This window comes from Microbacterium sp. MPKO10, from assembly GCF_026107415.2.
Lineage (GTDB): Bacteria > Actinomycetota > Actinomycetes > Actinomycetales > Microbacteriaceae > Paramicrobacterium.
This window is the reverse complement of sequence record NZ_JAPCHX010000010.1, coordinates 1-52,874: the sequence shown is the minus strand read 5'-3', so window position 1 is coordinate 52,874 and position 52,874 is coordinate 1. Positions and strand designations below refer to the sequence as shown.

Genomic DNA, 52,874 nt, shown 5'->3' with positions numbered 1-52,874 from the left:
GGCACACCCGGAGCCGCCCACCGGGCATGGTTCTCCGGCTCCTCCGAAGACCCAAACCCGGGTGCCGCACCTGCGTTAACCATGGACACATTGTGACAGCAGCCACCGACATTCCCACCAACACAAACCCCCGATCAAACAACCAATGTGGATAACTCCAAAAGTCGCATGCCTGTGGACGGAGAAGCACAATCCAGAGCAGGTGAAAGACCGTCCTACGCAGAACGATGAAGCTGACTTACGAGCACGCGTTATGGCACACGAGCGATAGCAAGGAGGTGAATACTGAGGTCGCGAAGCCCTGGCATCACGCTGCCCGCACGAGCGAGCATGTGCGCAGCATCCACCGTCTCATCGTCATCAACCGATAGCTGCTCTGCCAGCAATCCAGCCGGACCCTCGACTCCGTGAATGTCGACGAGCTCAAGGCCTGCCTCGGTGATTTCACTCGCAAGTTCTTCGGCGGTGTGAAAGTGTCCAGCGGGGAATCTCCCACCGGGCAAAGGCCGACCTTTTTCAAAGAGGTTCGCTAGGTCGTCAGTCATGCGCGTATCTCGCGTGAGCGTCGCCGCCTGGAACGCAACGGCGCGGGAAAGCGCAGCCGCAAAGAGGTACCCTCCCGAGCGCGTGACGCGCATCGCCTGCCGCAGCGCCGTCTGACGATCATTGCCGTCGGCGAGGTGGTACAGCGGTCCCAGCATCAGCGCCGCGTCGAATTCGTCATCGGCAAACGGCAAGTCACGAGCATCCCCCACACGCGCTGAGATACCCGCCGCGCGAGCCATCTCGACCTGTTCAGGCACCGGTTCGATGAGCTCGACCTCAAGCCCGCGCTTCTGCAGCGGCAACGCGTGGACGCCTGTGGCCCCGCCGATATCAAGAACACGCCCCGAAACGACGTACTCAGCGATCAGCTCCTGCGTTCGACGATGCTCAATCCTGCCCTGCGCCGAGCGAGTGGTGAGCCGGGCATCCTCATCGAACTGATCCCGATAGTACGTGCGGATGCGGTCGTCAATGTTGCGCTGGTCGGTCATACGGACTCCCGAATCGTTGTGACGGAACACTATCGAATCGTGGTCCGACAAAGAGGGATTATTCACGAACATCACGCTGCGCATTGGCAGCATCCGAAACTAGAATTGGGCTATGGCCGTCGTCAAGATCAATGCAGTGAAGGTGCCCGATGAGGCGCACGCCGAGTTCGAGCGCCGCTTCATCAATCGCGCGGGGACCATCGACGACGCTCCCGGCTTTCTGGGATTCGAGATGCTCCGGCCCGTTGCTGGTGATGACCGTTACTTCATCGTGACCCGGTGGGAAGATGACGAGTCGTACGAGGCATGGCGTGACGGAGACGCTCGAGCGGCGCACAAGGGTGAGCACGGCAAGCGCGTCTTCACCGAAGCCAGCGTCCTTGAATTCCAGGTGGTCCTGGACGTCACGCCCAAGCGCTGACATCGCCACCGGCACGAGCACTGTGAGATAATCGCTGCCGTCCGCCGTGCGGACGGAAGGAGCGACATGTGGGCTGAATACGGCCTCGATTGGTTCGACACGATTCGAGTCGTCGTCTCATGCATCGTCTTCTACGGCGGCGTGCTGCTCCTGGTGCGCGTACTGGGACAGCGCACACTCGCGACACTCTCGAGTTTCGATCTCGCAGCCATCATTGCCCTCGGTGCCGTCATCGGCCGCGCAATCCTCGGCGACACCCCGACCCTTTTCGCCGGTCTACTCGGCCTGGCGACGTTGCTCGTCCTGCAGGCTGTCACGGGTCAGATCAGACGAGTTCGAGGAGCCTCGCGGGTCGTGAACAGCCCAGCCGTCGTTCTCATGGCAGGTAGCGAGATCTTGCACGACAATCTTGTCCGCACCCACGTCATCGTCGATGAGGTGCACTCGCGACTCCGACAATCCGGAGTGCGCAACGCCTCAGAGATCGCCTGCGTCATTCTCGAGCCGACCGGTGCGATCAGCGTGCTCAAGCGTGGTGAGCTGATCGATACGGCAATGCTCCGCGGGGTGCAGGGAGCCGATCGGATACCCGCCGAGTTCATCGCGCCCGAGTGACAAGGGTCACTCCTTCGGTGCCCGTTCGTGACCCCAAAGAATTACACACAGGTTATTCACAGATTCTGCTAGCCTCAGAGAAGAGCGGTGGCATCGGGGCCACTGCCCCGTTGCATTGGCGCACGCTGCGAAAGGGGAGAACTCCATGGGTTCCCTTATCCTCATGATCATCGGATTGGCGATGTTCGCCGCCGGTTACATCTTCTACTCAAAGTACCTCACGAAACGGGTCTACAAACTCAACGAGAGCTTTAAGACGCCCGCCCATGAGATGAACGACGGCGTCGACTACGTCCCGACGAATAAGTACATTCTCTGGGGTCACCACTTCACCTCGGTGGCAGGAGCCGCGCCCATTGTTGGTCCGGCCATCGCTGTCATCTGGGGCTGGCTGCCCGCCTTCCTGTGGGTCACGATTGGCACCGTGTTCTTCGCCGGAATGCACGACTTCGGCACACTGTGGGCATCGCTGCGCAACAAGGGACGCTCGATCGGAGCCCTCTCTGGTCGCTACATCGGCAAGCGCGGCGCCAACCTGTTCCTCATCGTGATCTTTCTGCTGCTGCTCATGGTGATCGCGGCGTTCGCCGTGGTCATCAAGAACCTGCTGATCAGCACGCCGACGGCGGTCATCCCCACATGGGGCGCGATCGTTGTGGCGCTGCTCGTCGGCGTTGCCGTCTACCGCCTGCGCTGGCCGCTCATTCCCGTCACGATCGTCGGCGTCGTCGTCCTCTACGCGCTGATCGCCCTCGGCAACAGCGTCCCGGTCGTCCTTCCTGAATCGTTCCTCGGCATGAGCCCTGCAACGTTCTGGATCGTCGCCCTCTTCGTCTACGGCGCAATCGCTTCACTGTTGCCTGTGTGGGTGCTACTGCAGCCGCGTGACTACATCAACGGAGTTCAGCTGTTCGTCGGGCTGATCCTGCTGTTCGGCTCGGTCCTGACGGCAACCCTGTTCTCGGCGGTGAAGCCAGACATCGTCGCACCGATGTTCAACACGAACCTGCCCGAGGGCACACCGAGCATGATCCCGCTGCTGTTCGTCACGATCGCGTGTGGCGCCATCTCCGGATTCCACGGCATGGTGTCCTCCGGCACCAGCTCGAAGCAGATCGACAAAGAGACGGATGCTCGTTTCGTCGGGTACTTCGGCGCCGTCGGCGAGGGGCTGCTCTCGCTCGGCACGATCCTCGCCGTCATCGGCGGCATCAAGTCCGTGGCCGCGTGGGAAGAGATCTACAGCTCGTTCGGTGCCGGCGGAGTCGACGCGTTCGTCAAGGGCGGCGGTGCCCTCATGGAGAACGGGATCGGCCTGCCAGCATCCCTCAGCGCCACCGTCCTCGCGACGATGGCCGTGCTGTTCGCCGCGACGACCATGGACACCGGCATGAGACTGCTGCGCTTCGTGGTGCAAGAGATCGGCGAGACCGTCAAGCTCAAGATCTCCAAGGTTCCGGCAACGCTCATCGTCGTCGTCGTGGGCCTGGGCCTGACGTTCTCGCAAGGTCTCGGCGGCGAAGGCGGCCTGCGCATCTGGCCGTTGTTCGGCACGACGAACCAGATCATGGCCTCGCTCTCGTTGTCGATCATCGCGGTGATGCTGATCCGCAAGCGGCGCAATCCGTGGCCGGCGGTCATTCCACTGGTGCTCGTGTTCGTGCTGTCGTTTTGGGCTGCCATCGATCAGCTCATCAGCTTCACCGAACCGGGCAACGCGGACTGGCTGCTGTTCGCTCTCGATGTGATCATCATCATCGCGAGTGTCTGGGTCGGCATCGAGGCTGTGCTCGCGATGCGGCGCGCGGCGAAAGAGCCGCCAGAACCCGAGCACGAAGACGCCGAACTCTCGGCCGTGAGAGAGGACGTCTAAGCCCGTGTCGGCACCGGATGGCGCACCCCAGCGCCGGGAGACACTCTCCCGGCGCTGGGCCGCCTTCCGTGACGGGCTCCACGAGTTCTATGTGGGCCCCTACCGTCAGACCTTTTTGCGCGAGAAACGCGACGAAGATGACCTGTTCATGATCGTCGTTCTCGGCGAAGCACTCGGTGTCCCCGACCCGGCCGCCTACTATTCGGCAGAGCTCATGCCCGCCGTCTGGGAAGACTTCCACGCCTGGCATAAGCGCATCGGCATTCCCGACTCTCCGCTGGATCACATCGCATGCTGTTAGAGCTGGCGCGTTCCCGCAGCATCCTCTTCGCGGGTGGTAAAGGCGGCGTCGGCAAGACATCCCTCTCGTCAGCGCTGGCCCTGGCACGCGCTCGCGACGGCGGCCGTGTTCTGCTCGTCTCCACCGACCCCGCGCACAACCTCGGCCAGGCGTGGGATACGACGCTCTCTGACGAGCCGACACGAGTGTACGACCACGATGACGGGTTCGTGGATGCTGTCGAGATCGACCCGCAACTCACGATCGAGCGGCATTTCACCACCGTCCAGGCGACGATGATGCGTCTCCTGCCCGACCGCCTTCACGCCTCGGCCCGACAGCATCTCGACCAGGCCAAATCGGCACCGGGAAGCCACGAGTCAGCTGTCCTCGAGCGCATCGCCGAGCTCATCGAGATCAGCCGAGACGCCTACGACCTCGTCATCTTCGACACAGCGCCGTCCGGGCACACGCTGCGGCTGCTGTCGTTGCCCGAGAAGCTCACGAACTGGACGGAGACGCTGCTGGCGAGCCGCGATCGCTCTGAGCGGTTCGCTGCGGCGGCGCGCAGCGTCGTCGGGACCAAGGACGACGTTCCGTCGGCCGACGCCGAACTGCGCCGCACGCTCGTTGCCCGCCGCGACCGGTTCGCCCTGATGCGTGAGCTGGTCACGGATGCTGACACCACGTCGTTCATCGTCGTCAGCATCGCCGAGCGACTTCCCGTCGCCGAATCGATCGACGTGGTGAGGCAGCTCACCGACCTGGGAATCGATCCCGCGGCGATCGTCGTCAACCGCCGCTCCCCCGCCGCTCGAGGAGAGCTGCTCGAGGCGCGGCGAGATCAGGAGGAGAGGCACATCGAGACGCTGCGGGCTGCTGTCGGCAGCATCCCGATCTCTCAGATCCCGCTGCTCGCCGGTGACCTCGCGGGAGCCGATGCTCTGGCTGAGCTCGCGGGCCATCTGGACGAATAGCCGCGCACGTCGGCGTCGGCATCCTGCACGTGTGGCTGCAGGGAGTGGTCCGTCTGCTTACGGCCACGGCGCCCCGAAAGCAGCGGGCGAGGAATAGTCTCAAAGTACGCGGAACAGCAGATACACAGGAGGAGCGATGGCAGAGAGGACCTTGGCCGCGGCGCTTGAGAAGGAGCACCGCGACATCGACGGCGGCATCGAGGAGTACACCGAGGCAGCCGACGCCGGGCACGGCGATCCGGCTCCTCTGCGCCGGTCGATGACGGGGCTGCGGCGGCACATCTATCTCGAAGAGACGTTCCTCTTTCCTCCGATGCGCGCGAGCCTGATGATGCCCATCATGGTGATGCTGCGCGAGCACGGTGAGTTGTGGAATGCCATGGACGACATTGAGACGATGCTCGACGAGAATGCTGGCGATGAGGCCACCCGGAATGCCTGCCGCGAGTTGCTGAGCCTGCTCGATAAGCACAATTCAAAAGAAGAGCCGATCATCTACACGCAGGCAGACGAGCTGCTGTCGGCCGAGGCGAGCGGCGAGCTTGCCGACTTTCTCGACGAGGGAACGATGCCCGACGGCTGGGTGTGCGAGCAAGCTGGTGAGACTAGTCAGTCCGCTCGTGGCGGGAATGCTCCGGCGGAGCGTCGACCTCCCTGGGAACGCTGACGCCCCACGGCGCTCACTCCATGCGCCTCACGCTGAGCGCCTCACTCCGGGCACCGAGCATCGAGCATCGAGCATCGGGCATCGGGCATCGGGCATCGGGCATCGGGCATCGGGCATCGGGCATCGATCCCACGAATACACCTGGCCCGCATCTGTCGGCCCGTGCACGTAATTGTGCGCCGGTCGAGGATTCTCCCCGACCGGTGCATCTCTTCGGGATCCGTCAGCCGGTCGTGGCTGTCTTGCGTAGGCGGCGGCGACTCTGCCGCCAGTGGCGGTGAACTTCAGTTGCCCATCGAGGCACCTTCAGCCGCTCGCGCTCAACAACAAGCTGGACCTCTGGCGACAGTGCCATCGGCGCGGGATACATGGTGAACTCCGATCTCTGACTTCCAGTGTGCTCCCGTCATGAGCGCTCCGCAATACCCCCGTTTGGCGGACTGACCCGCACGGTATCCCTTCAGCCGCGGGCGATCACGACCTGCGCGAACAATCAGTGATCCGCCGCGAACGGACTACCCTGACAGCGTCAGCGCCCGGGCCATTCCAGTGTGGGAATCAGAGGTGGGTTCTCAGAATCAGCGCCAGCGTTCGTGCCAGTGCCAGTGCCAGTGCCAGTGCCAGTGCCAGTGCCAGTGCCAGTGACCGAGTCGGTACCAGAGACGACGTCAGCGCCAGGGTGCTGTCAGGCCGACCGCGCGCAGCGGAACCCGAGATGCGTCGTCGCCGAGTCTTCCGTCTGCGGCGAACGCGCCGCCGGGCGGTACCGCTGGCAGTATTCGGGGGCGCACAGGTGCGAGCCGCCCTTTGTCACGTGGCTGACGCTGGAGTCCGGCAGCGCCGAAGTCGGGCTCGGCACGCCAGGCCTCGTCGATTCCGGACCACATCCGCACCCGCATCCAGTGCCGTCAGCGGGTTCGCTGACCGACGCCGTCATCAGCTTGCGCCCGACGGGAGCCGCGAGGCTTGCCTCGAGAGCCGCCTCGCGATGGCTCGCGGTGAACGGACTCGACGTCCACTCCCACACGTTGCCGATCATGTCGACGAGCCCGAAACCGTTGGGCTCGAAGGTTCCGACGGGCGATGTGCCCTTCCATCCCGCGGCACCGGTGTTGTTGTACGGGAAGTTGCCCTGCCAGGTGTTCGCACGCAAGACGCCGTCCGGCACGAGGTCGTCGCCCCACGCGAAGTCAGCACCATCGAGGTGACCACGCGCCGCGCGCTCCCATTCCGCTTCTGTGGGAAGCCGCTTGCCTGCCCACTCGGCGTAGGCGGCAGCATCCGTGTAACAGATCTGCACCACCGGGTGGTCATCTTTGCCCTCGATGGTTGAGTCGGGGCCGAACGGATGCTGCCAGTCAGCACCGGGCACCCAGGACCACCAGGCCCGCCAGTTGCGCAGGTCGACGGGTCCGTCGGTCTCATGGAAGACGAGGCTGCCCGGAGCGCGGTCGTCTTCACTCAGCTGCGGAAACTCGGCGGCATCGAGGCCCATCTCGGCGACGGTGATGAAGCCGGTTGCATCGACGAACTCGCGAAACTCTCCGTTGGTCACGGGATGCTGGTCGATGAAGAACTCGTCGACGCGAGCCATGAAGACCGGGGTTTCCTCGGGGTAATATCCTTCGGATCCCATGCGGAATTCACCCGCGGGAATGCGCACCATATCGTCGTGCATCGAAACCTCCGCTCGCGGTGCGGGCATCAGCGCCGTCACCGCCTCTACTCTATCCGCCGGAGCACATCAGACGCCCAGAGCGCGGACAGCAAAACTTGACATCTGCGTATGTTCCGCCGCTCGCTGATGTTCGCTTACGACTCCTCTGTCGGCTCTCAGAGGCGACGGCGGTCCAACCCGCTGGTCTGCACACGGGCTGGACGCCGACAGGTCTCGTGATCTATAGTCAGTGGAATCGATTCCGGAATCGATTCCACTCTAAATTTGCTGCTTCACTTTCGATGAGGAGAATCATGAACAGCACCGCAAACACGGCGACGAGCAATCAGGCAGCGCGCACCGCTCGCACGGCCGTTGCCGCGAGCACCATCGGCTCAATTCTCGAGTATTACGACTTCTTCGTATACGGGTCGCTCTCCGCTCTTGTTCTCGGTCAGCTCTTCTTTCCCGCTCACGACGCGGGGGTCTCCGCGCTGCTCTCGCTCGCGAGTTTCGCCGTCGGGTTTGTCGCGCGCCCGGTTGGAGGCATCCTCCTCGGGCACTTCGGCGACCGAATCGGACGCAAGCCGCTCCTTCTCTTCACGTTCCTCCTCACAGGCACGGTCACCGTCATCATCGGACTGCTGCCCACCTATGCTCAGATCGGTATCGCCGCACCTCTATTGCTCGTTGCGCTGCGAATCCTGCAGGGCATCGGCATCGGCGGCGAATGGGGTGGCGCAGCACTCCTCGCTGTCGAGCACGCACCAGCCCACAAGAAAGGGCTCTACGGCAGTCTTGTACAGGCGGGTGCCCCGATCGGCGTCATCCTTTCGTCCGGGAGCGTGGCAGTTCTCACCGCCACGCTGAGCGATGAAGAACTGCTGGCCTGGGGATGGCGAGTCCCATTCCTTGCGAGCGCACTCCTACTGCTTGTCGGACTCTTCTTGCGATTCAAGGTGGCGGAATCCCCCGAATTCGATCAGGTTAAGCAGGAACGCACAGAGTCGAAGCTCCCCGTCTGGCAGGCGATCCGCCTGTACCCCAAGCAGATCCTCACGGCGATTCTCATTCACACGAGCGACACCACGCTAGGTCTCATTCAGGGCGTCTTCATTCTCGGGTACGCCTCTGGCGCCCTGGGCATGGACCCGACAATCGTGCTCGTCGCAAACATCTTCTCGTCAATCACCAACCTCATCACGACACCCCTCGCCGGGGCCCTCGGGGACAGGATCGGCCAGAAGCGCGTGGTCTCGATGGGGCTCATCGGTCTCGCCCTCTGGGCCTTTCCGATGTTCCTCCTGATCGGGACGGAATCGGTTCTCGGTCTGTTCATCGCGATGGGCATCGGCGGGATGCTGGTGGGCTGGCTCTTTGCCGGGCAGGCCACGCTGTTCGCCGCGTTCTTCCCCGCCGAGGTCCGATACTCCGGGATGTCACTCGGCTTCCAGATCGGCACCGTTGTCGGTGGTGGCTTCGGCCCCGTCATCGCACAGGCGCTCACCGGCGCTGCAGGCGGCGACACCTGGTTGGTCTCGCTGTACGTTCTGGTCGTGGCAAGTGCCGCACTCATTGCGACGCAGACGGTGAAGACACGCCACGAGCCCACGAGCCGAACCACCTCGCAACGCAAGGAGCACGCATGAGTACTCAGTCCGCTGATTTCGAAGGTTCAGTGCGCACGACCGTTGCAGAATCGACGCCATGGTGGCCCGCACAAAACGGCACGCGGACGATGCGACCGAATGTGGTCATGGTGATACTCGACGACACCGGTTGGAGCGATCTCGGATGCTTCGGCTCAGAGATTTCTACACCCGCCTTCGATTCCCTCGCGTCAGCCGGGGTTCGGTACAACAGCTTCCACGTGACCCCCTTGTGCTCTCCGACGCGCGCGGCACTGCTGACTGGCCGCAACCACCACTCGATCGGCATGCGGTTCCTTGCCGACACAGACACGGGCTTCCCCAACTCCCGCGGCAGCATCCGCCCTGATGTCCGGCTCTTGCCGCAGATACTGCGAGAGAACGGATACGCGTCGTATCTAGTCGGAAAATGGCATCTGGCTCCTCTCCACGAAATCACGCCCGCTGGGCCCTACGAGAACTGGCCCCTCGCACGAGGATTCGACAGGTATTACGGGTTCCTCGACGGCTGCACCGATCAGTACGAACCCGAACTCTACGCGGACAACCATCCCGTACCCGTACCGAATCGCGAGGGCTACCACCTCAGTGAGGATCTCGCCGACCACGCGATCTCCTTCATTGAGGACCACACGACGTTCCGCCCGACCAGCCCGTTCTTCATGCAGTTTGCTCTGGGCGCGACGCACGCCCCGTTCCAGGCACCACGCGAGTACATCGAGCGATACGTCGACGTCTTCACCAAGGGGTGGGACCAGACACGCATCGACCGACTCAACCGACAGATTGACATGGGTCTCGTACCCAACAACACGGAACTGGCCGAACGGAATGACGGAGTGCCGCCGTGGGATGATCTCGACGCCGAGCAGAAAGAGGTGTACGTGCACCTCCAGGCGGCGTTCGCCGGGTTCCTTGAGCACGCGGATGCTCAGGTCGGCCGTATCCTCTCGACGCTCGATGAGCTGGGCATCGCCGACGACACGATCGTTCTCGTGCTTTCCGACAACGGGGCGAGTCGCGAAGGGGGCCCCTCAGGAGACGTCGACACGAATGCGCCGTACAGCGGGGTGCGCCGAAGTGCAGCAGAGCAGAAGCCTCTCCTTGACAGTCTCGGCTCGCTCACGGGTGGGGCGCACTACCCCGAAGGCTGGGCGATGGCGGGGAACACCCCGTTTCGTCAGTACAAGCAGTTCGTCGACCTTGGCGGCGTCCGGTCCCCTCTAATCGTGTCCTGGCCCGGGGCACCTCAGAAGGCACACGGGATCCGGGATCAGTTCGTGCACGCCATCGACATCACCCCGACCCTCCTCGAGCTTCTCGACATCGATGCTGAGACGGGCGTCCACGGCGAGAGCCTAGCCTCAAGCTTCACGCGTCCTGATGTCACGGTTGGACGTCAGACTCAGTATTGGGAGACCCTCGGTCATCGCGCCGTGTGGCATGACGGGTGGAAGGCCGTCACCGCTCACACGCCCGGCACACCATACGACGAAGACGCCTGGCGCCTGTATGACTCGCGCACGGATTTCTCTGAAGCGCATGATCTTGCACGGGTCTTCCCCGAAAAGCTTGATCAACTGCAGCAGCTTTGGTGGCAGGAAGCCGAGCGAAATGATGTATTTCCGCTGGATGACAGGCCGCTGCGGGAGCTCATTGAAGCGCGCGGCCCGATCGGTCTCTTCGCCGAGACGAACATCACGCTTTGCCCGCGACAATCGCACATCCCCTACCCGAGCGCGGTGACCGGATCCAATCGAGATATCGACGTGACCGCACACGTCTCGCCGCTTGGTGTGTCCGTCGATGGCACACTGCTTTCCAGCGGCAATGCTCAGGGCGGTTATCTGCTCTACCTGCTGGGTGGCCAACTCGTCTTCGAACACAGTCATCTGGGCGAGAACGTGGTGGTGTCAGCGGGCGTGCCCGCATACACGTCGACCGTCGGGTTCCAGCTGCGCACACGCGACGACGGATCAGCAGCCGTCGTCCTCGTGGTCGGAGGAGAGAACGTTGGTTCAGGCATCATTCCGCGATTCTCGAGTCACCTATCCTTCTGGGGCCTCGACGTGGCACACATCGCGAACTCGACGTTCAGTGACCGTGTGGTTCCCCCGTTTGCACTTCCGAAGAACGTGCTCGATCACATCGATCTCACTGTCTACCACGCGGCGGACGACGCGGCAGAATACGCCGAGACCGTGCTGTCACGTGAGTAACACACGGGAGGGTCCACCGACCGCTCTCACCATCGCCAGTACTTCCGTCGCCAGGCGGCTTGTCAGGCAGTTGCCTGAACAGGGGCAGGGGTGCGACATTCCACGCATTTCCGGCGTGCTACCCCGGCCTGCGCCCAGGATATCCGGGCCGGCGTTCAGTATGATCGCAGCGTGAGCAAGCCAGTGGAGTCGAACGCGACGATCCTCGACGTCGCGCGGCGCGCCGGTGTCTCGCGCACAACAGTGTCACGGGTTCTCAATGAGCCAGATCGCGTGTCGAAAGACACCCTCCAGCGTGTTCAAGAAGCTGCAACAGCGCTGAACTACTCACCGAACAGCTTCGCGCGCGGACTTCGCAGCGGACGCACGGATGTCATTGCCCTGCTCGTCGGAGACATCTCTCAGCCCTTCCACGGCAGCCTCGCGCAAGCCGTCGTCGAGGCTGCCGAGGAGCGCGGATTCGGTGTCATGCTCTACGATCTTGGCCACAGCACCGCACGCCTGGAAGACGTTCTGCGTAAGCTGCCGCGACAGGGCGTAGACGGCATGATCATCGCCACGGCCGACGACATCTCGACGTCGTCGATCTCGGATGCCGTCAATGAATGTCTCGATCAAGGACTCGCGATCGTCACGGGTGTCGAACAATTCGAGGTCGACGGCATCACTTCGGTACTCACCGACTATCGGGAAGGTACGCAGCTCGCCATGGAGGCGCTGGCGACCGAGGGTCTGCAGCGCCCCGCACTCCTTCTCGGAGACCGCAACGGTCCGATCGGAAAGCGACTTGTCGCCGGTGCTCCACACGCGACGGTGTATGACGTCGGATACACATTCGACGACGTCGAGTCGGTGGTACAAGCTCTTACGCACGACCACGATGCACTCATCGTTGCGACACTGCCGATGGCGCTGGGCGCGATGTCCGCGCTGACGCGGGCCGGGCGATCACTTCCCATCATCGTCTGCGAAGAGGTCCCCTTCGCCGCGCAGGTCACCCCAGCATTCTCAACGTCGGCAGTGCCTCCGCAGGAAACGGGACGTGAGATGGTCAGGCTCGTGGATGCCATTATCGGCAGCATCCCGATCGAACCACGTGCACTACATGCGACGCTCACTCGTCGCGAATCGTTCTGACTCGGGCGGCAGAGGAAGAGACGCGCTCGGGTTGGCGTGACAGGAACAGGACGCAGCCACGCTCAGGCTGCCAAAAGTCGGATGCGGGATGATGGGCGCATGCGCGCCATCATCCACCACACATTCGGCGAACCCGAGGCCGTTCTGAGCGTCGACGATCGACCCATGCCCGAGCCGGGTGCCGGAGAGGTCCGCATCAAGACCGTCCTCTCGCCCATCCACAATCACGACCTCGTGACGGTACGCGGAGAGTACGGTTTCGTGCCCGAACTCCCGGCGCGCGCCGGGACAGAGGCCGTCGGCATTATCGACGCTCTCGGCGAGGGCGTGAGCGGAGTGAGCGTCGGCCAGCGCGTCGCCACCGGCGGCACGTTCGGCGCCTGGGCTGAGTATTTCACGGCGAAGGCCGCCGGTCTCATTCCCGTTCCCGATGCGCTTCCCGACGAATCTGCTGCCCAGCTGGTGGCGATGCCGTTCAGCGCGCTCAGCCTTCTGCACGCGCTCTCGCTCGAGCGCGGCCAGTGGATGGTTCAGAATGCGGCGAACGGTGCGGTGGGCAGGCTGATCGCTCAGCTCGCCGCCGCGCGCGGCATCCACGTTCTCGGTCTGGTGCGCAGACAGGATGCTGTCGAGCAGCTGCGCGAGCAGGGGATCACGAATGTGCTTTCGACGGATGACGACGCATGGCGAAATCGGGTCGACGAGGTCACGGGCGGCGCCCCGATCGTCGCGGGCGTTGACTCCGTCGGTGGAGCATCGGCAAGCGACGTGCTCTCGCTTCTTGCCGAGAAGGGCGCCCTTGTGGTGTTCGGCGCCATGGGCTCGTCCGCACTGGAGATTTCGTCTGGCGACCTCATCTTCAGACAGATCACGGTCACCGGGTTCTGGGGCAGCGCTGTGAATCGCACGATGGATGCTGCCACGAAGGCAGAACTCTTCCGCGAACTGCTCACACGCGTCACGAACGGCGACGTCTCTCTCCCCGTGTCTGGAATCTACGATTTCGATGATGTGCGAGCCGCCGTCGACGCAAGCTTGACGCCCGGTCGCGTCGGTAAGGTGCTCTTGGCGCCCTGACCGACCCTCACGCTCCATTGCGAAGCAACGCCGGAATGGGCTGCGACGGGTGCGGCTCGTCACGCAGCTCGGCCTGCAGCATCCAGAGTCTGACCGTGAGTTCTTCGCGCACATCCGCGTACGAAGCGTCACCATACACATTGCGGAGTTCTTCCGGATCGTCCTGCACATCGTAAAGCTCCCACTCGGGCGGATACGAACGCCCCGATGAACCAGGCAGACCGAGCCCATCGTTGTAGAAATAGATGAGCTTGTACCGTTCCGTGCGGATGCCGTAGTGGGCGAAGGCGTGGTGGTTCACGTCGTCGTTCTCGAAGTAACGGTAATACATGGCATCGCGCGTCGGGCGTTCGGGATCGACCGTCAGCTGCGGCCAGATGCTCATGCCCTGCATGCGCTCCACCGCGTCGACTCCAGCAGCCTCAAGGATGGTCTGCGCGAAGTCCACGTTTGTCACGATCTGCTCGAGCGGCTCGTCTCGATGAGGAATGTGGGACGGGCAGCTGATCAGCATCGGCATCCGCAGAGACTCGTCATACATGAAGCGCTTGTCGAACCAGCCATGGTCGCCGAGGAAGAAGCCCTGGTCTGAGCTGTACATCACGAGGGTGTCGTCGAACGCGTTGCGCGCCCGGAGCCAGTCGGTCACCCGACCGACGTTGTCGTCGACGGACGCGACGCATGCGAGATAGTCCTCCATGTACCGCTGGTACTTCCACAGCGCGGCCTCCTCGTACGTGAGGTCGGCGGGCGGTGCCTCTTTGAGGTCCTCCAGCGTGAGGTGGTCGGCAATCCGCATGGCCGCGCGATGCGCTGCCGACGTGCGGCTCGCGTAGTCGTCATTGAAGGTGTCGGGCACTGGAATCGGGTTCGCGTACATTCCGGCGTGCTTCTCATCGGGCTGCCATGGCCGATGCGGTGCCTTGTGGTGGATGAGTACGCACCACGGTTCGTCGCCCTCGAGGGATTCCAGCCAGTCGAGCGCCAGGTCAGTGATGACATCAGTCGCGTATCCGTCGACGATCTCGACGCCGTTGGTCGTGAGAATCTGCGGGTCGACGTACTCGCCCTGATCGCGGAGTACCGCCCAGTAGTCGAAGTTCTCGGGATCGTGCCCCTCGCCTTCGCCCATGTGCCATTTGCCCACCACGGCCGTGCGGTAGCCGGCACCCCGCAGCTGCGAGATGAACGTCGGCTGGCTCGCATCGATCGGCGTCTCCAAGGTCGTCACGCCGTTGATATGGCTGTACGTCCCGGTGAGGATCGACGCCCTGCTCGGCGTGCATAGCGAGTTCGTGCAGAAACAGTTATCGAGGCGCACCCCGGCATTGGCGATCTCGTCAATGCGAGGAGTACGATTCACAACCGAGCCGTAGGCACTGATCGCGTGCGCCGCATGGTCGTCGGTGAGGATGAAGACGATGTTCGGCCGGTTCACGGTCTCACTCATGCTGTGATGTCCCCTTTCCGCTCAGGATGCTGTCGCCGAGCGAGCTGTCCGGACGCCTATTGGTAGGCCTCGTCATCGAACCCGCTCAGCGACGGATCGTACGCAACGCCACCGACCGGGTACATCGACGTCATCCAGTGATAGAACTTGTCGCCCCGCGCAACGAGCAGCGTATAGAGCCGTTGCATCATCCGGTCTCGGATCTCGGTCATATCCGGCAGGTCGTAGACGTTGAGAAGCTCGTCCGGATCGCGTTCGAGGTCATAAAGCTCGTTGACCGAGTCGGGGTTGACGATGAGCTTATGACGGTCTGTCCGCAGCATCCGCTGGGGGTACGGGAAGTGGTGCCCGTGGAACTCACAGACGATGTCTTCTTGCCAGTCCGGTGTCTCGCCTTCGACGAGCGGAACGAGGCTGCGCGAATCGACGGCAGGTGACGGGTCGAGCCCCGCCAGCTCGAGGAACGTCGCCGTGCAGTCGAGCAGGCTGACGAACTCGGTGCGCACCTGACCTTCGGGTGCTCCGGGAATGCGCACAATTCCCGGAGTGCGGTAGATGTCTTCGTACATCGCCGGCCCTTTGTCGTGCAGCCGGTGCGACCCCGTGAACTCGCCGTGGTCGCAGCTGAAGAACACGGCGGTGTCGTCGACAAGACCGAGGCGGCTCAGAGCATCCATCACTCGGCCGATCTGGCTGTCGATGAGCGCAACATAACCCCAGTAGATTGCGATGAGCTTGCGGCTTGTCTCCAGCGGCATTGTGTCGAATGCCCAATGATCGCTGTAGTTCTGCTGCACCTGCGGCTTGCCCGAGAACGTCTCGGCGACCGAGGTGGGCATTTCAATGTCGCGGGGGTCGAACATGTCGAAGTACTCGTTCGGCACCACGTAGGGAAGATGAGGACCGAAGAAATTGAGTGCCAGATAGAACGGCTTCTTCCCGCTCCGGTAGTCGTCTGCGTATCGCTCGAGCATCTCGATTGTGCGCGTCGCCAGGTAGTGCTCAAAGGTGGCTTCGACGGGCTGGTGCAGCCGAGCGGCGAGCAGGTTGCCCGGCCCGCCGTTCGGCAGCGTCCCGCGGATCTGATCGCTGATCTCGTACGCGGGCAGATTGTTGTCACGCAGGTACGCCAGGTAGTCCTCATGCTCGACCGGGTTGTGCCATCCGGCCAGATCGGGGCCGTCAAACCCAAAGTCGGCGGCCGTCCGCTCCGTTCCCGCATGCCACTTGCCGATCAGACCGCAGTTGTATCCGGCGTCTCGGAGGTCCTGCGAGAACGCGTACTGGTCCTCGGGCAGATCTTCGATATAACCGACGTTGCGTTCGTGGTTGGCGAGCAGTTTGTGGCGGAACGGTGCCTGACCGGTGAGCAGACTCGCCCGCGCGGGTGTGCAGATCGCCGTCGGTGTGTACCACCGGTCGAACCGCGTTCCCGTTCGTGCGAGCTCATCGAGAACCGGAGTCTCGGCGAGCTGATTCCCGTACGCCCCGAGCGTGTCCGCCCGGTGCTGATCGGTCATCAGAAAGAGGATGTTCCTGGCGTCCTGCACTTAGTTTCCTGCTTCCATGAAGAGATCTCCGGTGTAGTACTCGGTCGGGTCGACCGGTTCGGGCAGCTTGCCCGCTTCGACGAAGTAGTCGTTCATCCCCTCGAGCCAGCTGTTCACTGTTCCGTCCTCTGTGAGCTTGTCGATCTCATCGAGACTCAGGATCTGAACGTTGCCGGCATCTGCTTTGACCTGCTCGACGTCGAGAGCCGAGAAGTCGGCGGTGAGCTGAATCGTCTCGTCGACATTGTTGGCGCGGTATTCGATCGCTTCGCGAAGCACCTTGAGAACTCGGGTGACTTTCTCCTTCTCGTTGTCGACCACGTCGTTCCCCGCGACGAATGCTGTGGGGAAGGCAATGGTGTCTTCGAAGTCCTTGTTCTCGGCGAGCTCGACGAGCCCGGGCACCTGCTCCTTGACGGTTGCCAGCGCGGGGTACCAGAATCCGGCGCCGTCCACCTTCTTCGATGCGAGTGCCGAGACGATTGCCGAGGGCTCCATGTTCACGACGTTGATGTCGTCTTTGGTCATGCCCGCTTCTTCCAGCGCGAGCGTGAGGATCATGTCGCCCGAGGTTCCTTCGGGAACCGCGACAGTCTTGCCTCGCAGGTCCTCCATCGACTCGATGCCCTCCTGTGCGACGACGCGGTCGGCCTGCCCGAGTGTGTTCATCGAGACGAGCTTGGCCTGGCCGGATGCTGGCAGCCAGAACGCTCCCGGTCCGATGTACCCGAAGTCGAGGTCGCCTGTTCCGAGCGCCTGGATCTGCAGCGGGCCGTTGGTGAACGACGTCGTGGTGATGTTCACCCCGTGCTTCTCCCAGAGGCCCTGGTCTTCGGCGACCGCCAGAAGGCTCGTTCCGTTGAAGTCGGCGATGTAGCCGAAGTTGACGTCGATGGCTTCGACCTCGTCGCCGCCTGATGCTCCGCCGGAGCATCCGGTCAGAGCAAGTGCCACCGTGACGCCGGCGGCAACGGTGCCGAGCAGCTTTGTGGTGAATGACATGATGCAGTCCCTTTCGTGGGGTTTGGCGCCGCCCGGAGTCAGGCGACGGTGCCGGTGCTGTTACCGGCTCATTGGTGGTACACCGCGTGCCACACGCGATTGCGCAGCTCGCCGAACTCCGGGCTCAGCCGGACTTCTTCGGTGCGGGGGTACGGCAGATCCACATCGATGACCTCGTGGATGCGGCCGGGTCGTGCTGCCATCACGACGACGCGGTTGGCGAGGAATACGGCCTCGTCGACGTCGTGGGTGATGAACATGACTGTGCGCTTCTCTCGGTTCCAGGTCTCGAGAAGCTGTTCCTGAAGCTTCACGCGGGTGAGGGCGTCGAGAGCGCCGAACGGCTCGTCCATCAGCAGGATCGAGGGGTTCACGGCGTATGCTCTGGCGATCGCGCAGCGCTGCTTCATGCCGCCGGAGAGCATCTTCGGCAGCGCATCCGCGAATTGTTCGAGGCCGACCATCTCGATGAAGTACTCGGCGCGCTTCGCCCGCTCTGCCTTGGGAACTCCCGCGACCTTGAGCCCGAACTCGACGTTCTTGCGCACGGTGAGCCAGGGGAAGAGCGCGTACTGCTGAAAGATCACGCCGCGGTCAGGGCCCGGCCCCGACACCTCTTTCCCATCGACCATGGCCCGGCCCGCCGACACGGTCTCCAGGCCGCCCAGAATATTCATGAGCGTCGACTTACCGCATCCGGACGGCCCGACGACCGTCACGAACTCGTTGTCGGCGATGTCGAGGCTGACGCCGTCGAGAGCGACGAATTCTTTGTTCTTCAGCTGGAACGTCTTTCGGACGTCCTGAACCGAGATCTTGGTTGTTGTCGTTGCGTGTGTCATCGTCAGATCCGTTCCTGCCATCCGGTGAGTTTGCTCTCGGCGAGAAGCAGAAGGCGGTCCATCACGAGGCCGAGGATGCCGATGCAGACGATCCCGACGAAGATGGTCGCGAGGTCGTAGTAGAGCTGCGCCTGTTGCATCCGGTACCCGAGCCCGGCCTGCGCCGCGAGCAGTTCGGCGGCGACCAGTGTCGCCCACGAGGAGCCGAGCCCGGTGCGCATTCCCACGAGAATGAACGGCGTGGATGCCGGCACGACGACGCGCACGAAGATGGTGCCGTCTTTCGCGCCGAGCACGCGTGCCGCGTTGATGAGCGTGCGGTCAACGCTCACGACGCCCTGATATGTCGAGATCACGCACACGAGGAAGGCGGCGAGGAAGATCACGAAGACCTTCGGAACCTCGCCGATGCCGAGCAGCACGAGCACGAGGGGAAGCAGGGCGAGAGGTGGGATCGTGCGGAAGAACTGGATCCACGGTTCGAAGAGCCCTCGGGCCACCGTGTACCAGCCCATGACGAAGCCGACGGGGATCGCGAGTGCCGATCCGGCAAGGAAGCCGATGAGCACGCGTGTGAGGCTGGCTGCCAGGTCCTCCTGCAGAAGCCCGGACTTCCACAGTTTCACTCCGGTCTCGATGACCTCGGGTGGTGTCGGAAACTGGAATCCGGTGAGGGCAAGTGTCCACCAGATGCCGATGCCGCCGACGACGGAGATCGCGTTGAGGATGAGGAGCTTGGTGCGCTTCGTCATCTTCGCGCGTGCGGGCTTCTCCGGTTCGCCGCCGGGCACGGCCATCGTCATCGTCGCCAATTGCGCTTCGGGCTGCCGGCGGACATCGTCTCCTTCTGCGGGTCCGGTCATCTGCGCTACTCGTTCCATGGCAATGCTCGATCTGTTCGGGTGTGTGCAAGCGTCATGATTGCGCGCTCCTTTGCGACTGGTGCTGCGAGGCGGGCGCTGCCGGCTCGGGGTATCCGGCGAGCAGCGGAGATTGATGAAAGATCGCGGCGATCGCGCCGAGCGCTCCGTCGTTGTCGTAGAGCTGTGCCGGGCGCACGACGAGCGGCTGTTCCGCGGGAATGGGGTAGAGCTCGTAGCGAATCGTCGCGGCGGCCTGCTCGACGATGACGGGGGCGATCCGGATGATCTCGCCGCCGATGACGACTTCGCGCGGGTTCAGAGTCATCGCCGCGGCGCCGAGGACGCGTCCGATGGCCGACCCCACGTCGCGCAGGACTCCATCGACGTCGGGGTCTCCCTTCGCGACGGCCGCGCCGAGCTCGTCGAGTGTGTCAATGGCGACGCCTCTGTCGCGGCATGCGGCGAGGATCGCAGGAACCGAGGCGACCGTCTCGAGGCAGCCACGTTTGCCGCAGCGGCAGGCAACACCGGATGCTGTCGCGGTGACGTGCCCGAGCTCGCCGGCGAATCCTCGGGAGCCCGAGACCAGCCGCCCGTTGACGACGAGTCCCCCACCGACGCCGTCAGACAGCCGCAGGTAGACGAGATTGTCGACGATGTCGGAGCGATTGCTGGCTTCCGCGAGCGCCGCGAGGCGTGTGTTGTTGTCGACGAAGACGGGAGTCTCGAAGCGCTCCTCGAAGGCATCGTGCACGCCATCAGGTGCCAGCTCGGTCTTCCATCCCACGGAGCTGCTCTCACCGGTCTTCCCGGTATACGGTCCGGGAACTCCGATGCCGATGGCCTGCAACGCGCCGTAGTGCACGCCGGTCTCACGGCTCAGCCTGTCGATCAGGTCGAACGCCGTCGACACGCGAGCGCTCCAGGGCGCCCCGTTCGCGTATTCTTCGCGTCCGGATGCGATGACGTCGTGAGAGGCGTCAGCGACAGCGATGTGCACACGACGGTGCCCGAAGTCGACGCCGATCACCTGACCGGCGCCCGGGTCGAGGGCGAGGCGCTCGGCCGGCCGTCCACTCCCGGCACGCACGTCGGCATCGGTATCCGCGACGACGATCGCACCGCGCGACAGAAGATGAGCGGTGATCTCAGACAGGGTCGTCCGCGAGAGCCCGACGAGTCGCGCGAGTTCGCTGCGACTGAGCGCACCATGCGCACGAAGTGCACTGAGAACACGCTCTTCGTGCGTTCTGCGGACCAGGGCTCGCACACCATTCGCCGTTGACATACGAGCAAGGCTCTCAGTGCCGAATTTTTCCGTCAACCATCCGGCAAAAAACTTTCCCGATTAATTCTGACGCCGTCAGAACGAATGCGGCGCATGGCACGGCGAAGGGGCGCCCGCACGAAACAGACGCCCCTTCCTCGGCCCCCACTCAGCTCTGTGGGCGCTCCACGTACAACAGATCGCCGAACGGACCAGCGTGCTCCAGCCGCACAACACCAGCCACGGCGGAGTCATCGACCCGGTCGGGATCAGCCCAATAGCCGTGTGCCGGGTTGCGGAAGAACGTCATCCACGCCGTCCCATCCTCGTCGACGAACATGTTGTTGTGTCCGGCTCCAACCCCGGCCGTATAGCGTTTCGAGTACGGTCCTTCGAACGAGTCAGACACGGCGACGATCGCGTCGTACTGCCATTTCTTCCCCGAATCCGGGATGTACGAGCAGACAGCATCCTCACCGTCGCCTGTCTTATTCGCCCAGGCCGCATGCATCAAGTAGTACTTGTCGCCCACCTTCGTCACCGTCGCGCCCTCCAGATACGGTTCGGGCGAGAACGGCTGCTGATCGAACTTCGGCAGATTGGTCGGATGCTCCAGGTTCTCCATGTCTGGTGTCATCTTCGAGTACAGGTCGTTGTGCAGCACGAGATAGGTATCGTCGCCCTCGTGGAACAGCCCGCCGTCGATGTGGTAATACTGCGGGTTCGATGCTCTGACCGGATCGCCCAGAGGATGCTCGATGCTCCCCTCGATGTTGCGGTATGGCCCCTCGATGCCGCCCTCACTTGCCAGCATGAAGGTGCCGGTCAGCTTGGACGGGTCACCCATGGTGGCCATGATGTACCACGTGCCGTCGATGAACTGCACCTCGGGCGCCCAGACGTTGCCCGCACGTTTTGCGGGGTCATCGGGATGCTTGTAGGTCTGCCAGTCCGCGACGACCACACGCTCATCGGTGTTCTCGTCGACGAACTCGGGCGACCACACCTTGCCCTTCGTCTGGTCGGGTCGCAGCGACGTCGTGTCGACGAGCGTCCACGGTCCGTCCATCGCGGGAGCCGTCCACATGTAGATCCCGTCGTTCCACGGCCCGGCCTTGTCGAGCGATGCCACCTTCGTCGTTCCTGTCGCAACGTACAGCGTCTCGCCGTCGACCTCGAAGTGATTCACATACGTGTCGCGCATCCACACACGACCCTGCTCGGCATCCTGCGGCCGTGTCTCGAGGTCAAGAACCATCGAGTTGTCCGGTCCGGGCGTGATCTCCGCCCGGTCATCGGCCGTGCCGTACGGCATTGGCAGCGGCCAGCTCGCCGGATGCTGTGACGCTTCACCCTTCATGTCATAAGTATGCAGATAGTCAAATGTCGCGTCGGCTCCCTGTGCGTTCATCGCAAGCAGCCCGATCCGCAGGTCGCCGAGCGTCGACAGAGACCAGACCCCTCCCCACTGCCAGTTTTCGCCATCGGTGCTCGAAGCCATGCGCACGTCATACTCTTCTCCTTCGTCATCTCGCTGCACATAGAGTCGCAGCCACGTCGTCTCGGCTGGTGCCGCACCAAACATCGGTGCGTTCGCCACGGCAGTTGGAGGTGTCGTCGTCGGGCGTGATCCCTCCTTGCCAAACTCAGTCACGTGCTCGACGTACCCCATACGGTTGACGGGAAGAGCCGTATGCGTCAGCTTGAGATAGCTGTCGTCGTGCTCATAGAGCACAAGACCCGCCTGCTGCGCAGCCTTGGTCGGATCGAACGTCACCTTCGTCTCGACCATGTAGTCGTTCCGCGGGGCATCGCGCAGCAGAACGGATGCCGTATTTGTCTCCCTGAAGAGTTCGTCACCGTTCGTCGGCCAGACAAGCGAGCCGTCGCTGACACCGGAGCCCTTGGCCTGCCCCCGCACCCAGCTCCAGGCATCGTCGTTATCAGCGGGGTTTCCGTCTGCATCGAAGTCGTCGGAGTACTCGCTCAACAGCTTTCCCGGTGCCGGGTCGGCAACGCGCTGCGTCACGGGAGTGTAGAGCGTCGCTGCGCTGATGTTGTCACCATCGACGACGGCATTGGATGCCGCAAAGCCCACGGACCCCTTCGACGACGCCTGTTTGGGCGCCGTCGCTGTGACGACGGCTAGCGGTTCCGCCAGCCCATCGTTCGCGACCTCCGCCGTCACTGTGTTCCCTCGCCATTCGACGGAAACCACATGCCAGGTGCTGGCGTCGAACGCCTCCGGAAGAGAGGCCGACTCCGTGACGACGGCACTGCCGTGCACAATCTCGATACGCAGTTCGTTCGATTCGGCGTCGACCCATGCCGTCGTGCCGTTCCGCCCATTGCTTCCGAGCACCAAGCCCGCGGCACCGGCCGACGCGTCCGCGTCGGCAGCGGTGAACCGAATGTCGGTCTGCACACGCAGGTCGCCCGATGCCTTTTTCTGGCTCGTGACGGTGGCTGCGCCAGACATTGCGCTGGAGCCCGTTCCCTCCGCGGTTATGCGAAGATGCTTGCCCGCATCGTCGTCCGTCGCAATGTCGACGCTGCCTCGACCGCGCGTCTTCCACGATCGCAGCGAGCCGTCGGCAAAGTCCGACCCGACGATCGGTGTCGTCACGGGCGCTGTCTCTTCGCCGTTCGAAGGCCCGGCTCCCGCACGAACGACTGGCCAGCCATCAATCCAATCGAGGCGGTCAATCATGAGTGGTCGTTTCGAGAGCTTGAGGTTGCCCACGGGCGGGAAGTCCGGGTCTGCTGTCTCAATCGCGTGGTACACGAGCCAGTCTTGACCGGCGAGGTCTGTCTGAATCGTATTGTGTCCCGTCCCCGTGAATCCGTTGCCGTTTGCGGAGAGGACGAAGCCTGCATTGCTGCTCTTCGACATCAGGTCGACTCCGTCGTCGTCAACGAATGGACCACGTGGGCTCTCTGAGCGACCAGCCTTCACGGTGTAGCCGCTGAACGATCCATCGCAGCATCCGGCATCTGAATACATGAGGTAGTACATGTCGTCGTGCTTGACGACGAGGGCACCTTCCATGCGCCGGCCCTGAGCGATCTGAGTTACGTCACCGGTGAGGGCAGTGGCGTCCTCGTTCATCGCCGAGACGCACAGCATGTCGTAGCTGCCCCAATAGAAGTAGTGAGTTCCGTCGGTATCGGTGAAGAGCGCCTGGTCGATGTTGCCCGTCGGGCATCCCTCTACCCCTTTTCCCGTGACGAGCAAGCCGTGATCCTCCCACGGCCCTGTCGGTGTCGGAGCAGTGAGAAGCGCGACACCGCCGTTCGACAGCGAATACGTCAGTGTGTACTGACCGTTGACATAGCGAATGTCGGGCGCCCACGGGCGCGTGCCCTGCGACCAGTAGTCCGGGCGATCGCCGTCTTTCTCGTAGACATCGCCCACGTACTCCCACGTCACCATGTCGGTCGATCGCATCATCGGCAGAATGCGCTCGCCCTCCTCCCCATCGCTGTTGAAGATGGGATTCGTCGTGCCATACGCGTACCAGGCTCCATCCTTTCCTCTGATCATGGTGGGATCAGGAAATGTGTCGACGACACCTTCGCTGATGGGGTTCGTGTATGTCGCACCAGATGACTGCGAGGCCACCGATGGCGGATCCTGGTTGGCAGCCGCCGTATCTGGCGGCACCACCCCCGCGATAAATGCGGCGGTGGCTGCGACTGCTGCCGCTCTCACCGTCAATGATTTCCAACGCATCTCTTCGTCACTCCTTCTTCGTTGAAGTCGCCGCGCAGGCATGCGCGACAGCGTCGGCACGCGACGCTTCGCGGCACGACAATGATCATCGGGGGTGTGTCGGTCGGCGACGCCCGAAACTGTCGTCTGCGGCTGTCGTCGGTTCCCCTCAGTGGTTCGCTCCCTATCTAAGGGACGAGTCATTTTTCCGTCAAGACTCCGGCGGAAAGAACATTTGCGCAGCAGCATCCGGTTGCCTGCTCGCGCTCCCCGCGTAAGCGGTGCCGTATTACGGCGCATGACGCCTCGTTCTTGGCATCGTGCCCTGGTCTTTCTAGCCTGAGCACAACGAAAGGACGTCCCTCATGACTCTCACCGACACCGCCGCACCAGCATCCGTTCCCGCCGTCACCGCTGACGAGCGCGCCGAACGTCTCACCTCCGCCGGCACCGCGTGGGGCGAGCGCAATCAGAACGCTCCGTCGAGTGCCAACCTCACCTACACCGTGACAGGAGAGGGCGCAGGGTCGGTGGCGTCGACAATCCGCGCCGGAAAGCACACGTTCACCGTCGACGAGCCGGCCGCCCTCGCCGGAGACGACGTCGCCGCAAGCCCCGTCGAGGTGGCACTCGGCGCCCTCATCTCGTGTCAGATCGTCGTCTACCGTCTGTACGCACAGAACCTCGGAATTCAGGTCGACGACATCCAAGCATCCGCCGAGGGCGACCTCAACGTCACAGGACTGTTCGGCATCGACGAGTCGGTGCGCCCGGGCTTCAGCGACGTCCGACTCACCATCACCGTGACCGGCCCCGAGACCCAGGAGCGTTACGACGAGCTGCACGCTGCGGTTGACGCGCACTGCCCCGTGCTCGACCTGTTCGCGAATGCGACGCCGGTGACCGTCGACCTCGTCAAAGGCTAACGCCCCAGTTCGGGGCCGGAACGCCGCCTCGGCACCTCGGGCTGTTCTACGGTTAGGTCATGAACTACCCACCACCAGGGCAATCTCAGGAACCTCCGCAGCAGCCGTACGCCCAGCCCGCACCCTATATCGCGCCGCTAATGTACGCTCCTGCTCCACCGTCAAACGGTCTCGCCATCACCTCGATGATTCTCGGCATCGTCGGTCTCGTCATTGGCATCTGGTCTCCAATCCCCGTGATCGGGCTGTTCTCCGCATTCTTCGGATTCCTCCCTGCGGCAGTCGCCGTCATCCTCGGACACATCGGGCTGTCACGCTCACGCCAGCTGAACGGAACCGGACACGGCCAGGCGATCGCCGGGCTCGTCACCGGATACGTGACACTCGCGGTGATCCTGGTCGTCACGGCATTCTGGGTTATTGCCGTTGCAGCCACGTCGGTCAGCGATCCGTCGAACTACTAACGTTTCGCGGTCTCTGTTTCGCGCAGAAGGGTGTGGCAGCCCCATCAGCATCCGGAATCGTGATCGCGAACAGCTTGCCTTCTCGCATTTCGATCACGAGCCCCGACCCCGCTTTGACGACGAACGCAGAACGGCCGATCATCACGCGGTAGCCCTAGCCGCCCCACTCGCCTGGTCTGATGAACGCTGTTTCAACAGAGCGGATGCTGCCACACGCGATGCGCTTGAGGGGGACGTGGAACCATGACGACTCCAGCCGAAATCCATGCTCATCAATGACCACACGCGTACGAAAATAGAGCGCCAGCACGACGAGGCCGAGAACGATGAGCGCCAAGCCGATCACCGCGGAGAACTGCGCGTCTGCACGGTCCTCCGGCCCTGCCATGAGCAGCGGAAGCGCATAGAGGACGACACCGAGCAGAGCGAGTCCGCACCTGGCACGCGCCACCGGCCGGAGATTCGGCTGATCAATACACTGAGACGGTGGACTTTGAGCAGTATGCCCGCGACTACCGGCGGAAGCAGCATCGCCGCGGCATCCTGTTAATTATCACCGGCGCTATTTTCACCCTCGTTGGCGCCCTGATCTGCATGATCGGCAGCCCGTGGTTCGGAGCAGCGATTCTATTCTTCGGCGCGTCCGTGATCGTGGGCGGGTTGATGACACTGCAGAAGTTTTCAACGCAGACGAATTTCACACTCGGTCTTGTTGGCTGCGTCCTATTCGTCGCCATGAGTGCACTGATGCTCGTTTCAGGACTCGTCGATCCTGACGCGTGGGGATGGCGGGGCGGCGTGGCCGGCGTCATCGTTGGCGTGCTGGGTCTGTGTTTCTCCGTGCCAGCCGCAATCGTTCTGATGGTGAGAAAATCCAGGCAGCGCAATGGGGACTCTCGCTGACCTCATCGCTTCGTCGCTGAACACGACAGCGGCTACCGAGCGCCGGACTCCCATTCCTCACGCAGCAAAGCGTAGGTCATGCCGTCGAGCCACTTGCCTGTTCGATGCAGGCTGTCACGCACCGTGTACGACTCGCGGCGCATCCCAACGCGCTCCATCAGGCGCCACGACGCCGCGTTATCCGCGAAGCAATCGGCCGTGAGCCGCCGGAGCCCCAGCGACTCGAAGCACACGCGGATCATCGCCCTGACGGCCTCTGTGGCGTAGCCAACTCCCGACTCCTCGGGCGCCAGACACCACCCGATCTCCGCCTCGACCCCATGGGCCTCGTCGACGATCTCGTCCTGCGCCCACGCGTTTCCCACGCGCACCAGAAGGTCCCCGATGATGCGCCCGTCGCGTTCAATCACGAGTGTAGATGCGAGGCGACGCGACTCGATGAACTGCGCCCGGAACGTCTCAGCGTCCAACGCATCTGAGGGCATCCATTGGGCAACCCCCGGGTCACACCGGTATGAGCGGACAGCATCCGCGTCACCCTCGCGTGCCGCACGAATGCTGAGCCTCGCCGTCTGCACGGGCCAGTCCACGTCGGTCAGCGTCGATGCCATGCGTTCCCCTCTCGCTGCACGTGCGGTGGTCGACCTGCGCGACGCGCCAGCAATCGACTTTACTGCTGCTGGCGACGGAGTGCCCGGAGTCGAGCGTGAGTTGCGACAGCATCCCGTGTTGTGGCCGCGCGGGCCGGCGTCTTCCGGATGCTGTTCGAGCTGTCACGTGCGTCCGTCACTGTGCTGCCTTCGTGCTGCGCCGCTCCTTCATCATGCCGGTAGCGCTCGGCTACGAGTGGTCCGGGGAGGCGGGTGGCCCGCTCCGGGGGATGTCGACGATCTGCTCCGCCCCAATCGTCGGAACGATCGCACCCGCAGATGCCCCCGCAATCTCGGCGCACAGCTGGTCAACGGCTTCGGGCGGAACGTGAATCTCGAGAGTGACCTCGCTGCCGTACGTCGCCTCTCCGAGCCGCGCTCCATGCTGCGGTGCCCAGTCGCGCAGCATGTTGTCAATGCGGCCCGCGTCCGCGTGCGCCACGTCGAAGGTCAGCTGCGTCAGCGTCGCGCGGCGCACGAGAACCGCACGATCGAGAACCTCAGAAGTCGCGCTCGAGTAGGCGCGAATCAGTCCGCCGGCACCCAGTTTGACCCCGCCGAAATACCGCGTGACGACAGCCACCACATCGGTGAGCTCGCGCCGCCGCAGCACCTCCAGCATGGGAACGCCCGCGGTGCCGGACGGTTCGCCGTCGTCAGACGAGCGCGCTTGGTCGCCGAGAAGCCCAGTGACCATCGCCGTGCAGTTATGCCGCGCATCCCAGTACTGCTTCTTCACCCGTGCGACGACGTCGTCTGCAGCATCCGGGCTTGTTGCCGGAGCGACATGTGCGATGAAGCGCGACTTCTTGATGACAATCTCGTGGGTGACCGCATCCGCGATCGTCGAGGGGTAGCTGCGTGGGGTGGTCATCGTGCCCAGCCTAGCCAGGCTAGCCAGCCGATACACGTCGTTGCAGGGTCGGGGCGCCGCACGCCCAGGGTCGCCCGAAACCCCAGCGCGCACATGAAAGCATGGAGTCATGAGTTCCAATGCCTCCGCGAATCTCTCCCGTTCCGAAACCGCCGCCCGCTCCGCCGCGCTGACGCTGCACACCGCTCGCGTCGAGCTTGATCTGCGCCGAGCCCCGGATGCCGCGGCCCGAACATTCCTCACCACCACGACGCTCGAGTTCGACGCCGACCTCTCACAGGGCGACTCCACCTGGGTCGACTTCATCGGAGAGAACGTCGAGAAGGTGACGCTGAACGGCAAGGGCCTCCCCGTGCAGTACGACGGAGCGCGCATCCAGATCGCCGGGCTCGCAGCATCCAATTCGCTCACCATCGTCGGCAACGGCGTGTACTCGCGCTCGGGCGAGGGCCTGCACCGCTTCGTCGACCCGGTCGACGGCGAGACCTACCTGTACACGCAGTACGAGCCCGCCGACTCACGCCGCGTGATGGCCTGCTTCGAGCAGCCCGATATGAAGGCGCGCTTCACGTTCACGGTGCACGCCCCCGCCGGCTGGCAGGTGCTGTCAAACCAGGCCCGCGCGACAAACACCACATCGGCGGATGCTGCCGGAGCCCGCCACGCGACAGTGCCCGCCGCCTCGGCACGCACCAGCTCGGCGGCATCGCAGACCGTCGAGTTCGAGCCCACGCTGCCGATCTCGAGCTACATCACTGCTGTCGCAGCCGGGCCCTATCACCGGGTCGACGCCGAGTGGACCCGCGGCGAGCAGACCGTCCCGCTCGGGGTGCTATGCCGCGCGTCGCTGGCCGAGCATCTCGATGCCGACGAGATCATCGAGGTCACCCGCCAGGGACTCGACTTCTTCACCGACAGCTTCGACTACGCGTACCCGTGGGGTAAGTACGACCAGATCTTCGTGCCCGAATACAACCTCGGCGCTATGGAGAACCCGGGCCTCGTCACGTTCGCAGAAGGCTACGTGTTTCGTGGGGCCTCGACCGACGCGCAGCACGAGGGCCGTGCCAACACTCTCCTGCACGAGATGGCACACATGTGGTTCGGCGACCTCGTCACCATGCAGTGGTGGGATGATCTGTGGCTCAAGGAGTCGTTCGCCGACTACATGGGTGCCCTCGCCGCCGCGGAGGCCACCCGCTTCAGCGAGGCATGGGTGACGTTTGCCAACCGCCGCAAGGCCTGGGCGTACCTGCAGGATCAGCTGCCCACGACCCACCCGATTGTGGCGGACATCGTCGACCTCGAGGCGGCAAAGCTCAACTTCGACGGCATCACGTATGCCAAGGGCGCCGCGGTACTCAAGCAGCTCGTCGCCTTCGTCGGCCGCGACGCATTCTTCGAGGGCGCCCGACGGTACTTCCGTGAGCACGCATTCGGAAACACGACGCTCGATGACCTGCTCGTGCAGCTCGAAGAGACCTCGGGCCGCGACGTGCGTGCCTGGTCACGGGCGTGGCTCGAGACGACGGGAGTCTCGACACTGGCGATCGAGACGGATGCTGCCGGGCAGCGTCACATCACGCAGACCGCGGCACCGGGCGAGCAGCTGCGCCCGCATCGCCTCGCCGTTGCCGAATACGACCTCGTCGACGACCGGCTCGTCCTCCGCGACACCGTGGATCTCGAGATCGACGGCGAGCGCACGCCCCTTGCGGCGCGGGGCTCCGGCGCGGATGCCGCCGGCACAGGCTCCTCCCGCTCGAGCGACGCCGCCAATGTGCACACGAGCCCCACGCCGAACGGCTCCCGCACGGGCGACGCCGCCCTCACCCTCCTGAATGCCGGCGACGACACGTACGCGAAGGTGCGGCTCGACGCCCGCGGCCTCGCAGCCGTGGAGCGCGCACTCGGCACTCTCGAGGACTCCCTCGCGCGCGGGATCGTGTGGTCGGCGCTGTGGAACGCGACGCGTGACGGCGAGCTCGCGGCATCCCGGTATCTCGAGATCGTGCGACGGTTCGCCCCGAACGAGAGCAACGTGGGGCTGCTCACCTCTGTACTCGCGAACGCCGCGTTCACTGTGACGCACTACGTTGCCGATGCGTCGCGCCCCGCCGAGCGCCGTGCCTGGCTCGAAGCCACCTGGAGCGGCGCCTTCGAGGCAGCACCCGGGTCGGGGCATCAGCTCGCCTGGGCGCGTGCGCTCGCCAGTGCCTCGGCCTACGACGATGCGCGCGCCGAAAGCATCCGCGGGATTCTCGATGGCACAGGTGACGCTCCGGAGGGGCTGCCTCTCGACGCTGAATTGCGCTGGATGCTGGTGACCGCACTCGCCGCCACCGGCCAGGCCGCGGAGGAGCAGATCGATGACGAACTCACGCGCGACAACACGTCGAACGGCGTGACCGCGCACCGCGAGGCCCTCGCCGCGCGCCCCGATCAGGGCGTGAAGGATGCCGCGTGGCTGGAAGCCTGGACGAACACGAGCCTCTCGAACGATCACCTTGACGCGACGATCCATGGGTTCCGCGCGGCCGGGCGCCGCGAGCTCATCGCTGCGTATGACGCCGAGTACTTCGATCGCATTCGCGATGCGTGGCAGACGCGCAGCATTGAGATTGCGCGGCGTCTGGTGCTGGGGCTGTTCCCTGCGGATGAGTCGCTGGAGCGCGTCGATGCGTGGCTGGACGCCAACGCGGATGCTCCCGCGGCCCTCGTGCGTCTGGTGAGGGAGCAGCGCGACCACCTCGCCCGTGACCTGCGCGTGCGCGCCGCGCAGTAGACGGGCGCTGCCCTGTCACGGGTGCAGCGCCGCGTCGTCACAGGTGCAGCGCCGCGTCGTCACGGGTTCAGCACCGCGTCGTCAGGGGTTCAGCGCTGCTGTGACACGAGCGCTGCATTTCTCTGTCACAGTTGCGGCGTTGCATTGTCATGACCGGAGCGTTGCACTGTCAGGGCCGGAGCGGTTGCGAAGCGACGCGCGAAGGGCGGCACGACAGTTGCAGAAACACTGTTCACTTATTCGGAGATTTCGGCCGGCACGCCGTTGAGACGCGCACGACACGCCGACACGGACGGACAATCTCCGAATATATGAACGTCGGTGGCACATCGTATGCTCAGACGACACCTCGAGGAGAGAAGGAGCACCGTGGCCGACCGTGAGATCGTCTACATGGAATCCGCCGATTCCTGGGAACAGTGGCTGTCTGAGAACCATGATTCGTCGGACGGCGTGAGGCTGGCAATCCCCAAGAAGGGCAGCGGGCAGCCGGGGCCGACGAACCTCGAGGCGCTCGAGAGCGCACTTTGCTACGGCTGGATCGACGGCGTGCGGAACCGCCTCGACGACACGCACTTTTTACAGTCGTTTATGCCGAGGCGGCCCCGCAGCACCTGGTCACAGGTCAACCGCGATCGCGTCGAGCGGCTGATCGAAGCCGGACGCATGCGGCCGGCAGGGCAACGGGAGATCGATCGGGCGAAGGCCGATGGACGATGGGATGCTGCGTACGCACCAGCATCCACGATCGAGGTTCCGCCCGAGCTCGAGGCTGAACTGGCGAAGAATCCGAAAGCCGCAGAGTTCTTCGCCACTCTCTCGGGCTCGAATCGCTACGCCTTCCTGTTCCGCATCGTCACCGCGAAACGCGCTGAGACGCGCCAACGCCGCGCCGCACAGTTTGCCGAGATCCTCGAGCGCGGTGAGACGCTGACCTAACGGAGTGCTCGCTCCACAGGCTCACCCAGTTCTCGGCGGAAAGCTGTTTGGGCAGGCGCGCCTGTGGGGCGGCGGAGGCGAGCCACGCGTCGGCCGCGCGGCGCGAAAGCGACGTGGCCCCGGCGATGATCTGAGCAAGACTGCGCCCCCGACCAGTGAAGACCGCCTGGACGAAACGTTGGTAATCGTTGCGCTCTGCTGCGGGCAGCAGCATCCGCCTGCCGATCGTGATGACGCCGCCGTCGACGCTCGGCATCGGCCGGAACGCGTGGGCGGGAACCCGTTCGAGCAGACTGAAGTCGTACCAGGGCCACCATTGCGCGGTGAGCAGGGTCGCGCCGCCGACACCCGCGCGACGGCGAGCGACTTCCCACTGCACGAGCAGCGTTGCGTGGCTCCAGCCCGGTTCCCGCAGCAGCTTGCGCAGGATCGCCGTTGTGAGGTGGAAGGGCACGCTCGAGACCACCGCGTGAGGCGTCGACGGATGCTGGTAGCGCAGGTAGTCCTGCGTGATGATGCGGACGCTGCCACCCCAGCGGCGTTCGAGTTCCTGTGCGCGACGACTGTCGATCTCGATGGCAGTCATCGGTCGGTTCAACCGTGTGAGGCGTGATGTGAGTGCGCCGCCTCCCGGTCCGATCTCAAGAATCGGCCCGGTGGTTGCTGCGACCTGGGCGACGATGCGGTCGATGATTGCTGTGTTGACGAGAAAGTTCTGGCCGTTCTCGTGACGGCCGAAGGACGAAGTCCGTGGCATGCGTGTGCTCCGCTGCTCGAGGTGGAGCCGGGCAGCACAAAGAAGCCGCTCCGGCATGAACCGAATGAGCGACGGCGAACGTCGTCTAACCGCCGCTTAGAGGCTGCGGAGGCGAATGTAGAACGCGCATGACATGAGCACTACCCTAGCCAGGCAGCACAGCTCCCGCAATGCACGCGTGAGCACGGCCCGACGTTCACGTGTGTCGGAGAGTTGCAGGAGGGAGCGGCGCCAGTGGCACACGGGCTCCGATCAGCGCGATGAAGGCTGCACGATGGACACGAGTCCTTCGACATTCCGATACGCGCCGAGCGGTTCTCAGTCGTGGTTAGGCGCCAGCAGGTGTGTCTTGCCGAACATCTCGGCGGCGAGGCGCGCGGGCGGGGTGCCGGCGTCGAGGTCGGCACCGGCGGCCAGCAGCAGCCGAACGATCTCGTCTTCGCCCTTGAAGATCGCTCCCGCGATCGGCGACTGGTCGCGGGCGTTGCGCAGGTCGACGTCGGCTCCACGCGCGATGAGCCCACGGACAGCCTCAGCATGGCCGTGATACGCCGACATCATGAGCGCGGTGTTCCCACCGGCGTCCTGAACGTTGATCGGCAGACCATGGTCGAAGAACTCGAGCAGCTCCGTCGACTCGCCGCGCCGGGCGAGGTCGATGGCCATCGTGGTCAGTTTCTCGACGTCGTCACGGCTGAGTTCTGGCATGCGTCCAGCCTAAGTGACGCGCACGGCACAGGACGGGTGCCCGGGTTCAAGTTCGTAATGCAACGGGATGCAGACGTGGGCCATTCGAAGCCGCTCCCACGCACACGCCGTCGGTCACGCTGAGGCCAGCGCCGCCCACAGCATCCGATGTGCTCGTTGTCGTACCTCCGCGCGTTCGCCTGCGCCCGTCCGCGCGAGCACAGAGGCCATCATGAACACGGCGAGCAGGACGTCATCGACATCCACACGATCACTCAGTGTTCCGCGCTCGACATCGCTGCGCAGCATCCTCTGAGCAAGATTCCGGATGCGGTCATCGAGGTGACCCAGCGACGCATCGTTCTGGTGCGCGACCACCATCTCGAAGAGCGACGCCGAGGCGGCAGCCTGATCGGCGACGCGGTCAAGAAGGTCGACGACGCCGCGCTCATCGCCGACGAGGAGGCGTTCGAGCTCGGCGATGTTCTCGTCGAACACGGCGGCCGCGAGGGCAACGCGATCAGGGAAGTGACGGTAGAGGCTGCCCTGCCCGACGCCCGCTCGCTTCGCGATCGCGCTGAGCGGCGCACCTGCCCCTTGAGCCCCGAAGATCTCGCGAGCAGCGGCGACAAGGGCGCGCCGATTCTCGGGCCCCGCGCTCGGTCCGCGATTGGGCTTGGGCTGATTCGTCACGTGCGTCAGCTTAGCTACCGATCACGCTCAGCCGGCGCACGTAGACTCGGAGCAGCACGACCGTCACGGTCACGACGACGCACAGAGCAAGGAGCCGAGATGGCAGAGAACGAGCCACTTCTGTTCGAGAATGCTGACGCGTGGGAGGCCTGGCTCGTCGAGAAATACGCGACGTCATCGGGGGTCGAGCTGGCCATCGCCAAGGCGAACAGTGGCGCGTCGAGCGTGACGCATGAGGAGGCTCTCGAGGTCGCGATCTGCTACGGCTGGATTGATGGTGTGCGCAACCGCATTGATCAGAGCTGGTATTCGCAGTCGTTCATGCCCCGCCGCGAGGGCAGCCGGTGGTCGCGCCTTAATCGCGACCGCGCGGAAGCGCTCATTGCCGCGGGGAGGATGCGCCCAGCCGGTCAGCGTGAGATCGACCGCGCCAAGGCGGCGGGAAACTGGGAGTCGGCATACGCACCGCAGTCGACGATGCAGGTGCCCCCGGAGTTCGAGGCCGCGCTTGCCGAGAACCCGCGGGCCTCCGATTTCTTCGACACGCTTTCCGGCCGCAACCGTTATGCCGTGCTGTTTCGCATTACGACGGCGAAACAGTCGGAGACACGGGCGAAGCGCGCAGCCACCATGATCGAGATGCTTGAGCGTGGCGAGACGATCTACCCGCAGTAGCTACGCTGATCGGCGTGCCGAGAGCATCCACGCCAAGACCGCTGAAGCGGCGACGGCGCACCCGATGACTCCGGATGCTGCGGCCGCAGTAAGCGTCCAGGCGGTGCCGTCCCAGGGCCCCGCCACGTGCAGCAGGAGCAGCACTCCCGCGACGGCAAGGGCAGCGAAGCCAGCGATGCCGCTCACGAACGCGAGGATGCTGAGGGCACGACGGGGTCGCGCTTTCGCTGCGCCGCGCGCGAAGCGTCCGCGCTGCGGGCGGAAGGCGTTGGCCGCGGCGGTGACAGCGAGTACGAGCAATACGCCGCCGACGATGTCGCTGGGCCGATGCCAGCCGAAGACCACGAGCTGAGCGCAGACGACGGCGATGATGGCCGACACGATCGGGAGGATGACGGGCCTGGCGACGTGCGGCGCCACGATGACCAAAGCGAACGATACTGACGTGAACGCGATCGTATGCCCGCTGGGGAATGTGTTGACCGAGTCAAGCGAGAACTCGGGACGCTGCAGGATCTGATGCTTGAGAAGCTGCCCGAGAACGTTGCTGACCCCTAAAGCGACGGCGGCGATCATGACGTCGGCCCAGGCGCGGCGCACGAGGCCAATCAGGACGATCACCGCAAGCGCGATGGCGAGATTCGGAATGGTCACAAGTGCGAGAAGAGGTGACTGCTCGCTGTAGATCGATGAGTCCAGCACGCGGTCCTCGACCCGCTGCCCCAGATGCGTCTGCACGCCCATGAAGAAGGCGATCACGAATCCGGCGGCAGCAACAACGGCAGTCGTGATGCTGCGCGCCCTGCTACCCATTGGCGTGACCTCCGTCTCTCGCGATTCGCCGAATACAAGTATCGACGCTCGCGCCTGAAGAGATCGTTGGAACACGGTGACGATCCGGTGACGGTCCGCTGAGCTGCCGCAGAACCCGCCACAGCGTAAGCTCGGCGCATGAGCACTCCGGGAATTCGCAGCATCCATCATGTGACCCTCTCCGTCTCCGACATGGACGCGAGCATCGCTTGGTATCGAGACCTGCTCGGCTTCGAGGTGGTCACGCGCCTCGAGCACAATGGTCTCGACAAGGCGATCCTGCGCATCGGCTCTGTTGTCGTCACCTTCGTCGCGCACGGCGACCTCGCTGTGCCCGGGGCGTTCTCAGAACGGCGTACCGGCCTCGACCATCTGAGTTTCGGAGTGGACCCGGACGCCATCGAGAGGTGGGCCGAGCACCTTGAGGCGGCGGGCGTGACGTGGTCGCCGATCGTCGACGGCATCAATGGTCGCGTGCTCTCGTTCCGCGACCCCGACAACATTGCCCTGGAGTTCTACACAATCGAATGAACGACGATGTGTCTCGCCGAAGGGAATCCGTGAAGAACAACGCGTCGATCGTGGCGGAACGGTTCCGCACTGGCAGAGCCACCGCAATTGCGAACCGGCACCTCACATCTCACGCGCTCCGGGCGTCTGCTTAGTGATGACAGCCAAACCACCGTTCGAAAGCGTTGTCGCCCACCACGGGGCGACGGTGCTTCGCGTGTGCCGCGCGGTTCTGGGCCCGCACACCGACGCCGATGATGCCTGGCAAGAGACCTTTCTCGCCGCGCTGGGTGCCTACCCGGAGCTGCCGGCCGATGCGAATCTCGAAGCGTGGCTCGTCACGATCGCCCACCGCAAAGCGATCGATGTGACGCGCTCGAGAGCCCGACGCGCGGTGACCGTCGACGAGCTCCCAGAGACGGAGAGTTCACGGGGCAATCCGGAGGAACGTGACCTCGACCTCTGGCCGCAGGTCGCGGCACTCCCGGAGAAGCAGCGGCTTGTCATCGCCTACCACTACGTGGCCGGATTGCCCTTCGCCGATGTGGCGCAGATTGTCGGCGGAACAGCGGCTGCCGCCCGGCGCTCGGCGTCGGACGGCATTGCAACGCTGCGCCGGCAGCATCCGGTCGCGTCTGATTCTGAAAAGGCGGCACCATGACTGATGCACCAGCTCTTGAAAAGCGTCTGAGCTCCCTAGGCGCGCCGACGGCGACGGACCTCGCGCGCCTGCACGCGGGCCTCGAAACCAGGGCGGAGGCCGAAAGATTGATCGATGTCGCGTATGCGACCGTGGATTCGCCTGTGGGCCGGCTGCTCGTCGCGACGACGCCGCGCGGACTCGTGCGTGTCGCATTCGAGAACCAGGGTTTCGACGACGTCCTCCGCACGCTGAGTGACCGCGTGAGCCCGCGGATCCTCGAGTCTCCGCGCCAGCTCGACACCGCTCGAGAAGAGCTCGACGAGTATTTCGCGGGCACGCGCGCGCACTTCGATGTCCCTCTCGATCGTGCGCTCTCGCACGGCTTTCGCCTCCGGGTGCACGAGCATCTGCCTGACATCGCCTACGGCTCGACGGAGTCGTACGCCGATGTTGCGCGCGAAGTCGGAAGCCCGCGCGCTGTCAGGGCCGTCGGAACAGCGTGCGCGGTGAACCCGCTCCCGATCGTCGTTCCGTGCCATCGCGTGCTGCGCAGTGACGGGTCGACCGGCGGCTACGCGGGTGGAGCCGAGGCGAAGGAGCTGCTTCTCGAGTTCGAGCGCACGCACGCTGTCAGCGCGCGCCGTTAGCATCGCAGCATGGCAATCGAGACGACAGACGGGGTTGTTCGCGGCGACGACGGGCTTTGTCGCCCCGCGTGGGCGGCCGCAGATGAGCTCATGCGTGAGTACTACGACACCGAATGGGGCATGCCGGTGCGCGACGAGCGCGGGCTCTTCGAGCGCATCAGCCTCGAGGCGTTCCAGTCGGGGCTCTCGTGGGCCACGATTCTGCGCAAGCGTCCGGCCTTCCGTGAGGCGTTCGCGGGGTTCGATCCGGATGCTGTCGCCGCATACACAGACGCGGACGTCGACCGCCTGCTCGCTGACGCCGGCATCGTGCGCAATCGGGCGAAGATCCTCGCCACCATCGGCAATGCCCGGGCGACGATCGATCTGCGGGGCGATGGCGGTCTTGTGGATTTCGTGTGGTCGTTCCGGCCGGCGCAGACTCCCGCGCCGCGTACCTTCGCCGACGTGCCGACGACGAGTCCCGAATCGGAGGCACTCTCGAAGGCGTTGCGCAAACGCGGCTTCCGGTTCGTCGGGCCGACAACCATGTTCGCCCTGATGGAAGCCATCGGCATCATCGATACGCATCTGGTTGACAGCCACAGGCGAGGAAGTTCGGGCGTCTGGCCTGCTCTGTAGCCGGTCGCGACCAGAGCAGAACACCTCGGCGATCACCGCCGATTCAGGTCGTCGTCAGAACGGCAGCATTCCCAGCATCCACGTGCCAAGTGCCCAGAGCAGGTACGCCGTCATTCCCATGGCGAACGCCCCGAGCACGTGGATCCCAACACCCAACCGCGGCACGTACGGGACGCGCCGAATCGGTCGGGAACCGACGATCGACTCGAGCACCGCGACGCCGGTCTCGGGCTTCCCGAAGTACGCGATGTGCTCGCGCCACCACGCCGAGGGCCGACCTACAGGAACAAAGCGAACGAACTCGGTAACGTCGCGCGGCCCGAGACAGACCGGATCCAGCAGAGATTTGACGACGAACACCTCACACGACGGCCGTTTCAGCTGATCGCCCGGGGCCCTTCTCAGCCGCATGATGACCCAGAAGGCGACACCGATGAACGCGAGAGCGAAGATCATCTCTCCGACCCCGCTCCACGCAAAGTCGAAGAACCCGTCGCTCACGGCGCTCACGCGGTCACTCAGTTCGCCCAGAGTGAGCACACGCGGCGGCCAGAGCCCGTCGAAGGCATCCCACACGGCTGAGATGATGCCGACGAGCCCATTCCAGAGCGCCGAGGCGACGATCGCGAAGACGATGGGGAAGGTCAGCAGCACGCCCCACAGCGCAACGACCATGCCGGGGCTTCTGCTCAGCATCCTGAACACTCCGAGCGGAAACTCGCCTGATCCAACCCAGACACACGCATCGACGTCTGTTGTAATCGCGACACGGCGTCCGATCTCGGCGCCCTGCGAGTGGCCGAGCACCACGACGGCGTGAGAACTCTGCTGCGCGTGTTCGACGAGGTCACGAACTGCAGCAATGGCGGACTCGTCGAGCCGATCCGACCGGTACATCCAGGCATCGCCGATCCACGCGGAGACCACAGTGCGGGTCGCAGTCGCGAAGCGCCTATTCAGCAGAACGGCCGGTGTGATGACGATCCCCACAACAACGAGAAGTGGGGCGACGAGAGGAAGGAGCATGACGGTGCCCGCAGGAAGCATCTGCACCACCGAATCCTTGCGACCTTGTCGCTCTTGCACATCGAGAATGTCGCTCACCCAGCCAGCCATTGTGAGCCAGATGGCGAACGGTGCGACCCGCAGCATCCACAGCAGAACGGTCCGCCACGGCGGCGGCTCCACGAGATGGTCCCAGCGACCGTCGTGCAGCACCACCTCGAACGGGGCATAGTTCGGCAGGTCGACGTCGAGAGTGAGCGTGCCGGGCAGAGCGTCAGCTGCCGGTTCAGCATCCACGGCCGAGCCGCCGAGCTCTTCCGCCCCACGACGCACGGACGTCGCCACTTCACGCGCTGTCTGCCCGCGTGCCTGCCGCCCGATCCCGTGCACGCAGACGATCCCGAATCTCGGCTTCACCGAATCACCCCGATGACCTGTATAGCAGCGACCGCTCTTGTCAGCGACGGTTGCTCAGCTGCGGCGTGGCGTGATCACGCTCGCGACGGCTAATGCGCTGCGGCCGCCGCAGTCACACCGCTGACGGCATCGCGGAGCCTGGCAATGTCGTCTGGCGTCATCTGGAACTTCTGCATCATCGCGAGAGGAACCTGCTTCGCCCGCTCACGAAGAGTCCGCCCCTCCTCCGTCAGCTCGATCGCGAGCTGACGCTCATCGTCGGGGTTTCGCGTGCGGCGCACATACCCCACGCGCTCAAGCCTCTTCGCCATGGGAGACAGGGTCGCGGCCTCAAGCATCAGCAGCTCGCCAAGGCCTGAGAGTGAGAGCGTGCCGTGCTCCCACAGCGCAAGCATCAGCAGATATTGCGGGTGAGTGAGGTTCAGGGGCTCGAGTTCCGACCGGTAAGCGTCGATTACTGTTCGCGATGCCACCGCCAGTGCGAAGCAGAGCTGGCTTTCGAGGGCGAGGGGGTCAGTATCGGCGGATGCTGCCGCCACACCGCTTGCCGGAGCGGCACCGCTCGCCACAGCATCCGGACTCGTGGTGTCTACGTTCATTGTGGGCACGTCATTCTCGTCGCGCGGTGCTGGTCATCGCTGCGCGTGATGGCATGCAGCGACATCAGCTTGGTGCACAGAGGACAGGGTGGGTCAGTTGGGCGAACGTCTGGCCCTTCGACGTATCCGGCACCGACTTGTGCGGGCCCAGTGAACGTCCGAATGCCACGGTTCATCAACTCGTAGAACCGCCAGAAGCGTGTCGCCATGTCGACATCCTCACTTTACTTAGTGCGCTAAACAATAGTGCACAAATCGCTGAGCCGCTCTGGAATTTCGTGGGACAGAATCGATCGTTCTGGGTTCAGGCTCGCAGCACAGGGCCTCTGTGTTCAGCGTGCTTCTTTGCTGGCTCTTTATCTACCCGTGGCGGCTCCGAGGGTGATCAGTTGAGGACCTGTGCTGCAGCAGGATGCTTCAGTGCTCGCTGATGCATCGCATGATCCGCCAAGGTCGGTAGTACAGACGCCAGTTTCGGGTAGTTCGAGCTGGACATTGTCGGCAGCCTCACGGTCGCCGGCGAGGGCAGCAGCGATGGAGCGGACTTGTTCGTATCCGGTCGCCAGGAGGAACGTGGGCGCGCGGCCGTAGCTTTTCATGCCGACGATGTAGAAGTTGGGTTCCGGGTGCGCGAGTACCCTTTCGCCGTGTGGGGGTACGGTGCCGCAGCTGTGGAATTCCGGGTCGATAATGGGGCCGAGTTGGCGGGGTGCTTCTACGGCGGGTTCTAGCTCCAGGCGCAGCTCTTTGAGCATGTCCAGATCGGGGCGGAAGCCGGTGGCAGGTATCAGCACATCGACGTTGAGGATCTCCGACCCTTGGGGAGTGTCTGCCTGAACGGCCAAGCTTTTCCCGGGAGTGAACCCTGTGATGGTGAACGAGGTGTGCACGCCGATGCGCCCGGTTTCGACCAGGCCGCGCAAGCGGCTGCCAAGATCTCCACGAGCGGCGAGTTCGTCACGTTCTTCGCCGCCATAGACCCGCGAGACGTCGCGGCTGCGTACGGCCCAGCTGATTCGCGTCTCTGGCTCGTGTTCGGCAAGTTCACCAAGGGCGAGGAGCGTGTTTGCAGCTGAGTGGCCGGCGCCAACAACGAGAACGTGACGGCCAGCGAACCTGTTGCGGTCGGCACCGTTCACATCCGGCAGCGGCGCGGTAATGAGTCCTTGGCTGATCGCTTCCACCTCCCCAACGGCGGGCAAACCGGCTTGGCCGAGTGGATTGGGCTGGGCCCATGTTCCGGACGCATCGATAACGGCTCTTGCGTGGATCTCCTCGAGATGGCCGTCACGCTCCACGCGCACAAGCAACGGTGTCTGCTCACGGCCTCTTGTGCGGGTTTTGTCCATGCCGACGCGGCTGACGGCTATGACGCGACTGTTCGTGCGGATGCAGCCCGTGAGAGCATCTGTGGCGGCTAAGGGCTCAAGATACTCGGTGACGATGTCGTTCCCGGTGGGCAGCGCGTCAAGGTCGGGGGCGGTCCAGCCTGTGGGTTCGAGCAATCGCCGTGCGGCCGCGTCCATGTTGTAGCGCCAAGCAGAGAACAGGCGTGTGTGCCCCCAATCGCGAATTGCCGAGCCAACCCTCGGGCCAGATTCCACGATCATTGGAGTCTGCCCTCGCTCCAAGAGGTGAGAGGCGGCCGCCAAGCCGACTGGGCCAGCTCCGATAACGACAACGGGCAGTGTGGTGTGAGACATGCGTGTTCTCCGTTACTTTGATGTGCTGTCTGCCGGAAGCAGCTCGGTGATCAGTGTCGTGATGCGTGAGCGAATATCGTCCCGGATGGACCGGACGACATCGATTCCCTGGCTGGCGGGGTCATCAAGCTTCCAGTCTTCGTACCGTTTGCCGGGGAAGATCGGACACGCGTCACCGCATCCCATGGTGATCACAACGTCGGATTCTTTGACCGCCTCAGTGGTGAGCACCGTTGGCGTCTTGGCGCTCATATCGATGCCTTCTTCGGCCATCGCTTCAATAGCGACAGGGTTGACCGCCTCCGTAGGCTCGGAGCCGGCCGAGCGAACCTCAATGCGGTCCCCAGCAAAATGCGAAAGGTAGGCGGCTGCCATCTGAGAGCGACCAGCATTGTGCACGCACACGAACAGGACACTGGGCTTGCCAGAGCTTTCGTCCGGAGAGTTGCTTGTCATCGGGAGTTTCCGTTCTAGGAGCGAGTGGACGGTGAGCTTTTCGAGGATCCGTGATGAGGGACTGTGGCGTCGTTCGGAAAGAGCTTCCGGGAGGCCCAGAGCGCGACGTAGACCAGGCCGACGAGCACGGGCACTTCGATCAGCGGGCCGACGACGCCCGCAAGCGCTTGGCCGGAGGTCACGCCGAATGTTCCGATCGCAACGGCGATCGCGAGCTCGAAGTTGTTCCCGGCGGCTGTGAACGCCACAGTGCTGGATTTTGCATAGTTCAGGCCGACCGACCGGGAGACAAGCAGCCCGATGCCAAACATGAGAACGAAATAAATCAGCAGCGGCAGGGCGATACGCGCGACGTCAAAAGGATTGGATGTGATCGCGTCACCTTGGAGCGCAAACAGCAGCACGATCGTGAATAGCAGGCCGTAAAGCGCCCAGGGGCCGAGCTTGGGCAGGAAGCTCTGTTCGTACCACTCGCGGCCTTTGGTCTTCTCACCGAGCACTCGCGTGAGAAATCCGGCCACAAGCGGGATTCCGAGGAACACAAGCACGCTCAACACGATCGCACCAACGGAAAACTCAGCGCTGGTGGTCGGCAGACCGAGCCAGCCGGGAAGAACTTGGAGGTAGAACCAGCCCAACGCACCGAACGCAACTACCTGGAAGATCGAGTTGATGGTCACGAGTACGACCGCTGCTTCCCGGTCGCCACAAGCGAGGTCGTTCCAGATCAGCACCATGGCGATGCAGCGCGCGAGCCCGACGATGATCAGCCCTGTCCGGTATTCCGGAAGGTCGGATAAGAACAACCACGCGAGAGTGAACATCAGTGCGGGACCGACGATCCAGTTCAACAACAGCGAGAGACCCATGAGGCGGCGATCGGCAGCGATGCGCCGTGTTTCGTCATAACGAACTTTCGCCAGCACCGGGTACATCATCACCAGCAAACCGATCGCGATCGGCAGCGAAATGTCCCCGATCGTCACCGCGCTGAGTACCGTGTCGAGCCCCGGCACGAAGCGCCCGAGCAATAGGCCGAAAGCCATCGCCAGCACAATCCACAACGGCAACCAACGATCGAGGAAAGAGAGCTCCCTCAGCACAGGCTGAGTCGAGGAATCGGCAGCAGCGGTGGTCGTGCTCATAACGCGGAAACCCTCTCGCATCGATAACTGTCGATGTAACGTTAGGGGATCATATTGACATGTGTCAATGTATGATGAGGTCATGACACTTACTGCTTCGCAGCACGCGCCCGACGTCGCAGAGTGCATTCCCACGACGCAGGCTGGTGAGTGCTGCTCTCTCGTCCAGGGCCCACTCAGTCCAGCACGTGCACAACGTGTGGCGGTCGTCCTGAAGGCTCTCGCTGATCCGGTTCGACTCCGTCTGCTTTCCCACATCGCAGCACAGGGCTGCGGCACCGTGTGTGTGTGCAACCTCACGGACGACCTCGGGATCAGTCAACCCACCGTGAGCCATCACATGAAGAAACTGGTCGACGCCGGTCTCGTGACACGCGAGCAACGTGGCAAATGGGCACACTACACACTCGTCCCCAGTGCGTTCGCAGAACTACGTGCGGTCCTCGACATCTCTTAGTGCGCCCGGCATCGGTCGTTTCTGGCGGGCGCCGGCTCGGTCAGTATCCGAACTGCGGAGCCGTGCTTATAGATAGGCTTCGATCATGTCGGTACGAAGAGCAGCCGAGGCAGACGTCAATCATTTGGGCGCACTTGCCAGGTTTCAGCCCGGCAGATGAGTCCGGGCAAATTTAGACTGTGTTCATGCCCTCGTGTAAACGCCTCGCTCTGATCGGCTGAATGACTGGGCAGCCAGTGGACTTATCCTGCCGGCACCACGTGTGCCCGGGCATCAACCTTGAGAAAACTCCCCTCTGACGATGTCCCCGGCCGCGATGAAGTTGCGAAGATCGTTTACGGAAATTGTTCGCCGAAGTAGAGTCGCCCAGGCCGAAACCGTCAATATTGGTCGAGAGATTCCTGCCGACCGCTGACCGCTGCCCGCTGCCCGCTGCCCGCTGCCTCAGGGAAGCTCGTAGACCATGCCGGCACCGCCGTCACCGATGAGAGCCAGCCCGGCCTTGAGCGCAGTCGGCACGCGCTCGACGAGATCATCGGATGCTGGCGAGCCAGCGTTCCGCGCATCAGCCCCGGGCCACACCACAGCGGTGACGTTGCCCGTCGGTTCGGGCAGCTGCGCACCGAGAACGAGGAACTGCACATCGAGGGTCTGTGACGACACAGCATCCAGACTGACCAGGAGGTCGGCCCCAGACACAAGGACAACGTCAGAACGTTCGGCCGCGGCCGCCAGATCGGTGACGACGCCAGACGGCTCCGACACGACGACGTCGACGGACGCGTCGACACTCGCTGCGGCTTTCTCCACAGCATCCGGTATCGCGTCATCCGTTCCCTCGGCGACAACGAACACGATCTCGACCCCCGCCTCAATCGGGGGTAGCTGCGTCGGCACCGACAGCACGCTGCCCGGCGACGGCGACGCACTCGGCTGGGGTTCTGCCGCCTGAGGAGTTGCCTCTCCCGGCGCGCGAGATGACGTTTCACCGCCCGCGGCGGCGCCCTCGACGGAACACGCCGTGAGCGCGACGGCTGCGACGAGAACGAGGCCGACTCCGGTGAGTCGGAGGTGAGATCTGAACATGTGCCCTTTCACGGGTCTGGTCTTCGCAGGTCCGGTCTTCGCGATTCTGAATTCAAGAGGCTTGGACTTCAGAGATGAGTTCTCAACTCGGGTCTTCGGAGGCTGAGGGTTTCAGCGGCAGAGTCGCTGACAGTTTCGGCGGCCGGATCGCTGAGGACTTCAGCGATACGAGCGGCAGTAGACAGATCGACGAGCGACGGCACGAACACGAGTGCGGCAGGCACCGGCACGAAGCCTACACCTGCCGCACGGCGTACACGTGACGCGTTCTCGGGTTACGCGCTCAGTCGGCGACGACGCACAGCCGCTGAAACAGCAAGCCCGGCACCGAGCATCACGAGCAAGGAGGCGACGATCAGCGCGAGAAGGGCCTCCGAACCCGTGTACGGAAGTTCGCCGCTCGCGGCATCCGAACCGCCGGAACCCGAACCGTCGGAACCGCCCGGAGCCGTACCGTCATCAGAACCATCTTCCGTACCATCGTCGGGGTTCTCCCCCGGCCCGGTTCCGGTGCCCGCGGCGACGACAGTCACCTCGCGCGTTGCGGTCTGCGTGTTTCCCGCGGCATCCGACACGCTGTACTCGAGCGCGTAGTTGCCAAGCGTCGACGTGTCGACGCTTCCGGTCACCGTGACAGCATCCGTGAGGTCACCGTCTCGATCATCGACGGCGCTGACGCCGGCCATCGGGTCAAAGTCTGCAGCCTGCTCGACCTCGCCCGACTCGGGCACCGTCAGCTGCGGAGCTTCGGTGTCTTCACGCGTGAGCGTCACCTCATCGACAACGCTGTTCACCGCGGCCCGCGCACCGGTCTGCTCGCTGCGGTACGTCGTGATCGTGATGGCGTCGTCCGTCACCTCGATGTTGGTGTAGTTGCGCACCTTCTCCTGGTTGATCACCGAGGCGTACCAGGCGTCGGGAGCGGTCACGTCGTAATACTTCGAGCCGCTCGCAGAGTTCGCCGTGACGTAGAGCACGTCGCCCTCACCCGCAACGACCTCGTTCGACGCGGCCGTCTCGTCTGGGTTCGCGAGCTCACCGTTGTTGATGAGGTAGCTGCGCGTGTAACTGTGGTCGTGACCCTGCAGCACCAGGTCGATGCCGATGTCGCTGATGAGCGTGGGCAGCTCGTTGCGCATCGAGATGATGTTCGAGTCATTGACGTGAGCGGCCACAGAGTAAATCGAGTGGTGGAACGCCAGCACCGACCATTTCGCCTCGTCGCCATGCTCGGCGACGACGTCGCGCAAGAACTGCTCGTGCGCGTCGATGTCAGGGTTGTTCGAGTTGATCACCAGGTAGAGCACGTCCTTGAACATGAACCAGTAGTCGCCGCCCGACGACGAGTCGCTCAGCGCTGCGCCAGCCTCGGGGTCAAGGTTCGGCGTGGTGTAGTGCTGCTCGTAGGCCTTGGAGCCGACGTCGTGGTTGCCGTTCACCGGCACGACCGGAATCTGCTGCATCTGTGTCGGAGACAGGAACGCGTCATACTCCGTCTCGCTCGAGGCGGTGTTGACCTGGTCGCCCGCCGAGAACAGCATCTCGCTCTGCGGGAACTGCTGAAGCGCGACGTCGAGGGTGTCCTGCCAGCCCTCTTCATCCGATGCCACATTTCCCGAGGCACCAATCTGCGGATCGCCGAAGAAGAGGAAGTTGTAGTCACCCGAGAAGTCAGCGGTGCTGAACGTCTGCGCCTCAGACCAGCCCAGCGCGTCGCTTCCCACCCGGTATGCGTACGTGGTGTTCTCGCTCAGGCCGTCGATCGTGGCGCGGCGGTTCTGCTCGCCGCTCGTGGTCTCACCGCCACTTGCCTCGACGGTCGTCGCGCTGTCGGCGGGGAAGTCGGTTCCGGATGCTGGTGCCACAGCGTATTGCACGTACTGCGCCTCGTCGACGTCCGTGTACCAGGTGAGGTTGCGCGCGCTCTCGTCGCCGCCGATGGTCATGACGAGATTGTCGAAGCTCGCGTGCTCGGGCGTGACGGCGGGTTCAAGTGAACTCAGGTCGAAGTAGATGTCAGAGCTGGTGTCGCGGTCCTGGTAGAGCGCGACCGCCACGGTGTTCTCCCCGGGCTGAAGCGCCTCGGTCGGGATCGTGAACGTCGACGTGATCGGGGAACCGTTGCTCTCACCCGCGTACATCAGGTTGCGCTCGGCCTCGGGCGCAGCATCCACTTTGTCGTCGACGAATCCGGCGACCTTCGTACCGTTGACGAAGATCTGCACGGCGTCGTCGTACGTGACTGTGCCGTTCAGGCCGGTGAGCTCCGAGAGCTCGTCCGCGGTGACCGTGACGTCGGTGCGGAAGTGAAAGGTGCGCACGTTCGGTGCGGCCTCGCCGTCGACGTATTGGTTCAGCAGTGTCGTGATCGGGAAGTCGTCGCCGATGCCCTCGGCTTCGCCGTTCTTGGCGCCGAAGCTGCCCGTCGCGGTCTTCCACTCCGAGTCGTCGAAGTCCGCTGTCGTCCACGCGAGGCGGTCGTCGGAGCTGGCGGCGGGATCGGTGTCATTGTCGGAGTAGCTCCACACGGTCGAATCCGTGTCGATGTAGGTGTCTGGCAGTTCGGCGGCGAACGCGACGCCGGCCGACGCAGAAAACATGGTTGCCAGCAGTGCCGTGGCACTGGCAGTGGCGATGGTGCGTCTCGAGCGGTGGGATGCTCGCGGACGCAGACCCGCTGTGAGCGGTGCTGTCATTCTTCCTCCACGTGTCGGCCGGGGGCGGCCGCGGCCTGGCACCTGTTCCGGTGCCACTCAGCGAACGTAGAGGCGCAGCGTGACGCGACGGTGAACGATGGGCAACGTCCCGTCGTACGAGCGGGGTGACGCGGATGCTGTCGCGCACTCAGCTGGTCGCGCGACAGCATCCGCCATCAGTCGAGGTCTCTCGGTGCGCGCACCCGCGCCACGACCGGGCCTGCGGCAAAGGCGAGCGCGAAGAGCACGAGGATCCCCCATGAGAACGGGCCGTACGAGCTCTCGCCGACGAGCACGGGGAGGTTGAACAGGATCACGATGAAGAACGCGACAAGTCCCGTCAGCCCGAGCGCCGGGGCGACGGACGCTCTCCACAGGCCGACGCGCGCCCGCTCCGTGCGCAGCAGCACCAACACGGCGACGCTCGTCAGAACGAGCAGCAGAACGACGCCGACAGACGAGATGCCACCGAGCCAGGTGTAGAACTGGTCGATCGGATCCAGGCCGAGAACGGCGGCGAGCGCAACGAGCACGGCGACGGTGATCGATGTCGCCGCGGATGCTCGTGAGGGCGACCCATGACGCGGGTGCACGCTTCCGAGGCCGCGCGCGAGGACGCCCTTGGACGCGAGAGCGAAGAAGTAACGCGACGCGATGTTGTGGAACGACAGGATGCAGGCGAAGAGGCTGGTCACGAAGAGAACCTGGATGATGTGCCCGCCTAGGGCTCCGAGGTATGCCTCTGTCGTTGTCGTGAGGATCGTTCCCGAGTTTTCGGCAGCGCGTTCCACAACGACACTGTCTCCGTTGGCTGTGATGAGAACCCAGCTTGAGAAGGCATAGAACACGCCGATCAGCACCAGGGCGATGTACGTTGCCTTCGGGATCGTCCGCTCGGGTTCACGCGCCTCGTCGCGGAAGACCGCGGTTGCCTCGAACCCGACGAAGCTCAGAATCGCGAAGAGGATGGCGAATCCGGGCGCGCCAGAGACGATCTCGGCTGGCGTGACGATTCCCGTGGAGAACCCCTCCGGTCCGCCGCCCTGCGCGACGACGACGGCATCGAGAACCACGACGATCGCGACCTCAGCGACGAGCAGCACGCCCAGAACCTTGCCTGACAGGTTGATGTTGAAGTAGCCGAGCGCAGACACGACGGCGAAACCAACCGCCGCGTAGATCCACCAGGGAAGTTCCGGCAGGCCGTAGCTCTGCAGCAGTTCCCCGACTCCGGGGCCGAAGAGACCGAAGACGCCGGCTTCCAGCGCGAGGTACGACAGCAGCGCCGCGAACGCCGCGCCGAGGCCGGCCGACCGCCCGAGCCCCTTGGCCACGTAGGCGAAGAACGCTCCAGCCGCGGTGACAAGCGGGGTGGCCGTTGTGAACCCGACGGCGAACAGCAGGAGCACTCCCGTGACGACCAGGTAGGTGAAGGGGAATCCGGTCCCGTTGCCGTTGGCGATACCGAGCGGCACCGGTCCGCCGATGACGCCGAGGGGCGAGGCCGCCGCCACAACGATGAAGACGATGCTGGCGACGCCGAGGGATCCGCGAAGTTTCGGCGCGCCCGCGGCATCCGTTTCGCGTGATGTGTTGGTGAGTGTTGTCGACACGATGTGTCCTTCGAGATCAGGTGTACAGGGAAATGGGCTGCACCGTGCCCAGGAGGTAGTGCGCGCCGACCTCGACGCGCTTGTAGTCGACCGGGTCGTGGAGACTGTGGGTGCGAATGTTGCGCCAGTGCAGGTCAAGACCAAGCCCCGAACGGGTTGAGTTTGCTCCCGTGACGTCGTAAATGCGCGAGGCGACATCGAGGCCCACGTCGTTCGCCACGACCTTGAGCCGGGCGATCGCCACTTCAAGGTCGGCTCGGTCTGCTGCCGTCACGGCGTCGCCGCGCTCGACAACCTCGTCGTAACGACGGTTGAGCGAGTCTGCGAGCGCCTCGACGGCCGCGGTGTGCGAGACGAGGTCGCCATAGGTCCGCTGCGTAAGTGGATCGTCTGAATACCGCTCGGCCGTGCTGAGGAACCAGGCGCCGCGACGAGCGAGCGTGACCTCTCGCCCCTGCGCCAGCGCGCCCTGGGCGATGCCGAGGTAAATGTTGCCGAACAGCAGTTGCACGCCAGGGGTCACGACGGTGGAGAACGGATCGCCCTTGTCGACGCCGACCACGTCAGCATCCGTCACTCGGACGCTGTCGAAGCGTACCGATCCACTGTCCGACGTGCGGTAGCCGATGTTGTCCCAGTCATCGAGATGGTGAACGCCCTCGCGCCGGCTGTCCACTCCGATGATCACGAGGTTGCCGTCGTAGGGGCCGCCGGATGCCGGAGCGCCAGTGATCACGATGTCGGTGACGGAGGATCCTGTCGCGAACTTCTTGAACCCGTTCAGACGGTAATCGGTGCCGTCGAATTCGAGGCTGAGGTCGGGGTCGACGGGGTTGAACGCGTCCGACCAGGTGAGGCGCTCGTCGATGCTGCGCCGGAACCAGCGGTTCTGCCGTTCGACGTCGTGCCCGTAGAAGGCAATGCACGCCTGGTTGAGGTAGTGGTAGCCGAGTAGATGGGCAGTGGATGCGTCGACGCGGGCGATGATCCGCGTTGCCTCGAAGGCGGTCTCCCAGTGCCCGCCGCGGCCGCCGAGGCTCGTGGGAATCAGCAGCTCGGTGAGCCCGCTGTCGCGCAGCAGATCGATCTGCGCATGAGGCGGCGTGTTTTCGCGGTCTCGCTGAACGACATCGCGCGCCAGCGTCTGTGCGACCTCGGTGGCGACGTCAGTCCAGTGCTCGCGCTCGGCACGATCTGCGGCCCCTTGCCAGGGTGAACGCGAGGCTTGCGCCCGCTCCGGGTGCGCTGGTGATTCGACGGAGACATCGGTCATGGTGGTTCCCTTTCGTACGTGATTCGGATGCCGCTTAACGGACGCGCCCGAAGGTGCGGATGCTGCGTGGCAGACGCCTCTAAACGGGCGTCGAGGATGCCTCCGGCGCCGACGACTTGGCAGCGGCCACGCCGATGTTCCACACATACGGCGGCTCTGTGCCGTTGACCGACCAGTCGCCCACGATGCGTGCCTTGTAGATCCACGGGTTGTGGCTCACGACGGTGCGGGCGTTGCGCCAGTGCCGGTCAAGCCCGACATCACGGCTGATTCCGGATGCTCCAAGGGTGTCGAACACCTTCGTCGCGGCCTCCGGAACGAGCTTCGACAACACGATCTGCCCCTGCGCTGACGCGATCTCGGCGGCGACGTTGGCAGCACGGTCGTCGGCCGAGTCGCGCGTCGCTGCGGTTTCGAACGCTCGCTGCACGACCTCGGCGACGTGCTGCACCGTCGCGTCAGCGGTGAATGCGATGGCCGAGAGTTCACCCGCGACGCCGAGAATCTGCGCATCGTGGCGTACGAGGTCGGCGTTGGCGTGGGAATACGTTCTCTTTCGCGCGGTGATCTGCGTGGCAGCATCCGTCTCGATCGATGACGCTACACCGGCGAGCACCGTGAGCAGCACCAGCTGGTACAGGGCCGTCTGGTAGCGGAAGCGCGACTCGAACAGGCGCACCTCGCTCGGCTCGACGCGAGCGTTCTCGAAGATGATCGTGCCGGTGCCGGTGAGCTGTTGACCGAATCCGTTCCAGTCGTCGCGCACGGTGACGCCGGTCTGATCGATCCGCACCAAGGCGGTGACCGATTCGCCCGTCGCGGAGTCGGTGGCGGTGACATCCGTCCAGTCCGCGTAGATGCTGCCTGTCGTGTAGTACTTGCTGCCGTTCACGACGTAGCCGTCGTCGGTGTGCGCCACCGTGGTCTGCGATGTGCCGACCGTCCCGGATCCCACCTCACTCCACGCGTTGCCGACGATCTCGCCGGCGACGAAGCGGTCGAGCCACGTGTCGCGCTCGGGCGAGTCGGGTGAGGTGAGCTGGTCTTCGACGAAGGCGATGTGGCCGCGGAAGATCTGCGGCAGGTTCGAGTCGGCGGCGGCGAGTTCCGTGAGAACGCGAGCGAGTTCGGGGATGCTGAGACCGGAGCCGCCTCGCTCGGCGGGCACTCGCAGGCTTCCGAAACCGGCATCCACCAGCTGCCTGACGTGGTCGCGCGGGAGCAGATGATCTTGCTCGCGCGAGTAGGCGTCGACAGCGATCGCGTCGAAGACGGGACGAAGTCGCTCGAGAGCGGTCTCGAGGCGGTCGGATGCTGCGGGCATGAGGTCCTCCTGTCGCGGAAATATCAACAGAAGCTACGTGGGGTTTCCCCTCTCGTCACGCTCCGTGTGAAACATGACGTGCGGTTACGTTTTGAGACTGATGTCGCTTGCGAACGCCAGGCGAAAGTCAGTCACCCTCGCGCTCTTGTCGTGAGTCGTGGGCACACGTCTCGAGCTGGTCAATCCGGAACATTCACCGGCACCTGAGCACGCCCTATACAGGTTGGGGCCGATCAGACGATTCATCTCTAGGCCCCGGGCACTCTTGGCAGTGCCTCAAGTGCTTTACGTGGTTGTGCCTGGGCATCCAGTGTGTCGGGGATGTCGCGTTCAGGGCCCCGGCGCCGTATCTCACAGACTGACGACCCAGCTGAAACTGACAATCTGTCCCTCGAATACCACCACTGCTATTGCCCGGCAGCGGTTCTCGCGGTGTCGGCACAGCCTGAGTAGCGCTTCAAGCTGTTCTGCTTGTGCGTTACGTGTGTCGGGGCCGCCGCGTACGTTAGGTGCGCGGCCCGGTATCTCGCCCGTAGTCGGGTGGGTGTCCTCTGGGACCGCCTCGGTCCCCGTGAATGCCTCTCTTTTCGGAACCGGCGCCGTTTCCGGAGCTGCCGCTGCCTCCGGGACTGCCTCTCTGTCCGGAACCGGTACCGCCTCCGGGACGGCCGCCATCGCCTGGACGGTCACCGCCTCCGGAGTTGCCACCTTCGCTCGGTCGGTTACCGTCTTCGGGACCGTCGTCGCCGTCGCCGCGTGGAGTCGCGCCAGGACCGTCGCCGCTGTCGTCGTCTGGATGATTCTCTGGTCGGTGTCGTTTGCCGAGATACTTCCGGTTCACATACCAGCCTGGTGGCACGAGTTTCGGGTGGCCGTCGTTGTTGCGGGTGATCGCCCATTCGCCGTGTTCGACTAACCGGTGGTGGAACCAGCAGAGCAGGACTCCGTTGTCGAGGTTGGTGGGGCCACCGTTGTCCCACCCCTGGATGTGGTGTGCTTCACACAGCCAGGCGGGGATGTCGCAGTCCGCTGCCGCACACGTGGTCCCATCCCGCGCAACCAGAGCAAGGCGCTGCTTCGCAGTGAAAAACCGTTCCGCGTCTCCCAGGTTCAACACATCCCCGTGGGCATCGATCGTGACTTTGTGGGTGTTGCCGTTGCACCGCATTTGTTTCACAAACGACATCGGTAACGCTGCTGGTGTCCCCGGCGACCATG

Annotated in this window: 48 protein-coding genes; 22 read left to right on the top strand and 26 right to left on the bottom strand. The window is 64.0% G+C overall.

All coding sequences use genetic code 11. The annotated features are described in order from the left end of the window. Positions 1-251 precede the first annotated feature (251 nt). Positions 252-1,037 (bottom strand): class I SAM-dependent methyltransferase, encoded by a 786-nt coding sequence (locus OK352_RS17640; protein WP_265142845.1) that lies wholly within the window; start codon positions 1,035-1,037, stop codon positions 252-254. Positions 1,038-1,149: 112 nt separating this feature from the next. On the opposite strand from OK352_RS17640, the gene OK352_RS17635 reads away from it, so the two are divergent. From OK352_RS17635 to OK352_RS17610, 6 genes are all read left to right on the top strand, one after another. After that, entirely contained in the window at positions 1,150-1,458 is a 309-nt protein-coding gene (locus OK352_RS17635) for an antibiotic biosynthesis monooxygenase family protein (RefSeq protein WP_265142844.1), read from the top strand. A gap of 66 nt (positions 1,459-1,524) precedes the next feature. Then, positions 1,525-2,073 carry a DUF421 domain-containing protein gene (locus OK352_RS17630; RefSeq protein ID WP_265142843.1) on the top strand — a complete coding sequence of 183 codons (549 nt, stop codon included), beginning with the start codon at positions 1,525-1,527 and terminating at the stop codon, positions 2,071-2,073. A 145-nt stretch (positions 2,074-2,218) separates the two neighbouring features. Beyond that, positions 2,219-3,946 carry a carbon starvation CstA family protein gene (locus OK352_RS17625; protein WP_265142842.1) on the top strand — a complete coding sequence of 576 codons (1,728 nt, stop codon included), beginning with the start codon at positions 2,219-2,221 and terminating at the stop codon, positions 3,944-3,946. 4 nt (positions 3,947-3,950) lie between these two features. Beyond that, positions 3,951-4,247, top strand: coding sequence for a cory-CC-star protein (locus OK352_RS17620; RefSeq protein ID WP_265142841.1), 297 nt, complete (start codon positions 3,951-3,953; stop codon positions 4,245-4,247). Next, on the top strand, positions 4,238-5,203 hold the full coding sequence (locus OK352_RS17615) for an ArsA family ATPase (protein ID WP_265142840.1): 966 nt from the start codon (positions 4,238-4,240) through the stop codon (positions 5,201-5,203). Before OK352_RS17620 ends, OK352_RS17615 begins: the two co-directional genes overlap by 10 nt. Before the next feature lie 136 nt (positions 5,204-5,339). Then, positions 5,340-5,870: a hemerythrin domain-containing protein gene (locus tag OK352_RS17610; RefSeq protein WP_265142839.1), complete on the top strand. Its 531-nt coding sequence runs from the start codon at positions 5,340-5,342 to the stop codon at positions 5,868-5,870. Positions 5,871-6,555: 685 nt separating this feature from the next. Here the strand turns inward: OK352_RS17610 and OK352_RS17605 are convergent. After that, a complete protein-coding gene (locus tag OK352_RS17605; RefSeq protein ID WP_306387815.1) occupies positions 6,556-7,587 on the bottom strand; it encodes a formylglycine-generating enzyme family protein in 1,032 nt (343 codons plus the stop codon). A gap of 254 nt (positions 7,588-7,841) precedes the next feature. Between OK352_RS17605 and OK352_RS17600 the strand changes: the two genes are divergently transcribed. The 4 genes from OK352_RS17600 (at position 7,842) to OK352_RS17585 (ending at position 13,609) form a co-directional block, all read left to right on the top strand. Next, complete coding sequence (locus OK352_RS17600) at positions 7,842-9,176, top strand: MFS transporter (protein WP_265142838.1); 1,335 nt, start codon at positions 7,842-7,844, stop codon at positions 9,174-9,176. Beyond that, positions 9,173-11,395 (top strand): arylsulfatase, encoded by a 2,223-nt coding sequence (locus OK352_RS17595; protein ID WP_265142837.1) that lies wholly within the window; start codon positions 9,173-9,175, stop codon positions 11,393-11,395. The genes OK352_RS17600 and OK352_RS17595 overlap by 4 nt, the downstream gene beginning before the upstream one ends. Before the next feature lie 171 nt (positions 11,396-11,566). Then, the gene (locus tag OK352_RS17590) at positions 11,567-12,532 is read left to right on the top strand and encodes a LacI family DNA-binding transcriptional regulator (protein WP_265142836.1); all 966 of its coding nucleotides are present in this window, start codon (positions 11,567-11,569) and stop codon (positions 12,530-12,532) included. A gap of 99 nt (positions 12,533-12,631) precedes the next feature. After that, positions 12,632-13,609: a zinc-binding dehydrogenase gene (locus OK352_RS17585; RefSeq protein ID WP_265142835.1), complete on the top strand. Its 978-nt coding sequence runs from the start codon at positions 12,632-12,634 to the stop codon at positions 13,607-13,609. Between the two features lie 7 nt (positions 13,610-13,616). On the opposite strand, the gene OK352_RS17580 is transcribed toward OK352_RS17585, so the two are convergent. The 7 genes from OK352_RS17580 to OK352_RS17550 all read right to left on the bottom strand — a co-directional run bounded on the left by OK352_RS17580 (position 13,617) and on the right by OK352_RS17550 (position 24,316). Beyond that, positions 13,617-15,059: a sulfatase family protein gene (locus OK352_RS17580; protein WP_265142834.1), complete on the bottom strand. Its 1,443-nt coding sequence runs from the start codon at positions 15,057-15,059 to the stop codon at positions 13,617-13,619. A gap of 56 nt (positions 15,060-15,115) precedes the next feature. Continuing rightward, positions 15,116-16,609 (bottom strand): sulfatase family protein, encoded by a 1,494-nt coding sequence (locus OK352_RS17575; RefSeq protein ID WP_265142833.1) that lies wholly within the window; start codon positions 16,607-16,609, stop codon positions 15,116-15,118. After that, positions 16,610-17,611: an aliphatic sulfonate ABC transporter substrate-binding protein gene (locus tag OK352_RS17570; protein WP_265142832.1), complete on the bottom strand. Its 1,002-nt coding sequence runs from the start codon at positions 17,609-17,611 to the stop codon at positions 16,610-16,612. It lies immediately after the preceding gene. A gap of 68 nt (positions 17,612-17,679) precedes the next feature. Beyond that, positions 17,680-18,474: an ABC transporter ATP-binding protein gene (locus OK352_RS17565; RefSeq protein ID WP_265142831.1), complete on the bottom strand. Its 795-nt coding sequence runs from the start codon at positions 18,472-18,474 to the stop codon at positions 17,680-17,682. Continuing rightward, positions 18,456-19,316, bottom strand: coding sequence for an ABC transporter permease (locus OK352_RS17560; RefSeq protein WP_265142830.1), 861 nt, complete (start codon positions 19,314-19,316; stop codon positions 18,456-18,458). The genes OK352_RS17565 and OK352_RS17560 overlap by 19 nt, the downstream gene beginning before the upstream one ends. A gap of 52 nt (positions 19,317-19,368) precedes the next feature. Then, positions 19,369-20,604 carry an ROK family transcriptional regulator gene (locus OK352_RS17555; protein ID WP_265142829.1) on the bottom strand — a complete coding sequence of 412 codons (1,236 nt, stop codon included), beginning with the start codon at positions 20,602-20,604 and terminating at the stop codon, positions 19,369-19,371. Positions 20,605-20,752: 148 nt separating this feature from the next. Then, a complete protein-coding gene (locus OK352_RS17550) occupies positions 20,753-24,316 on the bottom strand; it encodes a family 43 glycosylhydrolase (protein ID WP_265142828.1) in 3,564 nt (1,187 codons plus the stop codon). Positions 24,317-24,660: 344 nt separating this feature from the next. On the opposite strand from OK352_RS17550, the gene OK352_RS17545 reads away from it, so the two are divergent. Continuing rightward, positions 24,661-25,221, top strand: a complete 561-nt coding sequence (locus tag OK352_RS17545; RefSeq protein WP_265142827.1) for an OsmC family protein — start codon at positions 24,661-24,663, stop codon at positions 25,219-25,221. 59 nt (positions 25,222-25,280) lie between these two features. Continuing rightward, a complete protein-coding gene (locus OK352_RS17540; RefSeq protein WP_265142826.1) occupies positions 25,281-25,685 on the top strand; it encodes a DUF4190 domain-containing protein in 405 nt (134 codons plus the stop codon). 154 nt (positions 25,686-25,839) lie between these two features. Here the strand turns inward: OK352_RS17540 and OK352_RS17535 are convergent, their stop codons facing one another. Then, positions 25,840-26,136: a hypothetical protein gene (locus tag OK352_RS17535; RefSeq protein ID WP_265142825.1), complete on the bottom strand. Its 297-nt coding sequence runs from the start codon at positions 26,134-26,136 to the stop codon at positions 25,840-25,842. Between the two features lie 35 nt (positions 26,137-26,171). On the opposite strand from OK352_RS17535, the gene OK352_RS17530 reads away from it, so the two are divergent. After that, on the top strand, positions 26,172-26,588 hold the full coding sequence (locus OK352_RS17530) for a hypothetical protein (RefSeq protein ID WP_265142824.1): 417 nt from the start codon (positions 26,172-26,174) through the stop codon (positions 26,586-26,588). Positions 26,589-26,620: 32 nt separating this feature from the next. Here the strand turns inward: OK352_RS17530 and OK352_RS17525 are convergent, their stop codons facing one another. Both OK352_RS17525 and OK352_RS17520 read right to left on the bottom strand, forming a co-directional pair. After that, complete coding sequence (locus OK352_RS17525) at positions 26,621-27,199, bottom strand: GNAT family N-acetyltransferase (protein WP_265142823.1); 579 nt, start codon at positions 27,197-27,199, stop codon at positions 26,621-26,623. Between the two features lie 229 nt (positions 27,200-27,428). Beyond that, positions 27,429-28,112: a YigZ family protein gene (locus OK352_RS17520; RefSeq protein ID WP_265142822.1), complete on the bottom strand. Its 684-nt coding sequence runs from the start codon at positions 28,110-28,112 to the stop codon at positions 27,429-27,431. A gap of 109 nt (positions 28,113-28,221) precedes the next feature. Here OK352_RS17520 and pepN point away from each other — a divergent pair, with 109 nt between their 5' ends. Next, positions 28,222-30,897: an aminopeptidase N gene (gene pepN, locus OK352_RS17515; protein WP_265142821.1), complete on the top strand. Its 2,676-nt coding sequence runs from the start codon at positions 28,222-28,224 to the stop codon at positions 30,895-30,897. 369 nt (positions 30,898-31,266) lie between these two features. Next, on the top strand, positions 31,267-31,836 hold the full coding sequence (locus OK352_RS17510) for a YdeI/OmpD-associated family protein (RefSeq protein WP_265142820.1): 570 nt from the start codon (positions 31,267-31,269) through the stop codon (positions 31,834-31,836). On the opposite strand, the gene erm is transcribed toward OK352_RS17510, so the two are convergent. From erm to OK352_RS17495, 3 genes are all read right to left on the bottom strand, one after another. Next, positions 31,754-32,593, bottom strand: coding sequence for a 23S ribosomal RNA methyltransferase Erm (gene erm / locus OK352_RS17505; protein ID WP_265142819.1), 840 nt, complete (start codon positions 32,591-32,593; stop codon positions 31,754-31,756). The genes OK352_RS17510 and erm overlap by 83 nt on opposite strands. A gap of 318 nt (positions 32,594-32,911) precedes the next feature. Then, a complete protein-coding gene (locus OK352_RS17500) occupies positions 32,912-33,301 on the bottom strand; it encodes an ankyrin repeat domain-containing protein (protein WP_265142818.1) in 390 nt (129 codons plus the stop codon). A gap of 114 nt (positions 33,302-33,415) precedes the next feature. Then, a complete protein-coding gene (locus OK352_RS17495; protein WP_265142817.1) occupies positions 33,416-33,973 on the bottom strand; it encodes a TetR/AcrR family transcriptional regulator in 558 nt (185 codons plus the stop codon). A 99-nt stretch (positions 33,974-34,072) separates the two neighbouring features. Between OK352_RS17495 and OK352_RS17490 the strand changes: the two genes are divergently transcribed. After that, positions 34,073-34,648: a YdeI/OmpD-associated family protein gene (locus tag OK352_RS17490; protein WP_265142816.1), complete on the top strand. Its 576-nt coding sequence runs from the start codon at positions 34,073-34,075 to the stop codon at positions 34,646-34,648. Here OK352_RS17490 and OK352_RS17485 read toward each other — a convergent pair whose 3' ends face one another. Further along, positions 34,649-35,461 carry a phosphatase PAP2 family protein gene (locus OK352_RS17485; RefSeq protein ID WP_265142815.1) on the bottom strand — a complete coding sequence of 271 codons (813 nt, stop codon included), beginning with the start codon at positions 35,459-35,461 and terminating at the stop codon, positions 34,649-34,651. It abuts the gene before it with no gap. A gap of 138 nt (positions 35,462-35,599) precedes the next feature. On the opposite strand from OK352_RS17485, the gene OK352_RS17480 reads away from it, so the two are divergent. The 4 genes from OK352_RS17480 to OK352_RS17465 all read left to right on the top strand — a co-directional run bounded on the left by OK352_RS17480 (position 35,600) and on the right by OK352_RS17465 (position 37,882). After that, complete coding sequence (locus tag OK352_RS17480) at positions 35,600-35,992, top strand: VOC family protein (RefSeq protein ID WP_265142814.1); 393 nt, start codon at positions 35,600-35,602, stop codon at positions 35,990-35,992. A gap of 136 nt (positions 35,993-36,128) precedes the next feature. After that, the gene (locus OK352_RS17475) at positions 36,129-36,632 is read left to right on the top strand and encodes an RNA polymerase sigma factor (protein WP_265142813.1); all 504 of its coding nucleotides are present in this window, start codon (positions 36,129-36,131) and stop codon (positions 36,630-36,632) included. After that, the gene (locus tag OK352_RS17470; protein ID WP_265142812.1) at positions 36,629-37,261 is read left to right on the top strand and encodes a methylated-DNA--[protein]-cysteine S-methyltransferase; all 633 of its coding nucleotides are present in this window, start codon (positions 36,629-36,631) and stop codon (positions 37,259-37,261) included. The genes OK352_RS17475 and OK352_RS17470 overlap by 4 nt, the downstream gene beginning before the upstream one ends. A gap of 9 nt (positions 37,262-37,270) precedes the next feature. Next, on the top strand, positions 37,271-37,882 hold the full coding sequence (locus OK352_RS17465) for a DNA-3-methyladenine glycosylase I (protein ID WP_265142811.1): 612 nt from the start codon (positions 37,271-37,273) through the stop codon (positions 37,880-37,882). Between the two features lie 54 nt (positions 37,883-37,936). Here the strand turns inward: OK352_RS17465 and OK352_RS17460 are convergent, their stop codons facing one another. The 5 genes from OK352_RS17460 to arsB form a co-directional block, all read right to left on the bottom strand. Beyond that, positions 37,937-39,304, bottom strand: coding sequence for a hypothetical protein (locus OK352_RS17460; protein WP_265142810.1), 1,368 nt, complete (start codon positions 39,302-39,304; stop codon positions 37,937-37,939). An 89-nt stretch (positions 39,305-39,393) separates the two neighbouring features. Further along, complete coding sequence (locus OK352_RS17455) at positions 39,394-39,903, bottom strand: MarR family winged helix-turn-helix transcriptional regulator (protein ID WP_265142809.1); 510 nt, start codon at positions 39,901-39,903, stop codon at positions 39,394-39,396. Between the two features lie 356 nt (positions 39,904-40,259). Beyond that, positions 40,260-41,606: an NAD(P)-binding domain-containing protein gene (locus OK352_RS17450; RefSeq protein WP_265142808.1), complete on the bottom strand. Its 1,347-nt coding sequence runs from the start codon at positions 41,604-41,606 to the stop codon at positions 40,260-40,262. A gap of 12 nt (positions 41,607-41,618) precedes the next feature. Then, positions 41,619-42,062, bottom strand: a complete 444-nt coding sequence (locus tag OK352_RS17445) for an arsenate reductase ArsC (protein WP_265142807.1) — start codon at positions 42,060-42,062, stop codon at positions 41,619-41,621. A gap of 14 nt (positions 42,063-42,076) precedes the next feature. Then, positions 42,077-43,207 (bottom strand): ACR3 family arsenite efflux transporter, encoded by a 1,131-nt coding sequence (gene arsB / locus OK352_RS17440; protein WP_265142806.1) that lies wholly within the window; start codon positions 43,205-43,207, stop codon positions 42,077-42,079. Positions 43,208-43,289: 82 nt separating this feature from the next. On the opposite strand from arsB, the gene OK352_RS17435 reads away from it, so the two are divergent. Next, on the top strand, positions 43,290-43,664 hold the full coding sequence (locus OK352_RS17435; protein WP_265142805.1) for an ArsR/SmtB family transcription factor: 375 nt from the start codon (positions 43,290-43,292) through the stop codon (positions 43,662-43,664). Between the two features lie 444 nt (positions 43,665-44,108). On the opposite strand, the gene OK352_RS17430 is transcribed toward OK352_RS17435, so the two are convergent. The 5 genes from OK352_RS17430 to OK352_RS17410 all read right to left on the bottom strand — a co-directional run bounded on the left by OK352_RS17430 (position 44,109) and on the right by OK352_RS17410 (position 51,656). Then, positions 44,109-44,750 (bottom strand): hypothetical protein, encoded by a 642-nt coding sequence (locus tag OK352_RS17430; RefSeq protein WP_265142804.1) that lies wholly within the window; start codon positions 44,748-44,750, stop codon positions 44,109-44,111. Positions 44,751-45,025: 275 nt separating this feature from the next. After that, complete coding sequence (locus tag OK352_RS17425) at positions 45,026-47,446, bottom strand: immunoglobulin-like domain-containing protein (RefSeq protein ID WP_265142803.1); 2,421 nt, start codon at positions 47,444-47,446, stop codon at positions 45,026-45,028. A 176-nt stretch (positions 47,447-47,622) separates the two neighbouring features. Beyond that, positions 47,623-49,059, bottom strand: coding sequence for an APC family permease (locus OK352_RS17420; RefSeq protein ID WP_265142801.1), 1,437 nt, complete (start codon positions 49,057-49,059; stop codon positions 47,623-47,625). 16 nt (positions 49,060-49,075) lie between these two features. Next, positions 49,076-50,332, bottom strand: coding sequence for an acyl-CoA dehydrogenase family protein (locus tag OK352_RS17415; RefSeq protein ID WP_265142800.1), 1,257 nt, complete (start codon positions 50,330-50,332; stop codon positions 49,076-49,078). A gap of 79 nt (positions 50,333-50,411) precedes the next feature. Further along, positions 50,412-51,656, bottom strand: coding sequence for an acyl-CoA dehydrogenase family protein (locus OK352_RS17410; RefSeq protein WP_265142799.1), 1,245 nt, complete (start codon positions 51,654-51,656; stop codon positions 50,412-50,414). Positions 51,657-52,227: 571 nt separating this feature from the next. Here OK352_RS17410 and OK352_RS17405 point away from each other — a divergent pair. Beyond that, entirely contained in the window at positions 52,228-52,572 is a 345-nt protein-coding gene (locus OK352_RS17405) for a hypothetical protein (RefSeq protein ID WP_265142798.1), read from the top strand. Positions 52,573-52,874: the final 302 nt, after the last annotated feature.

Coding starts and splice junctions, on each gene's coding strand:
- OK352_RS17465 (WP_265142811.1), top strand. CDS start 37,271: ATGGCAATCGAGACGACAGACGGGGTTGTTCGCGGCGACGACGGGCTT.
- OK352_RS17570 (WP_265142832.1), bottom strand. CDS start 17,611: ATGTCATTCACCACAAAGCTGCTCGGCACCGTTGCCGCCGGCGTCACG.
- arsB (WP_265142806.1), bottom strand. CDS start 43,207: ATGAGCACGACCACCGCTGCTGCCGATTCCTCGACTCAGCCTGTGCTG.
- OK352_RS17580 (WP_265142834.1), bottom strand. CDS start 15,059: ATGAGTGAGACCGTGAACCGGCCGAACATCGTCTTCATCCTCACCGAC.
- erm (WP_265142819.1), bottom strand. CDS start 32,593: ATGCCACGGACTTCGTCCTTCGGCCGTCACGAGAACGGCCAGAACTTT.
- OK352_RS17455 (WP_265142809.1), bottom strand. CDS start 39,903: ATGAACGTAGACACCACGAGTCCGGATGCTGTGGCGAGCGGTGCCGCT.
- OK352_RS17555 (WP_265142829.1), bottom strand. CDS start 20,604: ATGTCAACGGCGAATGGTGTGCGAGCCCTGGTCCGCAGAACGCACGAA.
- OK352_RS17425 (WP_265142803.1), bottom strand. CDS start 47,446: ATGACAGCACCGCTCACAGCGGGTCTGCGTCCGCGAGCATCCCACCGC.
- OK352_RS17630 (WP_265142843.1), top strand. CDS start 1,525: ATGTGGGCTGAATACGGCCTCGATTGGTTCGACACGATTCGAGTCGTC.
- OK352_RS17550 (WP_265142828.1), bottom strand. CDS start 24,316: ATGCGTTGGAAATCATTGACGGTGAGAGCGGCAGCAGTCGCAGCCACC.
- OK352_RS17615 (WP_265142840.1), top strand. CDS start 4,238: ATGCTGTTAGAGCTGGCGCGTTCCCGCAGCATCCTCTTCGCGGGTGGT.
- OK352_RS17470 (WP_265142812.1), top strand. CDS start 36,629: ATGACTGATGCACCAGCTCTTGAAAAGCGTCTGAGCTCCCTAGGCGCG.
- OK352_RS17480 (WP_265142814.1), top strand. CDS start 35,600: ATGAGCACTCCGGGAATTCGCAGCATCCATCATGTGACCCTCTCCGTC.
- OK352_RS17640 (WP_265142845.1), bottom strand. CDS start 1,037: ATGACCGACCAGCGCAACATTGACGACCGCATCCGCACGTACTATCGG.
- OK352_RS17565 (WP_265142831.1), bottom strand. CDS start 18,474: ATGGCAGGAACGGATCTGACGATGACACACGCAACGACAACAACCAAG.
- OK352_RS17585 (WP_265142835.1), top strand. CDS start 12,632: ATGCGCGCCATCATCCACCACACATTCGGCGAACCCGAGGCCGTTCTG.
- OK352_RS17545 (WP_265142827.1), top strand. CDS start 24,661: ATGACTCTCACCGACACCGCCGCACCAGCATCCGTTCCCGCCGTCACC.
- OK352_RS17520 (WP_265142822.1), bottom strand. CDS start 28,112: ATGACCACCCCACGCAGCTACCCCTCGACGATCGCGGATGCGGTCACC.
- OK352_RS17415 (WP_265142800.1), bottom strand. CDS start 50,332: ATGACCGATGTCTCCGTCGAATCACCAGCGCACCCGGAGCGGGCGCAA.
- OK352_RS17610 (WP_265142839.1), top strand. CDS start 5,340: ATGGCAGAGAGGACCTTGGCCGCGGCGCTTGAGAAGGAGCACCGCGAC.
- OK352_RS17595 (WP_265142837.1), top strand. CDS start 9,173: ATGAGTACTCAGTCCGCTGATTTCGAAGGTTCAGTGCGCACGACCGTT.
- OK352_RS17500 (WP_265142818.1), bottom strand. CDS start 33,301: ATGCCAGAACTCAGCCGTGACGACGTCGAGAAACTGACCACGATGGCC.
- OK352_RS17525 (WP_265142823.1), bottom strand. CDS start 27,199: ATGGCATCGACGCTGACCGACGTGGACTGGCCCGTGCAGACGGCGAGG.
- OK352_RS17625 (WP_265142842.1), top strand. CDS start 2,219: ATGGGTTCCCTTATCCTCATGATCATCGGATTGGCGATGTTCGCCGCC.
- OK352_RS17490 (WP_265142816.1), top strand. CDS start 34,073: ATGGCAGAGAACGAGCCACTTCTGTTCGAGAATGCTGACGCGTGGGAG.
- OK352_RS17635 (WP_265142844.1), top strand. CDS start 1,150: ATGGCCGTCGTCAAGATCAATGCAGTGAAGGTGCCCGATGAGGCGCAC.
- OK352_RS17450 (WP_265142808.1), bottom strand. CDS start 41,606: ATGTCTCACACCACACTGCCCGTTGTCGTTATCGGAGCTGGCCCAGTC.
- OK352_RS17445 (WP_265142807.1), bottom strand. CDS start 42,062: ATGACAAGCAACTCTCCGGACGAAAGCTCTGGCAAGCCCAGTGTCCTG.
- OK352_RS17475 (WP_265142813.1), top strand. CDS start 36,129: ATGACAGCCAAACCACCGTTCGAAAGCGTTGTCGCCCACCACGGGGCG.
- OK352_RS17540 (WP_265142826.1), top strand. CDS start 25,281: ATGAACTACCCACCACCAGGGCAATCTCAGGAACCTCCGCAGCAGCCG.
- OK352_RS17560 (WP_265142830.1), bottom strand. CDS start 19,316: ATGACCGGACCCGCAGAAGGAGACGATGTCCGCCGGCAGCCCGAAGCG.
- OK352_RS17430 (WP_265142804.1), bottom strand. CDS start 44,750: ATGTTCAGATCTCACCTCCGACTCACCGGAGTCGGCCTCGTTCTCGTC.
- OK352_RS17435 (WP_265142805.1), top strand. CDS start 43,290: ATGACACTTACTGCTTCGCAGCACGCGCCCGACGTCGCAGAGTGCATT.
- pepN (WP_265142821.1), top strand. CDS start 28,222: ATGAGTTCCAATGCCTCCGCGAATCTCTCCCGTTCCGAAACCGCCGCC.
- OK352_RS17600 (WP_265142838.1), top strand. CDS start 7,842: ATGAACAGCACCGCAAACACGGCGACGAGCAATCAGGCAGCGCGCACC.
- OK352_RS17485 (WP_265142815.1), bottom strand. CDS start 35,461: ATGGGTAGCAGGGCGCGCAGCATCACGACTGCCGTTGTTGCTGCCGCC.
- OK352_RS17410 (WP_265142799.1), bottom strand. CDS start 51,656: ATGCCCGCAGCATCCGACCGCCTCGAGACCGCTCTCGAGCGACTTCGT.